The sequence below is a fragment of the Coprococcus sp. HPP0074 genome (genome assembly GCF_964238105.1).
Taxonomy (GTDB): domain Bacteria; phylum Bacillota; class Clostridia; order Lachnospirales; family Lachnospiraceae; genus Faecalimonas; species Faecalimonas umbilicata.
This window is the reverse complement of sequence record NZ_CAXSKS010000008.1, coordinates 115,343-173,013: the sequence shown is the minus strand read 5'-3', so window position 1 is coordinate 173,013 and position 57,671 is coordinate 115,343. Positions and strand designations below refer to the sequence as shown.

Here is a 57,671-nt window from a genome sequence, read left to right as displayed (position 1 = left end):
AAGAACCATTTTTTCGGAATGGTAACAATAAATACAATTCCAAGTACAATTCCAAATGCGATTTTTAACGACTCCAGTCCTTTGATCGCCGCCAGTGTCAACTCATTTGACACAAGATAGTACATGGTATAGTAAACGCCTGCTCCCGGCACAAGCGGGAAAATCCCCGAGATCAAAAAGACCGTGATCGGACATTTCTTCCAGACTGCAAAAATGCGGGAAACAAGCACGACTCCGACTGCACCGAAGAACGAGGCAACCGCTGTATCCGTAAACGGTACTATCAGATAATAGCAAAACCATCCTGCCATTCCAGTAAATGCTGCACACAAATAAAATTTGCGAGGAACATTGTAGAGAATCGCAAATGCAAGTGATCCTGTGGATGCCAGAAGCAAATTTAATACAAATGTCATAAAAACATTCCTCCCATCAGACTATTGTAAATAGACAGTACAGATCCTGCCCCGACTGCAATATAGACAAATACAAGAACGGCATCCACCATGCGGACAGTCCCTGATAAAATGTCACTGTCTGCAATATCGCGGATTGCATTTGTAAAAGCAATTCCTGGTACAAGCGGCATGATTGCACCGCTGATCAGCTTATCCATCCGAAGCGGAAACGGCAGGAAGTTGATCGCGCATAGTGTCATCACCGTGATAAATGCACCTCCCAGAATATTGACGATCACTTTTGAACTGTTATATTTTTTGACTCCCATCAGAAATACATGCAGTAATACCCCGATGCAGAATGCAATTCCACTTTCTATCAAAGTTGCCCCCATAATATAGCAGAAACTTCCTGCTCCCATCCCCGATGCAAACGTCTGCAACGGTTTGCTCGTGCGGGGCATCTGTTCGATCTCTTTCAGACGTTGAAATGCCTCATCGACACTGACTTTCCCTTCTACAATCTCTCTTGAGAGCGCATTGACCTCCGCTACAATTCCTAAATGTGCACCTGACAATGGCACATGCTTTGTTTTTGCATAGATTGTCTTCTCGCCATCATCTGCTGTGATAAAAATCCCATTACTCAGTACAAATGTATCCAGTCCCTGCACTCCATAATGCTCACAGATATGCCACACGGTCTCCTCTACCCGAAAGATCTCCGCCCCGTTTCTTAAGAGGATTCTCCCTGCCTCCATTGCCAGTTCCAGTACTCTGTGCGACTCTCCGTTATTGATTTCTACAATTTCTTCTTTTTCTTTCACATCCTGCCTCCAATTCTCACACCTCTATTTTAAGAGGATTTTCTCCATCAGCCAGCGCTGTGGCTTCATCCCTGCTTTCTCATAAAAGCAAAGCGCCGCCTCATTAAAGTTCCAGACACAAAGATCGATGCGTTCTGCCCCAATGTCTTGTGCCAGTCTCTCTACTGACTGATATAAACTGATTCCGACTCCCTGCTTTCTATATTGCTGTGATACATAAATATCTTCAATGTACACCGTCTTTTTCGGCACCATGATCGGATGCTTTGTCTCCCGTATGGTAGCAATACAGATTCCCAGCAGCTCGCCTTCCTCTGTGTCCGCACCAAGCGTGATCATTTCATCATTTTGAAGCATACTGTAAAATTCTTCCTTTGTATAGACTGTTCCAATTTCCTCCATCTGCCGATACATATCCGGTCTGCTCTCTGCATGTAATTTATGGAGTTCCGCCATAAACTGGCTTACAGTATCATAATCGATCTCTCTTAGTTTCCTGATCTTCATATCTATTCACTCCTTCTTTCCTGTTCTTCGTTTTGTCGATAGCCGTATTATAGCGCAACTTTTCTCCAAAGTATATAAAAAATCCTCACTCTTTTTTCAGCCACATGTTCTTTCTGAAAAACAAAAAGAGAAAGACCACAGCCACTTCCTGCTGTCATCTTCCCCTTCTCTCTATCGCATGCTTCTTTTTACCGTCTGCTTTTTATGCCTCATCAATCGCTTTTCCGATATCGTTTCTCTTATATTTGTTCGCAAATGTAACCCACTCTGTCGCAGCATATGCATTTGCTCTTGCCTCTTTTAAATCTTTTCCTTTCGCAGTCACGCCAAGTACACGCCCTCCGTTTGTCACGATCGTATCTCCGTCAAATTTTGTTCCTGCATGGAAGCAGTAGTACCCTTCATGTTTCTGGAATTCTTCCAGTCCACTGATCGGAAGCCCTTTGTCGTATTTCTCCGGATAGCCGTCTGATGCAAGTACAACACAGACTGCCGCATTCTCTTCAAATTCCAGCTCGATCTGATCTAATTTCCCATCAATACAAGCTTCCATCACTTCAAGGATATCATTTTTCATTCTCGGCAGTACCACCTGTGCCTCCGGATCACCAAATCTTGCATTGTACTCCAGCACCTTCGGTCCTTCCTCTGTCAACATCAATCCAAAGAAAATAATTCCCTTAAATGGTCTTCCCTCTGCTTTCATCGCATCGACTGTTGCCTGATAAATATGCGCCTTGCAGAAAGCATCCACCTCTTTTGTATAGAACGGACTTGGAGAAAACGTTCCCATTCCTCCTGTATTCAGTCCCTGATCTCCGTCTTTTGCACGCTTGTGATCCTGCGCTGATGTCATAGTCTTGATTGTATTTCCATCTACAAAGGAAAGCACCGATACTTCCCGTCCAGTCATAAACTCTTCGATTACGATCGTATTTCCGGCCGCTCCAAACTGATGATCAAGCATCAGTGATTTCACACCTTCCTGCGCCTCCTCCAGCGTATTGCAGATCAGCACACCTTTTCCGAGCGCCAGTCCGTCTGCCTTCAGAACGATTGGAAATTTTGCTGTTTCCAGATAAGCAAGCGCCTCTTCTGCACAATCAAAATTCTCATATGCCGCTGTCGGAATCTGATATTTCTTCATCAAATCTTTCGAAAATGCCTTCGATCCTTCCAGAATCGCAGCTGCCTTATTTGGACCAAATACGCGCAATCCTTCTGCCTCAAAGACATCAACAATTCCTCCGACAAGTGGGTCATCCATTCCAACGATCGTCAGATCAACTGCATTCTCCTTTGCAAATGCTGCCAGCTTTTCAAATTCCATCGCACCGATGTCTACACATTCCGCATACTCTGCGATCCCTGCATTACCTGGTGCACAGTAAATCTTCTCTGCTTTGCTGCTTCTTGACACACTCCATGCGATCGCATGCTCTCTCCCGCCGCTTCCTACAATTAGTACTTTCATAAATTATGCCTCCTACGATTTTCTACCGTTTCTCTGCTCATTCTTCTCTGAATGCAGACCTGTTATGCCGATCTGTTCTCTATCTCCACTCACCAATAACTCTTTTCGGTACACTACTCGCCGCAGACTACCGCCTTCCCATCGATCAGTTCAATCTTCCCGTTTGCGATCAAATCAATCGCCTTCGGCAAAATCTTCCACTCCGCCTCTTCCATCACACGCCGTTGAAGCGTCTCCGGAGTGTCACTATTTTTCACTTCCACTGCCTTCTGCAAAATAATCGGACCGGTATCCGTTCCTTCATCTACAAAGTGTACTGTCGCGCCGACAACCTTCACCCCTCGTTTCAGTGCCGCCTCATGTACTTTCAGCCCATAATATCCCTTTCCACAAAATGCCGGAATCAAAGATGGGTGAATATTGATCATGCGATGTTCGTACTGTCTGATCACCTTTTCCGGAATCACCACAAGAAATCCCGCAAGCACGATCAGATCCGGATTTAACTGTTGAAGCTCGTCAAGGAAAGCATCGTTAAATGCTTCCCTTGATTCATAATCTTTCGGTGAAATGCACATTGCAAGAATCCCATGCTTCTTCGCACGTTCCAAAGCATAGGCATTCTTATTGTTGCTGATGACACCGATGATCTCCGTATTTGTAATTGTCTTAGCTTCAACTGCATCCATGATTGCCTGCAGGTTTGTCCCCCCGCCGGAAACTAATACAACTATTTTTAGCATAAAGTAACTCCTTTTTCTCCTGCTTCGATATGTCCTACCACATATGCATCTTCTCCGGCAGCCTTGATTGCTGCAACAGTCTTCTCCACATCATCTTTATCGACTGCCACGATCATTCCAAGTCCCATATTGTAAGTATTGTACATCATCTCTTCTGCAATCTCACCTTCTCTTGCCAGCATACGGAAGATTGGTGGAACCGGATAGCTGTCTTTTTCCACAACTGCACGCACACCATCACAGAGCATACGAGGAATATTCTCATAGAATCCACCACCTGTGATATGACTGCATCCTTTGATCTTCACTCCGCTTTCCTTAATACCGCGAAGTGCTTTCACATAGATCTTTGTCGGTGCGATCAGTGCTTCTCCAAGCGTAGTCCCAAGCTCTTCATGATATGTATCTAAAGTGTCTTTATCCATCTTAAATACTTTTCTTACAAGAGAAAATCCATTGCTATGTACTCCGGAAGACGCAATTCCGATCAGAACATCCCCATCTTTTAATTCCTTTCCAGTGATCAAGTCTTTCTCATCTACGACTCCGACTGCAAATCCTGCAAGATCGTATTCATCTTCTGGATAAAATCCTGGCATCTCCGCAGTCTCTCCACCGATCAGCGCTGCATCGGACTGTTTACAACCTTCTGCAACACCACTGACGATCGTAGCGATCTTCTCCGGCACATTTTTTCCACATGCAATATAATCTAAGAAAAACAACGGCTCTCCGCCCGCACATGCGATGTCATTGACACACATTGCAACACAGTCAATCCCCACTGTGTCATGCTTATCGAGAATAAATGCAAGTTTTAACTTTGTTCCGACACCATCTGTTCCAGATACTAATGTCGGTTTTTCCATTTCTTTGAACTTCTCCATAGAAAATGCTCCCGAAAATCCCCCGATATTTGTCAGAACTTCCGGTCTCATTGTCTGTTTGATATGTTCTTTCATCAATTCTACTGATTTGTACCCTGCTTCAATATCGACGCCTGCGTTTTTGTAATCCATCTTTTCTCCTCCATTTCAAGGCTTTCCCTGCTTTTTCCTACATTTGTTTCAGATATTCTTTATGTCCTAACTGATCAAGTTTTTCTGCCTTTGCCTGTACAGTCTCTTTCATCTCCTGAGAGTATGCTTTCAATCTTCCAAGCAGCTCCGGATCAGATGTTGCAAGAATTCTTGCCGCAAGAATCGCTGCATTGACTCCCCCGTCAATTGCCACTGTCGCTACCGGAATTCCCGGCGGCATCTGTACGATAGAATAAAGTGCATCTACACCCTCCAGGTTCTTTCCTGACATCGGAATTCCAATGACCGGCATTGGGAAGATCGCTGCACACATTCCAGGAAGATGTGCTGCCATACCTGCCCCTGCAATGATGACTTTAAAGTCTTTCTCCTCTGCGGACTTTGCATATTCAAAAAATACGTCCGGTTCACGGTGTGCAGAAATAATTGTCATTTCATATTCTACACCCAGTTTTTCCAGCATATCTGCTGCCTTGCTCATGACTTTCATGTCTGAGTCACTGCCCATAACAATTCCTACTTTTGGCATAATTCTCTCCTTTTCTCATTTACAAAATACCGGCACTTGGAAATACAAAGTATGAAATGATCCATCATCCATCTTTTTCCCGGCACCTTTATAAGTTACCAGTATAAATACTTGTTCATTTATAAGTTAATTTTACTAATACCGGGCAAGGATGTCAACAGTCCCGCCCGGTATCAGTGATTATAAATACTTATAAGGTTTTATTTCTAAACTCGTTCTTCCAAAAATCTTACGCATTTTCTGCATCCATTCGATCTAGTGGTTCATTGAGACTTTCCGTCCCCGGCAGTACGAATCTCATATCTTTCAAAAGTTCGATCTTGCTGCCATCTTTTCGGATGACACTGATCTCTGCCAGTTCTTCATATGGAATCGTAATGTCTGTATGACACTGAAAATATGCTTTATTCACATCTTCTTTTCGCAGAATCGAAATAGTATTATCCTTTGCAATGATCTCTTTTCCGTTCGGATTGTACACCCGGTTCTCCTCGTTCCAGCTGTAACAAGTGTCTCCGACCGCAAAATGTGGTCCCATCTTCTCTGCGATCAAAATGGTCATCTTATCCGCGATCTGATACTTGTTGACCATCACATATGCCGTCGTATTCGTTCCAATCGCAAACTCTCCAAGTGGAAGTGTCTCATGATTGTGCAGAATATTTTCCCGGATATAGGTTTTATTCTCCTCTTCTTTCTCAAAGTTTGCACAAGTATAATCTGTGATCATTCCATCCTGAAATTCGATCTTCAGATCTTTATACTGCATTCCATGCAGATATACTTCACTGACAAACAATGTTCCGTTTGTTCCTTCCAGTGTCGGAGAGGTGAACACTTCCCCTGCCGGAATATTGACATCCGAACCACAGTTTTCAAAGATCGTCTCCTTCTCCGGATCATTTAAAGCATGCAGTCTGACTTTGATATCCGTCTGATTCTTTCCTCTTCCAATGATATGCACGTATTCGCCTTGATCCAAGGCATCAATCATCGTCTGCTGGATCTGTCCATACACTTCGCTGTCCACTGCATTGATCTCGATCGTATCGTTAAAGATTGCCTCGTAGTCTTCTCCAATCTCCGGCTTCGGATACGAGATGATCGTGAAGCTTCTCTCTTCTCCCTTGATATACTGATTGATCATCTGGCTGGACTTACTTGCAAATGCCTGCAGCAGTTCTTCCTGCTTATCCGTATAGGAGAATACCTCCGACTTTCTCTCCGGTGAAAACGGTGGTTCTCCAAATGGATCGATCCATGCCGGACCCGCATAACATGCCGCCAGCTCTTTCTGTTTCTCATATGTATTTTTGATCACATCCAGCTTCCGCTCTGTATATTTTTTATCGAGGAACAATGCCTGGTCTGCTCTGTGATCATATTCAAACTGTTTGTTGACCGCTCCGTAATAACCGGATTTCTGATGGTTTTTCTTGGTCACAACACTGTTTGCTGCACGAAAGATCAACGGACGTAATCCCATTTTTTCAAAATTGCGTATCGCATACTGGATCATCCGCTCAAACCCTGCGGAATACAGCACATTGACCGTCTTTTTCTTTGAAAGATCTTTGCCGCCAAGTATAAATCCTCTTCGGAATCCTTCTGTATAGGTATCTGCCATCTTCTGAATCGTCTCTTCCGGAAGACTGTTCAGGTGACGCATCGTCTGGATCTCATAATCTGTGATCCATTCTCCGGTACGGAAAATAAACCGCTCATCACTGACATCCGTCTTTGCAAGCATCGGCACAAACACACCGCAATCCGGTGAGATCTGCTCTTCGATCCGATCTGCCAGAAACACATCACAATAATCACTTGCATACCAGTACACGATCTCCTTAAGTTCTCTGAACTCCGGACACTGTGCATCTTCAAAACAATTATAGATTTCAATAAACAGTTCATTACAGATTGTATTGTATTTTAATTTTCCTTCATAGGCATACCCTATCTGAGCGCGCATCTCAGTATACAGAAAACTTAAAAAAGTTCCAAAATCTTCTCCGAGTTTTTCTACTGCCCAAGCCGGATTTGCATACGATGTTCCGTAATTTTCTTCTGAAATGTCTGCATACAGCTTGTGATTGATTTCTTTCATCTCATCAAATGAAAGTTTTTCCCACGATCCATCTTCCACCATTGCTCTTACTTCTTCTACAAAAAGAAGAAATTCTGCCACATGTCTAAAATATGGACGAAACTGCTCTGCGGCAGTCTGCTCTGTACCGATCATTCGGATACGTTCGATCGTCAGATCGTGTCTTTCGTGAAATATTTCATTTTCTTCTTTCCACTGTTCGTTCCACATAAACTTATATCCCCCTGAAAAATATTATTGCCAAACCGACAAACAAAGCGGCATTGCATACAATTCCGATCCGGCATGTAAGATACTTCCGCTCTCGCTCCCGCAGTCCGATCATTCCAAAGAAAATCCCAACTCCCGAAAGTATCCAGGCGCAAATTCCCAACGCACCGATCATTGTTGCTGCTTTTCCTTCCTGAACGTACGACACTGTAACAAGAAGAGAAAGAAGTACGATGGCCGCTATAGCAATAAGGGTAGAACGAACTCCATGCTTCGCATGGCGGATCACTTTTTCTTCTCCATAGCGGTTTCTTTTTTTCTGATAGCGCTGTACTTCTTTTTCCCGCCGTCTCTGCTGTCTTTCTAATTCTCGCTGTCTTTTTTTTCGTCTTCTCTCACTTCTTTGCATGGTATCTTCTCCTTATTGCATTGCATATAACAAACAGTATGTAGCCTGCGAGCCCTCCGATTGTATTTAACAGAAGGTCGTCCACATCGAAAGATCCTACTCTTGTAAGTAGTTGAAATACTTCCACGCAAAGACTGAGTCCGAAACTGTAACATACCGTCATAAAAAAGCTGCGGTATTTGCTTGCCATCGGCATAAAGAAACCGAATGGCACAAAAATTACTACGTTTCCGACAACATTCGTGAGCACTGCAAAAGTCCCCAGTGTCTCACGATATGTCAGAAAACGCCGAATCTCTTTAAACAGAACGAGATTGTAACGATACTCGCTCATTTCCCCAGTACGCCCATACCACTCTGAGAAAAGCAGAAAGTATATAATGAACAACACATAACATACAAACAACACTTTCCCGAGGATACGCAGACGTTTTCTTTCTTTATACTTCACCATTGCACCCTTTCAGAATGATTCCTCTCTTTCCGGACTAAAAAGTCAGACCGGATTTATTCTTTAGTAAGCGTGCACCCCCTACGATTGTGATCACTCCTGCTGCGATCCCGGTCACGATCATGATCACACCGAGAACTATATTTCCTGCGCCGACTGTCGTCATCGTCTTATAAATCTTTTCGTTCATAAGTCTCTCCTGTCTATTTTGCTCCGTACTGCTCATAGTATGCATCAATTGCAGACTTGATCTCATCATCGATCACTACTTTTCCATTGCATTCTTTATTGTGCAGGTGCTCTACTACTTCCGCCATCGTCACGATCGCATTTGTCTCAAATCCATAGAGATCTTTTACTTCTTCCAGAGCACATTTCACTCCGCCTTTTCCAACTTCCATACGGTCAAGAGATACCATCAGACCTACAATCTCTACATCTGCTGCCCCTTTTACTTTCGGCACAGTCTCCTCCATGGATTTTCCTGATGTCGTCACATCCTCGATCATGATCACTCGATCGCCATCCTGAAGTTTGCTTCCAAGAAAGCTTCCCTTGTCTGCTCCATGATCTTTCTCTTCTTTTCTGTCAGAGCAGTAACGGACTTCCTTTCCATACAATTCACTATATGCGATCGCTGTCACTACTCCGAGCGGAATTCCCTTATATGCCGGTCCAAATAAAACGTCAAAATCATCTCCGTATTTATCGTGGATTGCCTTTGCATAATACTCCCCGAGTCTCTTTAACTGAGAACCAGTCACATATCCTCCCGCATTCATGAAAAACGGAGATTTTCTTCCGCTTTTTAATGTAAATTCTCCAAACTTGAGCACATTGCTCTCCACCATAAATTCAATAAACTCTTTCTTATACTGTTCCATCTCTCTACCTCCATATCTTCAGGCAGCAGCTGCCTTGATTTACTGTTTTCTCTTCTCTATTTTACAATTCCAACCATATCTTTCACAGTCTCGAACTGATATTTCTTCATATACGCTTCGATTCCATCCACGATCTCGGCTGTGACACCTGGATTGATGAAGTTTGCAGTTCCAACAGATACTGCACTTGCCCCTGCGAGGATAAATTCAATCGCATCCTCCGCTGTAGCAATTCCGCCCATTCCAATGATCGGGATATTGACTGCATTTGCCACCTGGTAGACCATGCGGACTGCGATCGGCTTAATTGCCGGACCAGAGACACCGCCGGTTTTATTTGCCAGCGCAAATGCTCTTCGATGTACATCGATCTTCATTCCAGTCAGTGTATTGATCAGCGATACTGCATCGGCTCCTCCTGCCTCCACAGCTTTTGCCATCTCTGTGATATCTGTTACATTCGGGCTTAGCTTCATGATGACCGGCTGCTTCGCATATTTTTTCACTGCGCTTGTGATCTCCTCTGCCGCCTTTGGATTCTGTCCGAATGCAATCCCACCTTCCTTGACGTTCGGGCAGGAAATGTTGATCTCCAGCATATCTACATCTTCACTTGCAAGACGTTCTACAACTTCACAATAATCTTCTTTCGAGCGTCCACAGACATTGACAATGATCTTTGTGTCATGCTGACGAAGGAACGGGATATCGCGCTCACAGAATAGATCAATCCCCGGATTCTGCAGACCGACTGCATTCATCATTCCTCCGTAAGTTTCTGCCACACGCGGAGTCGGATTTCCTTCCCATGGAATATTTGCCACCCCTTTGGTCGTGACTGCTCCGAGCTTGCTAAGATCTACAAAATCACAGAACTCTGCACCAGAACCAAAAGTCCCGGAGGCAACTGTCACAGGATTTTTCCATTCTACTCCTGCTATATTTACACGCATATCCATTATAATTCCACCTCCGTCGATAAGAATACCGGTCCGTCCTTGCAAATCCGCTTATTATTCACATTGCTGTGGTGGTCTTTCTCTTTTGATTTGCACACACATGCAAGACAAGCGCCGATTCCACACGCCATACGCTCCTCAAGGGAAAGGTAACATTCGATTCCGTTTTCCTCTGCATAGCTTTTCAGTGCACGGAGCATTGGTGTCGGACCGCACGCATAGATAATATCAGCTTCCAGACTATGTTCGCGGATTGCATCCATAACATTTCCCTTTGTTCCGACACTTCCGTCTTCTGTGGAAATATAAAGTGTTCCATTTGCTTCCAGTTCTTTCTTTAAGAAAGTCTGTGCATCACGGTATCCTACGATAATCTGTTTCTCACAGTTCAGTGATTTTGCAAGTTCCAGAATCGGAGGTACTCCGATTCCTCCACCGATCAGAAATGCTTTCTTCTCAATCAGTGGGAATCCGTTTCCAAGCGGTCCGATCACCGGGATTGTATCCCCCGCTTTCATTTTTGAAAACTGTTCTGTCCCTGTCTTTTCTCCCGTCACGCGATATACGACGCGAAGCTTTCCTCCCTCTCTGTCAATCTCACAGATACTGATCGGACGTGGGAGCAGTTTGCTCCCATCATTTGTATACATGGAAATAAATTGTCCTGCTTTTGCTGTCTTTGCTGCCTTTGTCTGGATCCACATGCTGAAAATCCCATCTGCAAGACATTCCTGGGAGACAACAAGTGCCTGCTCTTTTTCTCTCTCTGCCATAATGTTCTTCCTCTATCATTTCATCTTTTTTATCATTCTATTAGCGGTTGTTCAGTGCATTGCTGATGTCTGCCACCATTGCTTCCACAGCTGCTCTTGATGCATCTCCGAAATTCTCGGCACCGAATTTTGCATAAGCTTCCTGCTTGTAAGCTGCGATAATTCCACGGGAAGAGTTTACGATTGCTCCCAGTCCATCTTCATTAAAGAAATGTACGAGGTCTTTTCCCTGTCCTCCCTGTGCTCCGTATCCCGGTACGAGAATGTAAGATTTCGGCATCACTTTTCTGAGAACTTTTCCCATCTCCGGGTAAGTTGCTCCTACAACGGCTCCGATGTAGCTGTATTCGTCACCCATATGTGCCTCGCCCCATGCAGCAACTTTCTCTCCAACTAATTCATACAGCGGTCTGCCGTCGACCAGCTGATCCTGGAACTCTCCGCTTGATGGGTTGGATGTCTTCACAAGGATGAACAGACCCTTGTTTTCTTCTTTACAGATGTCGATAAATGGATTGACCCCATCCGATCCAAGGTATGGGTTGACTGTCACGAAGTCCTCATCAAACGGTGCATAAGATTTGCTTCCTACCTGCACATGTCCGAGATGCCCTACTGCATAAGCAGCGGATGTAGATCCGATATCTCCTCTCTTGATATCTCCGATCACCACAAGTCCTTTTTCCTTACAGTAATCGACAGTCTTTTTAAATGCTTCCAGTCCCGGAATTCCAAACTGTTCGTACATAGCGATCTGCGGCTTCACTGCCGGGATCAGGTCATAAGTCTTGTCAACGATCTCTTTATTGAACTGCCAGATTGCCTCTGCTGCTCCCTCTAAAGTCTCCCCGAACTCTGCGAATGCTTTCTTCTGTACATGCTCCGGAATATAGTTGAGCATCGGGTCTAATCCTACTACGATTGGTGCGTTTGTCTTCTTAATATTTGCTACTAACTTGTTGATCATGTTTCTCTCCTCCACTGATATGTCTTTCTATCTTTCTTCTGTCTTGCAAAGCTTTCTCTTATCCTTCATAGACCGGCACGCCGTCCACGATTGTGCAGCGCACTTCGCCTTTTACTTTTCTTCCATGGAATGGTGTATTCTTTCCTTTTGAGAAAAATGTATGTTTGTCAATCTCATATTCTTTCGATGGATCAAAGATGACAATGTCCGCGATCTTCCCTTCAGAAATCGAACCCTTTTCCTCGGAAAGCCCGAGGATCTTTGCCGGATTATAGCTCATCTTCTCTGCCATCTGCATTGGAGTAAGCACTCCGGTCTCCACCAGTTCTGTGTAAGTCAGTGCTGCCGATGTCTCCAACCCTACAATTCCAAATGCAGCATCCTTCATGGATTTGTCCTTTTCCTGCTCTGCATGCGGCGCATGATCGGTAGCGATCACATCCATGATGTTATTTTTCAGTCCTTCGCGAAGTGCTTCTACATCTGCCTTGCTGCGAAGCGGCGGATTCATCTTAAAGTTTCCATCATCCTCTGTAATATCGTCTGTCGTCATAATAAAGTGATGCGGGCATACTTCTGCCGTCACTGGAAGTCCATCTCTCTTTGCCTCAGCGACCATACGCACACTGTCCGCAGTCGAACAATGGCACAGATGAAGCTGTACTCCTGTCTCTTTTGCAAGAAGGATATCTCTTGCAACGATTACATCTTCCACCGCATTTGTAATTCCTTTCAGTCCGAGTGCTTCTGCCTTTTGATCGGCATTCATGACACCACCTTCTACCATATGAATATCCTCGCAGTGTGCAAAGACAGCGATTCCGCTTGCTGCCGCTCTTCTCATTCCTTCTCTGTAAAGAGATGCGTTCATCACAGACTTCCCATCCTCACTGATCGCATGGCATCCTGCCTCCGCCATTCCTTCGATATCAGCCAGTTCTTCTCCTGCCTGACCGACTGTGACTGCACCAAGCTGGATCACATGCACCGGCGAATCTTCCTTCGCACGCGTATGTACATCTTCCACACGCTCTTTTGTGTCGATGACCGGTTTTGTGTTCGGCATCGCACAGACCGTTGTCACACCTCCGTGCGCTGCTGCCTTTCCGCCTGTCTCTAATGTTTCTTTATATTCCAATCCCGGATCTCTTAAATGTACATGAAGGTCAATGAATCCCGGCATTACATAACAGCCTTTCGCATCGATCACCCGATCCGCCTGCTCTTCAATATGTTCTTTGACACCGATGATTCTCTGATCCTCTGTCAGCACATCACAGATCCCATCCACTCCCGTAGCCGGATCCAAAACATGCCCATTCTTGATTAATACTCTCATACTGCTCTATCCTTTCTTCCCAGTGTACTGTACCTTCCGACAGACAGGTCCCCGTCTGTCATCATACTATTTTTATTTTATCATAGCAGCACAAAAAAAGGAATGTCAAATTTGTGTTCCCTTCTGACATTCCTTCTCTTTCATCACTTTGGATAAATTCTTTCCATGCTGCACTGATTTTTCAGTACACTGGTACATTGTATTCTATTGTTCCCGAAGCACATCCATCGCAGTCTGCAGTTGATTGTCAGCCTCCGGATCTTCCTCATCTCTGACATACTCTACCGAAACATCCGGCTCGATTCCTTTCCCGTCGATATTTCTTCCCTTCGGAGTAAAATACTCAGAGATTGTCACCTTGACACAAGTTCCGTCATCGAGTGGAAATAGTTGCTGGACAACGCCTTTCCCATATGTTGTCGTTCCTACGATCGTACCGATCTTGTAATCCTGAACTGCTCCGGCAAAAATCTCAGAAGCACTTGCGCTATATCCATTTACCAGAACTGCAAGCGGAGTATCAAAGTCATTCTTTCCACTTCCTCGGATTTCTTCTTCTTTTCCACTCCGATCCTTTGTAGAAACAATCGTTCCTTCCGGAAGGATCAGCTCCAGCATATTGCAGACTGTATCAAGATTTCCACCTGGATTACTTCTCAAATCAATGACAAGCCCCTGCATGTCCTGCTCTTCCAATGTTGTAAGCGCCTGTTCAAACTGTCCCATCGTCACACTGTCAAATTCAGAAACACTGATGTAGCCAATCTGGTCTTCTTTCATCTCAAACTCGACTGTCTGAGCTTCGACTTTTCCTCGCACAGCCGTCAATTCAATCTCTTCTTTTTCCTCCCCGCGTAAAACGGTGATATGGACTTCTGTCCCCTCTTCTCCTTTGATGTCTGCAACAACTTCATCCAGTTCCTCACCGGTCACTTCTTCGCCTTCCACCTTATAGAGAATATCTTCCGAACGCATTCCCGCTTTTTCTGCCGGAGAGTCTTTGTAGACTCTGCTTACCGTAATGATTCCTGTGTCTAGATTCTGAGACATCGCCGCTCCGATTCCAATATATTCTCCTGATGTCGTCTCAAAAAGTTCCTTTGTTTCTTCTTCCGTATAGTAAGTCGAATACGGATCATTTAAACCTGCCAGAATTCCTGCATACATACCGTCTTCCAGATCTTCTGTATCTGTATCCCGAAGATAATGCTCGTCAATAATCTTCTCAATCTCTTTCAGCTTTTCTTTTGATTCCGCGTTCAGCACACTCTCCGATGACTGAATACTGTTATTTTCATTCTTTCTGATTTTCTCTGCTACATTCTTTCCTAGGGAAACTCCGCCAAAAATGGCACCTCCCCCTATGAACATAGCAAGGGCGCCACAGAGCGCCCCTTTTAAAAAACTATGTTTATTCTCCATATGATTACCTGTCTTACATATAATTTGAAGGATTCACTGCTACACCGTTTAATTCTACCTGAAAGTGAAGGTGTGGTCCTGTCGACTGTCCGGTACTTCCCACATATCCAATCTGCTGACCTTTCTCTACTCTCTGTCCAGCAGATACTGTCAGTGCAGAATGATGCATGTATTTTGAAACAAGTCCATTGTCATGCTGGATGACAACCCAGTTTCCTGCTGATGTACTATAATTTGCAATCAGGACAGTGCCTGCCGCTGCTGCATATGTAGGTGTTCCTTCTGGCGCTGCATAATCATGCCCTTTGTGCCCTCCGACCTCAAACTCTCGGATTTCTCCAAAGTAACTTGACTGATATGTCATCCCCGGACATGGGTGTGTAAAGTACCCGCTGCCAGATACCACATTGTCTGATGACGGCGGCATCACTCCTCCAGATGTACTTCCACCAGTACTGCTTCCACCCGAAGGTGCCTGTATCTGATTGTTCTGTCCGGCATTGTTGTTCATCGCCTGCTGCTGTGCTGCTAACTGTGCCGCCTCAGCTTCCTTCTGGCGCCGTTCGGCCTCCTGTGCTTCCGCGATCAGTTGCTGTAATACTTTTGCGTTCTCCCCAATCTCAGATTCCAGATTTGCAATCTGAATGTTCTTATTAGAAAGTAGTGTTTCTACACTTGCACGCTTCTCAGAAAGTGTCGTCTGAAGCGCTGACAGTTCCTCGTACTCTGCACGGAGTTCTTCTTCCTTCTTCTGCACTTGCTCAACCGTCTTCTGAAATTCTACAAGCATATCTCTATCATATTCCGAGATCTTAGTCACATATTCCGTTTTGTTGAGAAAATCTGAGATATTTTCTGCACTGAGAATGATCTCGATAAATTCCACATTTCCATTCTCGTACATGTATTTGATACGTTTCTTCATGCTCTCATATTGATTGTTCTCAGTTACTTTCGCCTCCACAAGCTCATTCTCAGCAGACTCAATCTGCTCTTCCTTCGCAGACATATCATCCTGCGCTTTCTGAAGTTCCTGGATGACTGTGTTCAGTTCATTATCAAGCGAGCTTTTCTCGGCTTCCGCAGCTTTCTTCTGCTCTTCCAACTGCTCTCCCTTTTTTTGTGTCTCAGAAATAGATGTTGCTGACACTGGCATGACACTTCCGCTGCATAACGCACACGCAAGGAATAGTGCCGCTATCTTCTTTCCTCTTAATTTCATATTTTCACCTATACCTTTAAATGCTTTCTGATCGTAAAGAAACTTCCGATAAAACCGATTCCGACTCCAAGAAGAAGACCTGTCGGCAATAAGATTTTATACACATCCCACACTGGCATGAAATCTAAAATGTTATTCAGAATGCTAAAGCGGGTCATAATGTAATCAATTGCTTTGTCATATACGACATACAATCCTGCCAGCGGAATTGCTGCCCCGACAAGACCGATCAGAATACCTTCAACGATAAATGGTCCACGGACAAAATAATCCTTGGCACCAATGTATTTCATGATCGCAATCTCTTCCTTCCGGACCGTAATACCAATCGTAACTGTGTTACTGATCAAAAATACTGTTACAATCAGCAGAATCAAGATGATCGCCGCAGACACATAGAGGATCAGTTTATTGACACTCGACAATGTCTTTGCAACAACATCGGACTTATTGACCTTGCGGACTCCATCAAGTCCTTCTGCAAATTTCACGACTTCTTTCTGTGACTCTACGTCTTTCATATACACTTCATAGTTATCAGATCCTGCCAGCGGATTGTCATCCTTAAATCCCTCGGCAAGATCTTTGGATTCTCCAAAATATTCATCCTTGAATGTATCCCACGCCTCATCTGCCGAAACGTAAGTAACCTTCAGGACATCGTCCCTATCTCTCAGCGCATCTCCGATTGCCTCTACCTTGCTGTCTTCCAGATTTTCCTCAAAGAATACAGTGATCGCTACCCCTTCTTCTGCCTTCTTGACTATGTAGTTAAAGTTAAGAATTACGGAAAAGAATAGTCCGAATAAGAAGATACATGCCGCCATCGTTGCAACTGATGCCAGCGAGAACAGCTTGTTTCTTCCGATATTCTTAACTCCCTGCTTCATCGTATATCCTACTGTACTAATCCTCATTTATATACCCACCTTTTTTCTCGTCGCTGACAATGACACCTTTCTTCATCGTAATTACACGCTTCTGCATCTCGTTTACGATCTCCTGATTATGTGTAACGACTAATACGGTTGTTCCTCTTTGGTTCGCTTCCTCAAGCAACTGCATGATCTCCCATGAGTTTGTCGGGTCAAGATTTCCTGTCGGCTCGTCTGCCAGAAGGATTGACGGCTCATTGACGATCGCTCTTGCGATTGCTACACGCTGCTGTTCTCCACCGGAAAGTTCCTTCGGGAACATCTTATATTTCTGAGCAAGTCCTACAAGTGAAAGCGCTGCCGGTACTTTCTTCTTCATCACACGCGTCGGAGTCTCAACAACTCTCTGGGCAAATGCAATGTTCTCATAAATATTTCTGTCTTTTAAAAGTCTGAAGTCCTGGAACACAACTCCAAGGCCTCTTCTGTACTTCGGAATATGTCTGTGCTTCATACGGTTCAGATTCTGTCCATTCACAATGATCGTGCCGGATGTCGGATCTAATTCTTTCATGATCAACTTGATCAAAGTAGATTTTCCTGACCCACTGTCCCCTACGATGAACACGAATTCGCCCTGCTCGATCTTCACAGATACTCCATTCAGAGCCGCAACTCCTTTTGAATACTCCTTCGTTACATCTTTTAATTCTATCATATGTCCTCCTATCACTAATACTCCAAGGTCTCCATGTACTTCATGTATTTCACTACCATAAGAGCAATCTTGAATGTGATCGCATCTTCAAACACACGAAGATCCAAACCTGTGCTCTTTTGCAGCTTATCCAGCCTGTACACAAGTGTATTTCTGTGGATGTATAGCTGTCTTGATGTCTCCGATACATTCAGACTGTTTTCGAAGAATTTATTGATCGTCGTCAATGTTTCCTCATCAAAATCGTCCGGTGATTTTCCTTCAAAAATCTCACGGATAAACATCTTGCAAAGTGGAATCGGCAGCTGATAGATCAGTCTTCCGATACCAAGTGTGTTGTATGCGATGATATCTTTCTCATTAAAGAAGATCTTTCCTACATCCAGTGCAAGCTTCGCCTCTTTGTAGGACTTGGATACCTCCTTGATATCATTTACTATAGTTCCGTATGCAACATGAACATCTTCCTCGCCCTCTGACTGAAGCATCTCCAGAATGTTCTTTGCAACTTGTTCCATCTCTTTGTAACCTTCATTAGCTGCAAGCTCTTTCACAACGATGATGTTCTTCTCATCCACAGCTGTGATAAAATCCTTTGTCTTGCTGCCCAGAAGTACACGCACACTCTCAAGCATCCCCGTATCTTTCTCCCGGGACGTTTCAACTATAAGAATAACACGTCTCACTTCCGTGTCAATATGTAATTTTTTCGCCCGATTATAGATATCTACAAGCAGTAAGTTGTCAAGAAGCAGATTCTTGATGAAATTATCTTTGTCAAAACGCTCTTTGTAAGCGACCAAAAGATTCTGGATCTGGAATGCCGCGATCTTACCGACCATGTATACATCCTCGCTTCCACCATTCGCCATTAAGATATATTCGAGCTGATGTTCGTCAAAAATCTTAAAGAACTGGTAGCCCTGGATCACCTGACTGTCCGCCGGTGATTCCACAAACGGCACTACCGCACTTTCATAATCTTCTGTATCTGTAAATGTACTTGCAAGTACCTTTCCTTCTGTATCCATTACACACAAATCGACCCGGGTAATTCCCTTCAAGCCTTCGATGGTGTTCTGAAGTGTCTGATTTGATATCATATTCTTCTCCTCCGCTTAATAAATTCTACATTTCTACATATCTGTATATATCTTAATGCAAAACAGCAAAAAAAGAAAGTAGAAATCAAGAATTATTATGCATTTTTTCTTTCGGGAGAAATACTTACGCACAAAAAAATTCCTTCTCCCAGTCGTACGATTATATCAAATAATCTCTTATTTTTCAACCCCTGCCTCAGATTGTTCACAGTTTTTAAACATTTTTCTACGGTTTTTTACGATTCCTCCGATTCTTCCGGTCTCCCTCGACGACAGTGATTTCCACCCTTTTTCCATCACCTGATCGAGGAGTCCGAGTTCTTCTGCAATCTCATATTTCAACCGTTCTTCTGGCTCTAATTCACTTAATACAATCTTTTTTTCCTTTTTCCGTGACATCTTTTTTCTCCCCTTTTCCTGCAATTTCCTAATTCTATTAAATCCATTGTGATATTTGTAAATATTCCCTGTTTTTTTTAATTTATACAGACTCCTCACTTCCCACGGACTTCTCTATGCTCTAAAAGGAAAAAGCAGCTGTTCGCTGCTTTTTTATGTCATCCTAAAGTTTTCTCCATATTAAAATTCTTTCGGCTCATCCGGAATAATGACCGAACAGATAAAATAGGCAAGAATTCCCGTTCCCCAACTTGTCAAGCTGAGCAATACAACTCCAAGTCTTACAAGTGTCGGATCGATGTTGAAATATTCTGCTATTCCTCCGCATACTCCACATATCATTTTATTTCTTGTTGATCTGTATAATCTTTTCTGTTCCATTCTAAAATTCCCCTTTCTTAAAAAACACTCTGTAAATTAATTTTCCTATGAACAGTGTTTCACTCCTGCTCAGAAAAGTCAATAGTAATTTCCCCGGCGCCGCATTCGATAGCAAGCTTTTTCTCTGCTCCCGGATGAATACGTTTTTCTGATCCCAGCGCCGTATATTCCTCATCTCCGATCCACACACTTCCCATTCCACACTCTGTGAAACATTCATAGTCTGTCTCTTCCCCTGCAAGTGTCAGATATATTTCTCCCATTCCACATTCGATTTCTCCTTCTGACACAACTGCCTCCATAATGTCAATTTCCCCGGCACCAGCCTCTAAAGTCATTGTCATTGCATCGACTTTCTCAATCGTAACATCTCCTGCTCCCGCACTGATTTCCACATGACCACCGCGAAGCTTGTCCGCAGTAAACTCACCTGCTGCAATCTCACACTGAAACGATTCCAAACGGTATCCTTTTGGAATCCCAATCACGACCGGTTCTACGCTCTTTCCCAGTTTTGACTTTCGCTCTGTATTCTCGATCGTCAGTTTCTCACCGTCCTGGTAACACTGGATTTTTCTGAAGTCCTCTGGAATCGTTACTTGAATTTCTGCTCCATCTGTTTCCTCTACGATTATCTCACCTACACTTATCTCAACTTCCATCCGCTTTACATCTGTAAAAAGATTTTCTCTTTCACTCCCTGTGTACTGCTCTTCAGAAGCCCCATACGGAGAGGCCACCTCCGACAGATCATCTTCAAACAGTTCCCCTGAAAAGAAGTCGAAAACATGCTCTCCGTTAAATTCAATTGTATCTGTTCTTCCTCCAAGCGCAACACCCGCAATACAAAACATCCCTCCAGTCACTGCCGCTACACCTGCTATGATCCACCCGGCTTTCCAACCTTTTTTCATCTTCTCACTCCTCTCTGCAAAATCTTTCTACAAATATTTACAGCTCCCTGAAACAGAAATGGTACCACCTTCAAAATCACCCACAGAACCGCCATCGATCCAAGCAATCCGACCGCGGTAAGCAAAAGTCCGATTCCACTTACTAGCAATCCTTCTCCGACAGCCGTAAACATGTGGACAATTCCTACACCTGCTGTAAAAATTCCGGAAATCAAAATTGCAATCGTTCCCATACCAATCCCTGCCACTGCTGCTACAATCCCGATCACCACCCCGAAGATGACCCCGATAATTGCAATCACAAGCGGTATCACGATCGGCGCTCCTATAAGAATAATCGCAGCGAGCAAAATCACCTTTGCTGTCCTGTTGTGTTTCTCATTTTCATAAGTACCACGTTCTTCTGACCGGCTCTGCTCATATGAATACTCTCCGGCTACCGGCATTTTCCGACTGTCAAACTGAAAATCCTGATAACCATTTTCTGTGAAGGCTCCTCCCAGATCGCTTCTGCCATCCAGGCCTACTTTTAACTTTTCTGCAACTTTCTTTGGGCTTTCCAGCTCCGAAATTACTTTTTGTTCATTTTCTTCTCCTGCCGCATCAAAATAATCATTATAATACTGCATTGCATCTGTTCGCTCTTCCACTGGCACATCCTGCAAAAGCGCTGCCAGCTCTAACATAAATTCTATTCGATTCATGCAGTCACACCTCCCTCAAATATCTCACTGATCTTCTTTGAATACACTTTCCATTCCTCGCGATACAGATTCAGCTGTGCCATTCCTCGATCTGTCACCTTATAGTACCGCCGGTTTCTGCCGTCAAACTGCATATCGTACACTTCCAGGCATTGATCTTTCTGGAGTCTTCGCAAAACTGGATACAAGGTAGACTCCGATACTTCCAACACTTGTCTGACATCCTGTGTAATTTTATATCCGTAAGTCCCCTGACTTTCTCTGGATACAACTGCCAACACAATCGCATCTAACAATGCCGCTCCTGTGTTAAATACCATGTCATCACTCCTTTATCTTTTTCTATTTGTGATTCATAATATGATAATAAATTTAATACTATTTATTTATCTATATTATATATCGTATAATATTGTTGTCAATGTAAAAATATATAAGAATTTATGAAGATTTTCTTAATGTCGTGCCAATTTCTGCCTGAAATCTACCTCATTTTCAGACATACAGACAGGGACGATACAGAATCATCTCTTGTATAAGAAACTACTTCTGTATCGCCCCTGTCCTTTATTGTTCAATCCATCCATAACATCGAAAATCAGAATCGATTTCCCCATAAATAACATAGCACCAAACATTCTGCCACAAGTAATGCCGGCACACCAACATAAAATTTCGGTTTTCTCGTCTTGTGATGAAAGGTATACATTCCAAGAAGCGCCCCGGCTCCTCCTCCAAGCGCCGCCACCGTCAGAAGGGTCGCTTCCGGAATGCGCCATTTCCTTTTCACTGCCTTTCTCTTATCGATTCCAAACAGGGAAAACGCAAACAAATTGATCAGGAGCACGTAACCGATTGCGATTTCTATCATACTCGTACCTCTTCTTTCTGCGCAAAGGAATATATAATTTTCTCCTTTACTCTCTTTCCGGTAAGCCGTTCCAGCACTTCTCCATAATAGCGGAGCTGTTTCTCATATCGTTCTGCAAGCTCTTCCCGAGATGCTGCCCGGTCTGTCTTATAATCCACGACGACAATTCCGTCTGGCTCCTCAAAATAAACATCTATGATTCCCTGCACGATCAGAAGTTCTTCCTCTTCTTCCTGTCTCTCGAGCAGTTCCGGATAAATTGTATCCGCCGAAACTCCAAGTACAAATGGCTGTTCTTTTTTCAGGCAGCCACTTTGTGCTGCTTTCCGAAGTCTGAGACCAAGCGGACTTTCCAGCAATCCTAAAATATCTTTGTAGTAGATACTTTCCATCATCTCCGGCTTAAGTTTCCCTTCCTCACAGAACTTTGCCGCCTCAGCATACAATTGCGAAATAGTATAACTTTTTCCAAAATCCAGCAGTTCCAAAAACTTATGGTATGCCGTTCCCCTGGATGCCCCGGACAAAGTTCCCGTGTATCCCGGCTCTGTTTTCTCCCGCATAAAGTTTGGAACCAAAGGAACTATCTCGGGCTCTTCATACAAAATTTCTCCTGCCTCTTCCTCAGGCTCTGACCTTTTTTTCAGTTCAGACACAGTAAATTTCAATTTCATCTTCTGCATGGCTTCGTATGGATACTGATAGGAAAACTGTTCTTCAATCTGCGCTCTCATTCTCTCATCATAGACATATGCTGTATCCCAGTTTCTTAAGAGCTCTTCTGTCAATGCCTGCTCCACTTCCTCCGCAGTTTCCTGCAAGATAAGATGTTCCGGAAAAATCTCTTCCACAACGAGCGGAACCTCTTTCTGGTACATTGCATTGGTAAACGGAACATTCATCCCATATCCATTCAGCAGATCTGCAAGCACCTGATTCCGAAACAGCGCCGGCAAAATCCAGTCAAAATACGATGTAGCCCTCGAAAGAACTCCAAATGGAAGCGCTGTTTGTTCTCTGGACTGAATGGAAGCAAAACTTTTCAATTTCTTCTCCAGATTAGAAATGCTTCCAATTAAAATCAGTTTTTCCTTTGCTCTTGTAAGTGCAACATAAAGTACGCGAAGTTCTTCCCCGAGATTTTCCAACTGAACCTTTCTCTGGATCACTTTTTTCAGGAACGTCGGAATCTTCGTCCGGTACTCCAAATCGACTGCATCCACCCCGACTCCAAGTTCCGGGTGGACTACAATGCTTCCCGTCGTATCCTGCATATTGAAACGCTTGCTCATTCCCGCTACAATGACGATTGGAAATTCCAGCCCTTTACTTTTATGGATACTCATCAAGCGTACCGTATCCGCCTGCTCATCGGCAATGTTTGCCTCTCCGTAATCAATATCATATTTCCTCAGCTGTTCAATATAGCGCACGAAATTAAAAAGCCCTTTATAACTTGTAGCTTCAAAAGCAATCGCCTTCTCCACAAGCATCTCCAGATTCGCCGCCCGCTGCCCGCCTCCTGGCATCGCCGCCACATAATTTCCATAGCCGGTTTCATCTAGAATCTGCCAGAGCAGTTCGTGGATGGCCGTATACGGGAGCCTCTCCCGGAAGTCCTCCATCTTCTCATAACACCTGTCTAATTTTTCTTGGATCGCTCTGTCGTCCCCCATTCGCCGGTAATCCTGCACCGCCTGATAAAAAGGTACTTCCTTTTCCTCGCATTTGATCTTGGCAAACTCTTCACTGGACAGTCCTGCAAACATTGATTTTAACACAGCTGCAAGCGGAAGGTCCTGCCGCGGATTATCCAGCACACGAAGATAATCTAACAACAGACGAATTTCTCTCGTCTCAAAATACCCCTCTTTCGACCCAGTAAAGGTTGGAATTCCTTCCCGGTTCAGCACTTCCGTAAAGACATCTGTCCATCCTTTCAAACTTCTCGTAAGAATGACAATATCGCTGTATTTTGCCGGACGATATGCCCCGCTTTTTTTATCAAATACCGGGTGTGCTCCCACAAGCTGCTTGATCCTTGCCGCAATTGCACGCGCCTCAAGCTCCCGGTCAGATGCTTCCCTTACTTCGGTTTGTTCGGAAAAATCCTCCGCCGTATTGACCAGCAGTACCTCCATCTCCATTCCCGGCTTCTCCTCGTAGTCTGCTCCCACATACAATGCAGCTTTCTCATCGTATGTAATTTCTCCTAGTTCTTTTGTCATAATCTGCTCGAATACGAAATTGGTGCTGTCCAGCACCTCTCTTCTACTTCGGAAATTTTTATGGAGATCGATCCGCTGTTTTTGACTTTCTTCTATACTATATGTGTTAAATTTTTCCATAAACAGTTCCGGTCTGGAAAGACGGAAACGGTAAATACTCTGTTTGACATCTCCCACCATAAACACGTTATAGTTGCCTTCTGACACCGTAGAGACACTTGTGAGAATCGCCTCCTGGATCAGATTGCTGTCCTGGTACTCATCAATCATAACTTCCGCAAATTTTTTCTGATAATCTTTCGCGGCCTCAGAAGGGATGAGTCCCTCCTCTGTCTTTTCTGTCAGAATGCGAAGTGCATATTGCTCCATATCCGAAAAATCAATCAGGTGTTTACTCCGTTTCTTTTCCTCGAATGCATCTGCAAAGAACTGTACCAACCCTGCAAGTACAGACATCGTTTTCCCTGCTTCCACCATATCTTTCCACAATTCCTCCGGTGCTTCATAGAAAAACTGATCCTTAAGCGCTCCCACAATGTCTTTCACTTCTTCTCTGATATTCTTTACCGAGGCAGTGAGTTCTTCCGATACACTTTTGTCTTTGTTCGCTGCAAATCGCTTCCACTTCCAGTCTGCAAACAAGTCATACATTCCCCGCATCGTTGTCTGCGCCAGCAGCTTTTGAATCCTCTCGCGATCCTCCTTGAGTGCATCGGCATACATATAAGGGCCGTCCGGCTCCTGGCACTGTCTTATCCCTTCTTCCAGAAGTGCCATTGTTTCTTCCAACGCTTTTCTCAAACTCTCTTTCGCATAAACAGCTCCTTCCGAAGCCTCAAATGCTTCCATCGTATCTACTTCATAGGATTTCACACACTGACGGAGCCACTTTTCCGGCTCCGGATTGCTTCGAGAAAATTCATACAACTGCAAAATAATCTCCTCGATCTTCTTGTCGTCCCTTCCTGCTGCAAAACTTTCGATGCAATCCAAAAAAGATTGCTCACCGGCTGTATAACAGTTCTCCAAAACTTCTTCCAGCACATCCTGCCGAAGCAGCTTCAATTCTCCCTCATCCGCAATCCGAAATCCCGGATCCAGATCGATCATATGAAAATAGTCCCGGATGACCGAAAGACAAAAGCTGTGGATTGTCGTCACCTGCGCATTGTGGATCAGTGTCGCCTGTCGCTGCAAATGGACATTTTCCGGCTGCTCCTCCAATTTTTTCTCAATCGCATCCCGAATACGTTCTTTCATCTCTGCTGCCGCAGCTTCCGTGAATGTCACGACGAGCATCTGATCTACATCAATCGGCGGCTCATCTACTGTCAGTCTCGTGATGATCCGCTCTACAAGCACCGCCGTCTTTCCTGAGCCTGCCGCCGCAGACACAAGAATATTTCTGTTTCTAAGATGGATGACCTGCGCTTGTTCCTTTGTCCAAGATACTCCCATCCGATGATTCTCCCCTTTCTTTTTTCATAATCTACTCTTTCACTTCTTGCTCCATTTGCTGCAATGCTTCCACATCTTTCAATTTGGAAAGTTTCCGATACTCATACCCCGGTATTTTCTTATCAAATCCACAGATTCCCTGATACGGGCAGTAATCACACCCAGTCTTTCCTCCCAGTTCATATGGAAGGATCTCTGCTTCCCCATCTAAAATCCGCTGTCCGATCCGATTTAAAATCTGATCTGTATATTCTGACAAAATGTTAAATCCTCTTCCGCTCAACACTTTTGACGTCTTTGAGAGGCTCTGATCCTTATTTCTTCCAACCGGGATCACATCCGAGTTCCCCGAAAAAGAACGATCCAAATGGGTGATGACTTCCTCTGAGGAATTGACGATGCCATCTGGTTTTAATTCTTTCAAAACTGCCTTCTCCCCAAGATTTTCTCTAACTTCCTTTTCCACAAACGGATCTTTCATCTGATAGTAGAAAATTCCTGCCGGAACAATCTCCTTCTCCGGATATTTCTGCTCTTCCATCTCCATCACCGCGTTCAAATAGACAATCAACTGTAGCTGCAATCCATGATACATTTCTCCTAACTGAAATGCTTTTGCCCCAGTTTTATAATCAATGACTTTGACATAGACATGCTCCTCATCCTCATACAGATCTACACGGTCAATCTTTCCTCTCAGCCGCATCCGTGCATGCTCTGACAGTGACAAATTAACCGACTCCAAATGTGCCAAATTCCCAAAGCTGATCTCATATCCCGCCGGCACAAAATCTCCCTTCTCCAGTTGCTTAGTCAACGCCCATACCGTTCTTCTAAGCAGACGTTTCATACGCGTGATCACATATTCATTTCTGGAAGAACTATATAACACTGCATTTCCATAGTTTGTGACACCTGCCTCCACACTTTCCTCGATGAGTTGTTCCCGCAATTCCTCAGAAACTGTCGTCCATGTCACTTGGTGCTCTTCTAATTTTTTCGAAAACTGTTCCATCGCACTGTGGAAAATATTCCCAAGATCTACCGGTTTAAATCCATAGACTGCACGCTCTTCCAACTTCATCCCATAAGTAAGGAAATGCGCATAAGCACAGGCAGAGAATTTTTCTAATCTTGTCACGCTGTTCTCTAAGATCGTGCCATAAAGCTTTCTAGCCACCTCTTCCGATAACTGATCGTGCGGACGTTTCAGATGGTTTGCCGCAAGCAATTGCTCCATCTGTGCATGCCACTTAGGGTGCTTCCGATACCAAGTATATAGCTCCTTCCATGCTCCTCCAAATGTCTCACTTCGCACCTGCAGCCCTTCCACAAGATACGGAAGTGCCGTCTCCGGTGTCAGTTCCTTTTCCCAGAATGGCCTGTCTTCCTCCTCTTCCACCAAAAGTTCTGGATACATCCTTTTTAGATCTGCGATCAGATAGGCAGGACGCAGACTTTTCCCTTCCGAGGAGATTTTAGAAAAAGTCAAATACAGATACTCAGATGGTTTTGTCAGATGCAGATACAGATAAAATTTCTGAATGTAAGCCTGCTCCTTCGCCCCCGGTGCCAGTGCCACCTTCTGCTCCTGAAATCTCTCCCGGTCATACTCGGACAACAGTCCTCCTGCTCCCTGCTTTCCCGGAAGCCAGGTGTCATTTACTCCTGCCAAAAATAAAACTTTCACATCCTGAAGCCTTGTACGCTCGATATCTCCAACGACCACCTGATCGATTCCCGGAGGAATCACACCGACCTTTGCCTCCTGAAGCCCTGCATCGAGAAGTTCTCTGTATTCCCCGAGAGAAATCTGCTCTTCCCCAAGCAGTTCTGTAAACTTGTCAAACAGCTCCAGTACAATCCGGTAAATCTGGGCATATTCCTTTGCAAGTACCAACTGTCCCCGCTCCTGAAACTGCACTTCATATATGCCGATCTTCTTCTGCATCTCTTCCTGAACGAGAAATGCATAAATTGCCTCCGTCACTTCCCGCACCGTCTTTTTCCGGCGCTTCAATACCTCTGTGAGTCTTTCTAACTTCTCTATAAATTTCTGCCGGAATGCATTCCAACGAAGCATGTCCTCAGCGTCTGCATGCGGACTTTGCCTTACCCACATCTCTTTCCACTTCTTATATCCACGAATGCCGAGTGCCACCACATAGTTTTCCACATCGTCCACCTCTTCCCGTGTAAAACCGGTCAGATTTGTCCTCAGAAAACGGAACGTACTCTCATAGGAAAAGTTTTCGTCGATCATCGCCAAAAGACTTCTCAAGTATTCCACAAAGGAATTGAGCAGCACACTTCGTTTGTGATCCATAAAAAATGGAACCCCACAAATCCGAAATGCTCTCTCCATATATTCCGCATAAGTTTCCATATCACTGACAATCACAGCCATATCCCGGTAGCGGTACCCCTTTGTCCGCACCAGCCTGAGAATCTCTGAAACAACGAACACCGACTCTTCCTTTGGATTTTTGACCGCATGAAGCGACAGCATATCCTGCTTGTTGTCATACACCCGCTTCGTATAGCGGAACAAGTTCTGCTCTAAAAAAGCAAGCGGCGGATTTTCCCGGAATCTAACAGGAACTTCTCCCCGGTTTCCATACAACTGCACAGGAGGCTCTACCTCAATGTTTTCCTCCGCCGCAATGTGCACCAATCCGGTAACCATCTGCTTACTCAGAGTAAACAACTGATACTTATGCTTCAACTGGTAAGGATCCTCCCTCTGATCTATCGTCACAGTAACGGTTACTTTCCGGCAAATTTTTAAAAGCTGTCCAAGCACCCGGTTCTGTACCGGTGTAAATCCGGTGAATCCGTCAAGTACAACCACACTGTCTTTTAAAATCTCTGACTGCTGCACGACAGCACTAAAGACATCCAGCAATTCTTCTCCGGTAATATATTTTCCCTGCAGATACTCTCCGAATTTTTCCTGAAGTTTCTGGATATCGTGAAGCTTCCAGTAAAGCTGCGGGCCAATCTCTCCACTTTCCATTACACGCTCCAGTTCCTCTGCGCCAACATCATACTGTGTGAATTCTGAGATCACCGATTTCACTTCACTGATGTATCCAAGACGCCGGATATTGCTCCCCAGTACCTTTAATTCTCCTTCCATATCCCCTGCCGCCTTCCTTAGCAGCAAGCTTTTCCCGATATCGTCAAGCACGATTCTTCTGTTTCCGCCCACCTCCTCAAAAATGCGATGCGCCAGCCGTCCAAAGCTTAATACATCAATATTCATGATTCCATGCCGCGGATGCAGTCTGACTAATTCTTTCTGTGTCTGCATCGTAAACTGCTCCGGCACAAGCACAATGTAATTCCGATTTGGATTTTCGCATGCTCCTGCAATAACCTGTTCATACAGATATCTGGATTTCCCGGATCCAGAATTTCCAAAAATAAATTGTAACGACATCATTCACCTCTTACTTCTTTCCAAACACAACATTTCCCTGTTCATCCAGTATCTCATACCACTCCGGCACACGCTGCGTCATATAGAGAAACGGCCAGTCTTCGATTTCAAATTTCCGCTCTTTCTTTCCCGGCTCTTTGACGATCAATGCTTTCAGCGCCTTGCTGCAAATTTCAAATGCATATGCCCGGTCGTACTGTTCGACAAATCCATTTTTCTTCGCATTTCCAATCTTCACAGTCCAGACAAGTTTCATCGCTTCTTTCTGAAACCTGTATACATCTTCTTTTTCCTCGTAGGAAAGCGCTGCAATTTCCCTCTCTTTCAACTCCTCGGCATCTGCACCCAATGCAAGCACTGCCTCTGTTTTCGATGGAAACTTCCGGCATTCCTCCTCAAATACGCGCTGCAATACGGGATGCCGCGTCTCCTCTCCACAATCAAAAATCTTCCATACCCAGTTTGTCCGGATACTCCCCTCGCTGCGGATATAGTGATAGATTTGCTCTACGCCGCTTCTTGGGATCATCGTCGGCAAAGTCACCTTCAGGAAAGTCCCGTCGATCCCAAGTAAAGACAGTTCTCCGGTTTCACGCCCTGTATTCACTACTCCTACATTATTCCCCAGCTGCATTCCCATCGTCAGCTGCTTGGAAATATAGTAATCCGCCACACGAAACCAGTTCGCACTTTCTTTGACATCCCAGTTCCGGTCCAGATCCACCACCGTCTCAAAGACTTCTCCATCCAGAAGTCGGTCGATCTCTTTCCCGTCCAGCAATCCCGATACGACCGGAACTGTCAGATATTTCCTGCGGCAGTATCGCACCATCGGCTTCCAGTACGCTTTACACCCTGCCACTGCTGCCGCAAAGATTCCAAACACTACCAGCCATGCTGCCAGACCGTTTCCTCCAGAAAGCGCCCACTCTGCCATCTGCATCGCCGCGCCCGCTGCGATCATCGCAATAAATAGAAATACTGTCACCACCATCATCTTCCGGAACCATGTTCCATGTCTGAGTTCTTTCTTAGAAATCTTTCTCATACCTCTCCTCCTCTCCGGATTTTCTGCTCACTCCTGATCTGTTCCTTCCTGATTCCAAAATAAAAATCCTCCGAAAATCATGTATCTCATTATAACATGATTTCCGGAGGAAATATAGAACGATCTCCCACTATAAAATTAATTTTCCCGTCTTACCACCGTTTTTCTGATCAACAATATACTGAAACCTGCCAGAATCACCAGACCTATTACACCAGATATCAGTCCATAGAATGGATTCCCATCGGCGAGGCCGGATAACTTCATGATCGCATTCATGATGGCGATCATGCTCCTTCCACCAAACAAAAAATAGTCCGCAAGGGGATATACAAGCCATAAAACTGCCGGTACTCCAAATGCAAATATGATTCTTCCTATTTTATTCAGACGATACCAGATGATAGACACCATATACCCTGCCCCTGCAAAAAGTGCATACACTACAGACAGCAGTGCTACCGAGACGATTGCCCTCACAACGGAAGATACCTGCTCTAAAAACTCTGGATAAAACAAGGGTAAAATTTCTCCTCCAAATTTGATATTTCCCCATCCGTTCAGCTTTTGATCTACTGTAGCAAGCAAGGTATCAGCCACTCCGCACATCCCGGCACCGGCTGCGAAGACAAGCATCTTTCCTGCCAGAACTTGCTTTCTGCTCACACCATTCTGCAATAAAAACTGGAAGCTTTCTGTAAAACTACACATTCCGATGATCAGCATAAACATCGCCGACATCATATTCATTCCGTTCATCGTCACATATTCTCCACCAATCTTGCTCGCAATCAGCAATGCCAGTAGACGCATTCCAATCTGAACAAGATATAACATCCCAATTGACTGCCACACTTCTTGAAACTGATATTTAAAACTCTTCTTCGTTCTCATATACATCCCCCTCTAACGATTTGTCATCTGGATAAACATCTTCTGCAAGTCCAACTTCGCCACTTCCAGCTCTTCCGGTGCTTTCTTCCATTTTTCTTTGGAACTTCCGATCACATATGCCGTCTTCATCGTTCCGAGCATCTCCGTGCCGATCACATCCTCTCCCTGGCTCCATATGTCAACCATTTCCTTCTTCCCGGATATTCTATAACCACCGGCAAGCAATTCCTCTGTCGCACAATTCTTCACAATCTTCCCGTCTTTTAAGATCACAACATGTTCGATCACACTTGCGACCTCTTCAATCAGATGTGTAGAAATTACTATCGTAAACGGTTCTTCTATATACTTCTCAAGAAGAATCCGATAGAACATCTCTCTGTGATTCGCATCCAGCCCAAGGACCGGCTCATCTAAAAACAGATATGGAACATTGACAGAAAGCGCAAGAACTAGCTTAAAAATCGACTTATACCCGGTGGAAAGTGTCCGCACTTTTTTCTTCGTATTCAGCCCAAACATCCCTGCAAGTTCCATCGCATACTCCATATCGAACTTCGGATAAAATTCCTTCGACCATTGAAATGCCTGCTGGATCTTCATCCCTGCCGGGTAAAGTGTCTGCTCACTCATTAGATACATATTCTGCTGCACCTGATCATTTTCCCTTGCAGGCTTTCCATCTACCAGCACTTCTCCCTGATCCGGAAAAATCCGGTTACTGATAATATTGAGCATGGTGGATTTCCCTGCTCCATTTCGTCCTAGAAGCGCATATATTTTCCCATCCTCAAACTGTACACTGACATGATCCAGCGCCTTTGTGTCCTTATAGCCCTTTGACACTTCTTTGATCTCTATCCCTCTCATTTTGAAAATCCCCTTTCTATCATCGAAATGATCTCCATATCTGTAATCTCCAGCTTCTTCGCCTCCTCTACAAGACGACTTACAAAATTTTCATAAAACTGGTCTTTCCTCTTTTGTCTTAATTTCCTTACTGCACCTTCTGCCACAAACATTCCTACTCCTCTCTTCTTATACACGATCCCGGCATCTACCAGCAGGTTGATCCCCTTAAGCGCAGTTGCCGGGTTGATTTTATAAGTCACAGATAGCTCTGTTGTAGAAGGAATCTGACTCTCTTCCTGAAATACCCCTGTCAAGATTGCATCTTCCATCCCTTCTGCAATCTGCAAAAATACAGGCTTCTCATCATCAAAATTCAGCTTCATCTTTTCCTCCTCTCGTTATACAGTTAGTTACTCAAGTAATTAACTATATATGCATTATATCCACCACTCCTACTTTTGTCAATTACTTTGCTTCAAAAAGTTTTGTAAAAAACAAAAAACCTCGCAACGTTTTCTATACGTCGCAAGGCATCTTTCTCTATTCTTTCTGTTCTTTCTCTATGCTATATTTACACCTATGCTGGAATGTCTTTTTCTTTCCTAGACCATCATTGCGATCAGAGAAGGAATCAAACAGACAAGCGCACACAACAAATCTCCTAAAAACCGGCACACAATCCGTTCGTCATCATCCAATTCCCCAAATGGAATCACCTTCTCATCGACAAAATCTACCATATCTTTTGTGATATGTTTCTTTTTTTTCTCTTCTTTTTCCTCCAACAAATGATGGATCCGAACCCCATCCAGCCTAAGATATTGAATCCATGCCAACATAAGGAAAATACATCCTGCCACAAAAAGTGCATTCTCTGCAAGTGACCGATATCCCCCTTGATTCAAAAACTTGTCCCACAGAAGGCAGAGAACCATCGCTACAGCAAATTTTGCCACACACTGATATAACATTGGACGGATCATATATTTTTGAAATATCATACGGATTTTTTTAATCATAGTTTTTCTTCCTTTACCTAAGTATTACTTCATTTTCTCTGTCCAGATTATACTTTTTCACAAAAAATAAGTCTTGTCAAGGTTTTCCCAACAAGTTCTCCCCTCAACAAGACATACTTTTATCATTTTTATCCAGCTTTTAGACAACAGCTTCGCTTTTGCCTCAGCCGTAATATTTTTCTTATTTTTCGATCTCTCTGCGATATCCTTCCAGTTCTTTCTGATTTCCATAGACAAAATGTCCCGGCAGAATTTCTTCCCAAACCGGCTGATCCACACTGTAATCATGAATCGACGGATCATAAACAATAAGCTCTTTATTCTTCTCACGCTCTGGATCCGGAATCGGAACTGCAGAAAGCAGCGCTTTTGTATATGGATGAAGCGGGTGCAGGAACAACTCTTCTGCTTCTGCAAGCTCCACAATACGTCCCTTATGAATTACCGCAATACGGTCTGAAATAAATCTTACAACAGACAGGTCATGTGCGATAAACAGGTACGTCAGTCCTTTTGTCTTCTTCAACTCATTCAGAAGGTTCAATACCTGTGCACGGATAGAAACATCCAGCGCAGAAATCGGTTCATCCGCCACAACAAACTCCGGTTCCATGATCAACGCACGCGCAATACCGATACGCTGTCTTTGTCCACCTGAGAATTCATGTGGGAATCGAGATGCAAATTCCGGTAAAAGACCAACTTCCCGAAGTGCATTCTGCACTTTATTGTATCTGTCTTTCTCATCTTTGTAAAGGTGATGATTAATCAGACCTTCTGAGATAATATAATCAACTTTCGCACGTTCATTTAAGGATGCCTGAGGATCCTGGAAGATCATCTGACATTTTTTTATCACTTCAAGGTCGAGTTCTTTTGAAATCTTACCACTGATGCGACGCCCTTTAAACAAAATCTCTCCAGCAGATACCGGGTTGATTCTCGTGATTGCACGTCCGATCGTTGTCTTTCCTGATCCTGACTCTCCTACGAGCGCGAAGGTTTCTCCTTTATAAATATCAAAGTTCACATGGTCAACTGCAACGAACTTCTTCTTTCCGGTTCCGAAGGTAATCTGCAGATCTTTCAACTCAATCAGTTTTTCTTTTTCTTGCATAATTCTTACCCTCTTCCTTCCATACTCGCACGAAGACGTTTAATTGCCTCCGGCTGTTCAATCTTCGGTGCACGCGGATCTAAGTACCACGTTTTCGCCTTATGCGTTGGTGTGATCTCAAAGAATGGCGGCTCCTCTTCAAAGTCAATTGCAAGTGCCTTCTTGTTACGAGGTGCAAATGCATCCCCTTGAATCTTATTAAATAAGTTCGGTGGTGTACCTTCAATCGTTGGCAACGGTTCCCCTTTCACTCCTAACTGTGGAAGGGAAGATAACAATGCCCATGTGTACGGATGCCATGCATCATAGAAAATCTCATTGACTGTACCATACTCAACGATCTGTCCCGCATACATTACTGCAACACGGTCCGCTACATTCGCCACAACACCAAGATCGTGTGTAATATAAATAACTGTCATCTTCAGTTCTTTCTGAAGATCTCTGATCAGATTCAGAATCTGTGCCTGGATTGTTACATCCAGCGCAGTCGTAGGTTCATCACAGATCAGAATATCCGGATGACAGGCAGCTGCGATTGCAATGACAACACGCTGTCTCATACCACCGGAAAATTCATGTGGATACTGATTGTATCGTTTCTCCGGAAATGGGATTCCTACTTTTTCAAGCATCTCCAGTGCCATTTTCTTTGCCTCAGCACCTTTGATCCCCTGATTCAGTTCAATACTTTCCTCAATCTGTTTTCCTACTTTTTTCAATGGATTCAGAGAAGTCATCGGATCCTGCATTACCATAGAAATTTTCTTTCCACGGATTGTTCTCCAGTCCTTCTCTTTTTTATATTTCGCCAGATCTTTTCCATCATACATGATCGATCCGTGTGTAATACTTCCATTTGAGTCAAGCATTCCTAAGAAAGACTTTGTAAACACTGACTTTCCTGATCCTGACTCTCCTACAATTGCAAGTGTTTCTCCTTCATAAAGGTCTAAGGAACATCTGCGAATCGCCGTCAGTTTTCTGCCACGTAAGCTAAACTGGATTTCTACATCTTTCGCAGACAAGATTGGTTCTTTTGTCATAGCAGTCCTCCGTTCTATACGTGATTTCTCGGGTCAGCCGCATCAGAGAACGCATTTCCCACAAGGTAAAATGTAACTGTAATAAGAGATACAATTACCGCCGGGAAAATCAGCAGATACGGATGTTCGAGGAAATAGTTACGGGCATTTCTAAGCAGAATACCCAGTGACGGTGTATCGATTCCAAGTCCAAGTCCTAAATAAGATAATGTAGACTCAAGTGCAATTGTCGACGGGATCGACAGTGCAAGTCTCAGAATAATGATACTGATCAAATATGGAAGAATGTTCTTTACGAGCACTCTCCAGATCGGAGTACCTAAGCATCGTGAAGCAAGATTGTATTCTCTATCACGATACATCATAACAAGGTTACGCACATTTCTCGCCATGGTCAGCCATCCGAATCCAATCAGTGAAATACACATAATTGTAAAGGACTGCCCAACAAGAAGCGCAATCAATGTCATATAAATGATAACTGGTACGTTATTAATAATATTATAAACTTCTGTCAAAATACGATCGAGGCTTCTTACGTATCCCCAAATACAGCCAATGATAACTCCGAGCACACACTCTCCAAGCGCAACGATCAGCGCCAGTTTAATGGATGTCTGTGCTGCATACCATACCTGACACCAGTAATCACGTCCGAGGTTATCTGTTCCGAACCAATATTCACCATTCGGTGACTGGAATGCCATAGCTGAATTTGTTTTTAATGCAGCATAATCATATTTTCCAATGTGCAGTGCGATGAAAGAGAAAATTACAAGTGCAAAAAAGACAATGGCCATCACAACTGCTGATTTTTTCTTCAGAAAATTCTGGAACACGGATTTCCAATAAGAATAGTCTGAATATCCGGTACGTTCCGCTTCTTCTGCAGAATATTCCACGAACCGAAATAAATCATCTTTTTTCTCATTTTCGCCCATTATCGCGTTCCTCCTTTTCCTGTAAGTTTAATTCTCGGATCAAGTAACATCATAAGAATGTCTCCGAGGAATACACCCAGTGTACCAAGCACTGCGTAAAGGACTACAAGTGTCTGCACGACATTTACGTCATAGCGGACAATCGCATCCGTAAGAAGTGGTCCCATTCCCGGTACAGAGAAGAATCTTTCTACCAAAAGAGATCCACCAATTGTGTAGAGAAATGATGCCGGAACATATTGAGCCAGCGGTACAAATGCGTTCTTAAAGACATGTTTAATCATAATTCCCGCAGAAGAAGTACCCTTTACACGAGCCAGCTTAATGTAATCCTTATTCAGTTCATCTACCATATAACGTCTCGTCCAGAGTGCATAACTTGCGATAGATGCCAGTGACAGACATACGATCGGAAGTATACTTGTCTCTGACGGATTCCGTGTCGAATAAAGCGACGGAAGCCCGAGCACTTTCGAACCAAATGCCAACACAAGTGAGTATGACACAAGGCTTGGAACCGCATTTACAAAAATTGTGTATGCTGTTCCTACATGATCTAAGATCCGGTCTTTGTTTAATGTCTGGATAATACCGATAAGGATACCTACAAAAAGGGAAATCACAAGTGCAGTACATCCAAGTTTCATAGAAATTGTAAATTTATCGCCAATTACCGATACGACATCAACACCGTTCTGAATTCTTCTGGATTCGCCAAAATCGAATTTCAGAAGCTGCCCATAATAACGAACGAGTTGTTTCGGCATCGGATCTAACAGTCCTGCCGCCTGTAACTGCTCTTCTTTCTGCTCTGATGTAAACTTCATTAACTGATCTTCTGTAAAGAAATAGTCTGTCGGAAGCATTCTCATCAACAGAAAAACGATCGTTACAACAATCAGGACTGTCACAACAGATTGTAACAGTCGCTTGATTGTATACTTAAACATTATTTATTAAATTCCTCTGCGAATTTCTCGTAATCTTCCGTAGTATAGGCGTCTACGGATGTCTCCCAGTCCTTATATTTTGCATTCTGCATACCATAGATTGCATGAGATACTGAGTAATCATTGATTTTTGATAACTGCCATGAAATATCAAGGTTGTATGGGATTGTCATCGCATGTTTTAACATGTAAGCTTCTGCCTGTGCATATGCTTCATATCTTTCATCAAGATCTCCTGTAATTGCATTCGCTTTGTTTACAAGGTCTGTAAATTCTTTCCATGTAGCGATCAGTTCAGGATCTGTAGCGTCGTTGATGTTTGTGTAGTTCATTGAATAGTAAGCTGTCTCTTCTCCGTATGTCTCCTGTCCGAGGAAGTTCTGCACATCACCATAGTCAGCTCCCCATCCATTCATAACAACAGAATGAAGACTTGGATCGATAACTTCCTGAGTTAAGCTGGATACATATGTTCCGATGTTTAATTTTATATAATCATCTCCAAAACAGTCTGCAAAGTTTTCCTGAAGAACTGTTGCACCATCAAGTGCTAACTGAGAACCAGCTGGGATATAGTAGTCCATCTCAACCGGGAATTTAACACCTTTTGCAGAGAGTTCTTCTATTGCCTGTTTCTTAAGCTCTTCTGCTTTTTCTTTGTCAAGTCTTCTCATCGTCTTGCCGTTAGACTCTGGAAGTTCGATTAATTCTTCTACTCTGTCAACGTACTCTGTACCATCTGAGAAGTATACAAGACCTTTCATTGTGTAAGCTGTATTCTCGCAGCTAAGTGGATTGATCATGTTTGCTCTCTCATAAGTTTTTGTCAGGTCAAGTCCGTAGTAGATAGACTGACGGAATGCTTCGTTTGCAATCGCTGTATTCCAGTTTGTATCATCAGATCCGTCTTCGTTCTTCTTTGCATAGTTGAATTTCATCTGGTAAGAGAATTTCTTAGGAAGTTTCTCTGTCAGATAATCGTGATACTGGTTGTTCTCATCTTCGTAGATAGCTCTTAAGTTTGCTTCTGCAAGGTCGATTGTATCGATTTCTCCTGTATCATAGAGAGAGTATCCAACTGTTAAGTCTTCGATCAGTTTGATTGTAACTGTATCGAAAAGTTTACAATCTTTATCCCAGTAGCTTTCGTTCTTTGTCAGAGTCTTTGTGTTACCCTGGATGAACTCTGTTAAGATGTATGGTCCGTTGTACCATAATTTATCGATTCCTACAGATTTTACATTTTCTACACCAACTTCATCGATGAAGCCCTGAGAAATCGGGTACAGACATGCAGATACTGCTACTGTATCAAAATATGGTGTCTCTGCTATACAGTGGTAAACTACTGTGTAATCATCTGGCGTTTCGATTCCTACCATCTCAAGGAATTTCGATTTGTCAAGCTTTAATGCCTCATCTGCTGAGAGTGATTTTGTATATTCACGGTATTCCTTTGCACCTTTGATCATTGAGATTGGCATAGATGTGTTGTTACCAGCATCGTTCTTGTGTGCATTCAGGATCCACTCAAGAGCTGTTACAAAGTCATCTGCAACCATGTCAGCCTTTTCATTTCCCTGCTGATCTACCCATTTCACATCGTCTCTCATCTTAAATGTCCATGTAAGACCATTATCTTCTGTACCCCATTCTTTTGCGATACCTGCCACTAACTGTCCTTTTGGATTTGTCTCAAGGAAACCTTCGTTTGTGTTACAAAGTACGTTTAAGTCAGCTGCCATCTCCGTATTCAAAATAAATACGTTCTCCATCTCACGCTGTGGCACTTCATAAGTCACAAGATCTTTAATCTCTTCTGAAGCCCCTTTTTCGCCTTTGGATTCTTTCTTGCCACTTCCACATCCAACAGTTGTTACTGCGAGTGCAGCTACCAGTGCAAGTGCAAGCCATTTGCCTCGTTTTTTCATAACTTTCTCCTCCTTTTATAATTTATAGCATTAAAGTTATTATAATTTTTCATCGCTGCATTGTCAATAAATTTTTTCATTTTTTGCATGTTTACGCAAAATACTTTTCTCATCGTAATTCATCAGAATTTTCTATCTTTTTAGTGTTTTTATATATTTTGTATTTCATCTACCCCTTTTTCCTTTTCTTTTGTCTATGCATCTACTGCCTATATTCTCGTATATATGATTTTCATATTCTTCATATAGTAGATTTTTTACGAAAATCGCATTGATGTCACAAGTATTTTTCTAGCTTTTCTCCTTATAAATATTTATTCACTCTTATATTGTATCATTTTTCTACATTTCAAAAAACATAGGATTTTTCTGATGCCACATCCAGATATTCCTTCAATAATTTCAGAGAGTTTCCAAATTTTTGCAAGAAAAGATTTCTAATAATTCAAAAAACTGACTTTGACTGTAATTTTCTCTCTCGTTTATCAGCCTAATTTTTACAAAATATAACTTAAAACAATCTCCCTCGCTTTCTATATGAATAAACTTCTAAATTTCTTATTAAAAGCACTCTGTCCCATCCAATTCCCCCAATATATTATTACCCCATTAAATAAGGAAAGAAAAGGATCCATACAGTAAAATTTTGAAACATCCAGCCACAGATTAGCGTCACACTCAACTGCTCACGAAGATCAATCTAAAAACTTTCCATTCCTCGTAAAAAATATTGTATATACATGATTTACTTTTATTAATTTATGATAAATCGATATCTTATTCTAAATTTATAGAAAAATATTAAAAAATGCAATTATTTGTTGACAACGAAAGCCTGTAAATTTATAATAACTTTATTATAATTAAATTTTTCTAAATTTAGGAGGGAAAAGGTATGAAATGGAAAAAACTGACAGCACTGGCGATGGCATCCATGATGATCGCAACAATTTTATCTGGCTGTGGTGGCGGAAACAGCGAAGAGAAATCTTCCGGGAAAACAGCTGAATCCTCCAGCGAAGCTAAACCAGACGAAAAGCAGGAATTAGTGTTAAATAACGTAGACTGCAAAGTACTCGATGTCAATGATGCAAGGAATGCTAATGAATTTGTTCTTTTGAGTCATGTCCAGGAAGGGTTATTCCGTGTATTCAGCGACAAAGATGGAAATGATGTCGTAGAAAATGCCGGATGTGAAAGCTATGAAGTATCTGACGATGGTCTGACTTACACATTCAAACTGCGTGACTACAAATGGTCTGACGGCCAGCCAGTCACTGCCCAGCATTATGTAGACTCAATCAAAAGACTGTTAAATCCTGAAAATGGATTTTCCTACTCTTTCATGGCATATGATATCGAAAATGCTGAGGCATATTACGATGGACAAGCTTCTGCCGATGATATCGGGGTAAAAGCACTCGATGATAAAACACTTGAAATCAAACTTCGTGCAAACATCCCATTCTTCATCAAAAAACTTACAAATGTTTGTTTTGATCCAGTCCGTCTTGATGTAATCGAAAAGGCCGGAGATCAAACAAAATATAATGCAGACTATAAACTTCATGTATTCTGTGGACCTTTCGTAATTGCAGATCACACAAAAGGAAATGAAATTGTTCTTGAGAAAAACCCAGAATACTGGGATGCTGAAAATGTACATTTAGAAAAAGTTACATTGAAAGAGATTCCGGAAGATTCTACAAAATCCATTCTGATTGAAAACAAAGAACTGGATGCTGTGGAAGCAAACTCCGAGTATATTGCAAAATGGCAGAAACTTACTGAAAGCGGACAGCTTGCAAACATTTCTAAAACATCACCAAGCTGTAACTATATGTGCTTCAATCAGCACACAGGAGGACTTTCCGGTCTTATGAACAATGCAAAATGCAGAAAGGCACTTTCTCTTGCAATCAACCGAGCAGAAATGAATGAAGTTGTATACAGTGGTATCAATATTCCTGCTTATGGTCTGATTCCTGCTGGAATGCTCGTAGGAGAAGAAGAATTCCGCACAGTGGCAGGGGAAGAACCATTAAAAGCTGATTACGACAAGTACAAAGACGATAACGAAGGACTTCAAAAAATGTTCAAGGAAGGTATGAAAGAAGCCGGTGTCGATAAAGATCTCAAAGATGTCGAGCTGACTATCATCTCCTCCGGAACAACCGTCCAGGATCAGGCAATCCAGGAATACTTCAAACAGACTTGGGAAGACAGACTCGGTGTAAAAGTAAACGTGAATATCTGTGCCGACACTTCCCTTTTCGTAGATGAGAGAAATAACAACCGCTACGATCTTGTCTTCATGGGATGGAATGGTGACTACAACGACCCTATGACTTTTATGGAACTGTTTAATACAGGAAGTGGATATGCAAAATTCATGGGTGGATATTCGAATGAAGAATTTGACAAAATGTTTGATTCTCTTGCCGAAGAAAGCGATATGGAAAAACGTGCCGAAACCTATGTGGCAATGGAGAACAATCTGATCAATGAACAAGCTGGTATCGCACCGATTTTCTATTCTAACAAACAGTTTTTCGTACAAAGCTATGTAAAAGACATGAGCTTCCCAACTTTTGGAAGTGCATATGAATTCAGCCGCGCATATATTTCCGGCAAATAGCAACAGCAAAAATGTCCAAGAAAAGAGGTTCTCTGGCGAACCTCTTTTCCATTGGAATCTATTAGACACACCATAAAAGAGAAAGGAAATACAGTATGGTTAAATATACAATAAGAAGATTCGTCGAGATGTTATTTACGCTGTTCGTCATCGCGACTGGAACTTTCTTTTTACTGGCTGCAGTGCCGGGGGATGCCCTCACTGCAAGAGCAGATAAACTGCCGGAAAAAGTCCGTGTCAACCTTTACAAGCGATATGGTCTTGACAAACCACTTCTTGAGCGTTATGGAATCACAATGAAAGGAATGTTAAAAGGAGATTTTGGTGAATCCGTTATCTATGAAGGAGAGACGGTTTCCAACATTATTAAAACAAAAGGACCTGTCTCTGCACGACTCGGTATCCAGCAGATGCTCCTCGGTGTAGGCCTTGGATTATTGCTCGGTATTCTGGCCGCAACGAGAAAGGGAACATGGATTGATTATTCCATTGTGTTCTTCTCAATCCTCCTGATTTCCGTCCCCCATCTCGTCTTTGGTATCCTGCTTCAGAAAGTCTTTGCCGGAAACCTACACTTATTCCCGACGATCGGATGGCCGAAAGGAGATCTTTTCACCTTGTGGTTTGGCGGCTGGGAGTATACGATTCTCCCTACTTTGACAGGATGTTTTGTCTACATTGCATCTTACGCCCGCCTGTTAAAAACATCCATGTTGGATGTTATGAACCAGGAATATATTCTCACTGCGGAATCCAAAGGTCTCTCCAAAGGAAAAGTCATCCGCAGACATGTACTTAGGAATTCTTTCATCCCTGTCATCACTAATCTTCCGATGAGTGTGGCAATGTGTATTACCGGATCTTATTTTATCGAAAAAATCTTCGTAATACCGGGATTTGGAAAATACTATGTCGAAGCAATCAGCGGCAGGGATGTCTGTATCGTCATGGGACAGACAGTAATTACTGCAGCACTATATATTGCAGTTGTATTTCTGACAGATATTTTGTATACCGTAGTCGATCCGCGAATCCGTATCAGCGGCGGCAAGAAATAGGGAGGGGGAAGAAAATGGCTGAATTAACAAAAGAAAAATTTAGACCGGTCGACAGAAGCCGCTTTGATTCTGATGCCATTGTGCGTCCTACTGTAACTTACTGGCAGGATGCATGGAGAAGACTTCGAAAAAATCCAATTGCTGTTTTCTCTATGATTTTATTGCTGGCATGTGTCCTTTTTATCACACTTGGTCCAACGATCAGTGGCGAGGAATATGTCTCAATCAATGCAGTTATGAAGAACAAACCTGCCGATGGCACACACTGGTTTGGTACTGATATCCTTGGAAGAGATCTTTTCAGCCGTGTCTGTGTCGGTGCGCGTGCTTCTCTGATCGTTGCGATTGCGTGTACTTTCATTCAGATCGTCGTCGGCTGCGCATACGGTGGAATCATGGCATATTTTGGCGGATGGCTCGATGAAGTCATGATGCGAATTGTAGAAATCCTTACATCCATTCCTTCTCTTCTGCTCACACTGCTGATCATGATGGTGCTTGGACAGAATATGGGAGCGCTTCTTGTTGCCATGTGCCTTACTTCCTGGTGCGGCACAGCCAGACAAATGCGTGGTATGATCATGCAGCTCAGAGAATCTGAATACGTCATGGCTGCCGAAACACTTGGAGCAAATCCTTCGTGGATCATTCGTAAGCATCTGATTCCGAATACATTGAGTATTTTAATTCTGAATGTTGCCACAAGCATTCCAAGCTACATTTTTACGGAAGCATCTTTGAGCTTTCTCGGCATGGGATTAAAAGAACCTGTCATCAGTCTTGGTGTGCTGATTTCAAATGGACAGTCGGTTCTGGATCTGTATCCATATCAGATCTTCTATCCGGCACTTGTTCTGTGTATCATCGTGCTTGCATTCAACTTACTCGGAGACGGTCTGAGAGATGCTCTGGATCCGAGATTACGTCAGTAGGAGGAAAACAATGGATAAAATATTAGAAATCGAAAATCTGCGCGTATCCTATCATACTTACGCAGGAGAAGTACAATCTGTCCGCGGTGTTTCCTTCGATGTAGAAGAAGGCGAAGCTGTCGCAATCGTTGGAGAATCCGGCTGCGGTAAATCTGTAACCGCAAAATCTATTATGCGCCTGATAAAAACTCCACCCGGAGAAATCAAAGACGGAAGCCAGATTTTATACAAAGGCAAAGATGTTCTGAAAATGGACAAAAAAGAGTTAAGTGAATACCGCGGCGGGGAAGTCGCGATTATCTTTCAGGATGCTCTTGCATCTCTGAACCCGACTATGACTGTCGGAAAACAAATTGTAGAAAATTTAATGATGCACCGGAAAATGACAAAAGCTGAAGCATACAAAGAAGCGGTGAACCTTTTGAAAATGGTTGGAATCCCAAATGCTGAAGGTCGTGTCAAGCAATACCCACACGAATTTTCTGGCGGAATGCGCCAAAGAGCAATGATTGCAATCGCATTTGCCTGTCAGCCGAATCTTCTGATTGCAGATGAGCCAACAACTGCATTGGATGTTACGATTCAGGCTCAGATTATGGATCTGATCAAAGATCTTCAGCACAAAATGAATACCGCTGTCATCTTGATCACTCACGATCTTGGTGTAGTAGCCAACATTGCAAAACGGATTGTAGTGATGTACTCAGGAAAAATTGTGGAAAGAGGAAGCCGGGAAGATATTTTCTATCACCCAAAACATCCTTATACAAGAGCGTTATTAAAAGCGGTTCCTCGTCTGGACCTTTCTAATAAACAGGAACTGGCTTCTATCGAAGGAACTCCGCCGGATTTAATCTCACCACCGAAAGGATGCCCTTTCTGTACAAGATGTTCTTACTGCATGGAAATCTGCTGTGAGGAGGCACCGGAAGTAACTGATTTTGGAAATGGACATCAGGCAGCATGCTGGCTGCACCATCCGATGGCGCCAAAAGAAAATCAACCATTTGGAGTGGAGGAATCATTATGAGCCAGAATGTATTAGAAGTAAAAAATTTATGCAAATATTTTGAAGTCGGAAAAGGACTTACATTAAAAGCAGTCGATGATGTTTCTTTTGAAATTGCTCCAGGGGAAACACTTGGACTCGTCGGCGAATCTGGTTGTGGCAAAACAACCTGCGGACGTACTTGTATCGGATTATATAATAAAACATCCGGAGAAGTTCTTTATAAAGGAAAAAATGTCCATGAACTAAAAGGGAAAGAAAAGTTAAATTTCCGAAAAGAAACTCAAATGATCTTTCAAGATCCATACGCTTCCTTAGATCCTCGTATGACGGTTGCAGATATTGTTGCAGAGGGACTTGATATCCATCATATGACTTCAAACAAAAAAGAGCGAAGTGAAAAAATTTACCACTACCTAGATCTTGTCGGATTAAACAAAGAACATGCAAACCGTTTTGTTCACGAATTTTCCGGTGGTCAGAGACAGCGAATCGGAATCGCACGAGCACTCGCTGTTGAACCTAAATTTCTTGTACTGGATGAACCTATTTCCGCACTGGATGTATCCATTCAAGCTCAGATTGTCAATCTCCTGATCAAATTGCAAAAAGAAATGGATCTGACTTACCTGTTTGTCGCACATGACCTATCTATGGTAAAACATATTTCTGACCGTGTTGCTGTAATGTACTTAGGCTCTATGGTGGAGATCACAAGCTCTGAGGAGTTATACAAAAACCCACTTCATCCATACACACAAGCACTGCTGTCCGCGATCCCAATCCCGGATCCAGAAGTAGAAATCGCACGAGAGAAAACAAGAATCAAACTGGAAGGGGATGTGCCAAGCCCTGTAAACCCTGCGCCGGGATGTAGATTTAAAGGAAGATGCAAGTATGCAAAAGAAATCTGTTCACAATGCATGCCTACCTTAAAAGATATCGGCAACGGACATCAGGTGGCCTGTCATTTGTATGATGAAAAATAAAGAATACTTGACCGACTTTCTCTCTGCTGGAAAATATGGTGTGATTTTATCCATCGCCGTTTCACTGTTGCTTTTGACCGGAGGATTCCTGTTTCAAGGCTTCTCTCTGCCGGAAGCATTCCAAGTGTGGCGCAGCGGCATGTGTATCCTCAGTGGAATCTCACTGTTTTTAGTCGCCGGAAGTATTTTGACAAAGAAATCTTCCAAAATCGACAAACATTCTCGGTGGCGGGAAAAATTCAAAAAATTAAACTACGAAAGTGTAATCGGAACGATTGCAGTGATCTTCATCCTATTTGCCTCCTGTGCAGATGCTGTCACAAGAGTCGTATCTTAAGAGAATTTGGGGCAGAATGAAAATACATTCTGCCCCATAAAACTTTCTATCAATTTCATCTAAGCCTCTACCGTTCCTCTACGCTTACCGCAGCTCTTAATCGCTCGCCAAACTCGCTGCTCAGTGAAATCTTTCCTATATAAAATACTTCCCCTGTTGCAAATACTTCCCAGTCATCCTGAATCTCTACTTGAAGCTTTCCGCCCGGCATATGAACCGTCACACCTGGATTTGTCATGCCAAGCTTATATGCAACGCCCGCTGCAGCACACGCACAACTTCCGGATGCCAATGTATAACCGACTCCTCTTTCAAAGATCTCAATCTGGATATTCTCCTGGTCAATCACTTTTAATAGCTGTGTGTTGATCTTATTTGGGAAATATCTGGCAATCTCCGCATAATCACCAATCTTACAGACAAGTGGTTTAGAAATCTCTCGCATCGGGATCACACAATGCGGATTTCCGATTGACACACAAGTAACCGGATATAAAGTTCTTCCAAATACCATGTCTTCATTGATGACTTCTCTGCGCTCTCCCGTTACCGGAATCTCATCACTCCAGAAAGAAAGCTTTCCTGCCGAAGCGCGCAGCCTGCTTCCATCCTCATTCAGATATGTTACCTGAATAGCTCCGCTCAGTGTGTAGAAGGTTACATGCTTCTTCTGAATGTATCCGGCATCCTTCAAATATTTTGCAAAAATACGATCTCCATTCCCACTTTTCTCCGCTTCACTTCCATCCGGATTCCATACTTTCACATAAATTCTATCTTCCTGAAAAATAGGTCCTTCGAGAATTCCATCCGAACCCATCCCAAAATTTCTGTCACAGATCATTCGGACATTCTCTTTTGTCAGCTTTAACTCATTTTTATTCGGATCAAATACAAAGTAATCATTTCCCAATCCATGATATTTTTCCAACACAATATTCATCACTGTAACCGCGCCTCCTTTTTCTTCATCATAACAAGCATTATTCCGTAATAATATAGAAATAGTGCTTTCTATATTGCAGATAGTGCTGTATAATCATCGTAACAGCTATGAAGCACAACCGTAGTACAATTGATTTTTTATGATCTGCTATTACTATATAGGAAATGATTTGTTGATATTCTTTCTCTCCCTAAACAGGAAAAATAATCTTAGGAATCCTCTGACCCGTACGATGCAACACACTGTTTCCTAGCTGAAAATCGAACACAAGGAGACTGCCTTTATGGAAACTTACGAGAAAAAAGGATACTTATACAGCGATTTCCGCCTGTTTTACCTGACGGACACCGCTTCCAAGGAATTTGAATATCACTATCATGACTTTGATAAGATCACAATTTTTCTGAAAGGAAATGTCCAGTACACGATTGAGGGGAAATCTTACCAACTACAGCCTTATGACATCGTCCTTGTCAGCCACAATGATATCCATAAGCTAAACGTACAAGATTCGGAACCATATGAACGAATCGTCGTCTACATCTCCCCGGAATTTATCAATACTTACCAGACGGCAGATTATGACCTCAGCGAGTGCTTTCAAAAGGCAAAAAAAGAACATACGAACGTACTTCGGACACACTCCCACGCAAAAAACACGCTGGTGCGCGCCGTTGACAATCTGAAACATTCATTTTCCGATGTCGGATACGCCAATACGCTCTATCAGAAAATTCTCTTTCTGGAATTTATGATTCATCTGAATCGTGCAACCTTGAATGAACAGTTGGAATTTATCGCCACAGACCATTGTAATACAAAAGTTGTGGAGCTTCTCCAGTATATTAACCGAAATCTGACCACAGACTTAAATATTGATGATCTCGCTGCCAGATTTTATGTCAGCAAATACTATATGATGCGTCTGTTCAAAACCGAGACCGGATATACGATCGGAAACTATATCAATTACAAACGATTACTGCTCGCCAAAGAACTGATTGCCTCCGGAGAGCCAATCACTCAGGCGTGTTACGACTGCGGATTTAAAAACTATTCCACGTTCTCGCGTGCATACAAATCTCACTTTGGAGAATCTCCCAGACAGATTCGCGATACCCTCTGACTTTCGTTCCGGCAATGAGACGCTCCTTGCTAAAAAATAACGTCTCTATAATTTAATCACAAATGCCGGAACCGGAGGATGATTCGGGCGATTATAGTATTCACTGACGATCACAAGATATTTCTTCGGATCAAGTTCTTTCAGGTAAGCTAAAATCCGCTCTTTTTCTTCAAATCCACTGTCCCCTCCACTATAAATGCAAAGACTCATCAACCCATCTTTCTTCAATAGTCGCAATCCTTCCTCGATCGCCTGCACACTCGTATCTGCCTTTGTCGCAAGTGTATGATCCCCTCCCGGCAGATAGCCGAAATTAAACGTGATGCAGCTGACTGTATTTTCCTTTGCGTAAGCTCCCATATGCACATGGCTGTCCAGCACAACTTCTGTCCGTTCTGCATATCCACATGCATCTATCTTTCTTTTTGTCTCCTGTACCGCCTGCTCCTGGATGTCAAAAGCAATGACGCTTCCCGATGCTCCCACAAGCTCTGCCAGAAGAAGGGTATCATGCCCATTGCCAGCAGTCGCATCGATACAAATATCCCCTTCCAGCACATGCCCTCCGATAAAATGATGGCACCATTCGGTAATCTGATATTTCTTCATCTTTATCCCCGCTTTCCCTTTTTCAAAATTTATACATGCATTATACTATTGATTCGAAATACCGTCACCTACTTTTGAGCATCTTGCGGAAAAACATTACAAAGAACCTCAATCTATGTTATGATACATATATCTATATCAATTTGCCCTCCTTCGGGCAGAAAGGACTTTTATGCAATTATACGATTTAAAGGAAACAAAAGAACGTGTCATCCTCGTCGGTGTGCAAGCAGATGACAATGAAGATACAGAAAAATCACTGGATGAATTGGAAGAACTGGCACAGACTGCCGGGGCCGAGACAGTTGGACGGATCATCCAGAACCGGGAGCAGATCCACCCTGGCACTTACGTCGGCAAGGGAAAACTGGATGAAATTAAAAATCTCCTCTGGGAGACAGATGCCACTGGAATCATTTGTGATGATGAGCTCTCTCCTGCACAACTTGGAAATCTCCAGGATGCACTGGATACAAAAGTCATGGATCGCACTTTGATCATCCTTGACATCTTTGCAGAACGCGCCTCTACAAATGAAGGTAAAATTCAGGTGGAACTTGCACAGCTGAAATACCGCCAATCCCGCCTGGTTGGTCTTGGAAAATCACTTTCCAGACTCGGCGGCGGAATCGGTACAAGAGGTCCCGGAGAGAAAAAACTTGAAATGGACCGCCGTCTGATCAAAGGACGCATTGCCCAGCTAAACCGTGAGTTAAAAGATGTCAAACGGCACCGGGAAGTGACCCGTGAGCAGCGAAGCCGCAATCATATCCCGGTCATCGCTATCGTCGGCTATACAAATGCAGGTAAATCCACACTGCTAAATCGTCTGACCGGATCCAGTGTTCTTGAGGAGGATAAGCTGTTTGCCACTTTAGATCCAACGACCAGAGGACTGAAACTTCCAAGCGGTCAGGAAGTGCTTCTGACAGATACCGTCGGATTTATCCGAAAGCTTCCTCATCATCTGATCGAAGCATTCAAAAGTACATTAGAAGAAGCGAAATATGCAGATATGATCTTACATGTAGTCGATGTTTCCAACCCACAGATGGATGAACAGATGTATACCGTCTACGAGACACTACAAAATCTGGATGTCAAAGATAAAGTGGTCATCACCGCTTTCAACAAGCAGGATCGACTGACAGAAGTTCCGATCATCCGTGATTTCAAGGCAGATCACATCGTAAATATCTCTGCGCGGACCGGTCAAGGACTGGATACCCTGCAATCTGTCATTGAACAGATTCTGCGCGAACGAAAGATTGAAATTTCAAGAACCTATTCTTACGCCGATGCCGGAAAGATCCAGCTGATCCGTAAATACGGAGAACTTTTGGAGGAAGAATACCGGGAAGATGGCATCTTTGTCCACGCATTTGTCCCAAAAGAACTTTATGGAAAAATAGAAGGCAGGGAGTAATCTCCACTGCCTCTTATTTTTATCTTGTCCGCAAAAATTCTGCTTCTTTCTTTGCCGCTTCATCGTCAGGGTATTTTGCAATATATTCTTCTATCTTTGCCTTTGCACTCTCCCAATCATACAATTTTTCATAGGCGGCAATCTGATTAAATTCCATTTCCTGTGTCAGTTCTGCACTGTTTCCCTCTGACTGTAACCCAAGATTATAATGATTCAGTGCACTCTGATAATCACCAAGCTGCATCTCACAGGAAGCCAGCAGATTATAGAGTGTCCCCGTCTTTTCTGTACCTGCATTCAATGCTTTCTGAAATGCATTTCTCGCCTCTTCATATTTCTGCTGTTCCCAGTAGACAAGTCCCATTCCTAAGTATGCCTCTGCCTGCTCCTCCCCTGACTCTGCTTCCTTTTGAAAAAGTTCCAGTGCCTCATCATATTTTTTCTGCTCAAACAGTTCCATACCTTCCTCCGTCGCTCTGGTACATCCGGCAAAAACTAGAAGCATAAATACCAGCACACACAGCGCCCATTTTTTACTTTTCAACACAATTCCTCCCTGATTCATTATTTTTCCACATACATTTCGTCATGCTGTGGATTCCCCATATTCTTTCTTTTCCTGACAACTTGCAGACATTTTCCCTATCCCGGATATTTCAGCAGACACAGCGCATTAAATAATGTAACCAGCATAATGATCACATCTGCGGTAATCGCCGTCCACATAGAGATCAACCCCGTTGCCGCCAAGGTCAGTAAAATCAATTTCATGCCGATTGACAGCACGGCATTCTGGCGGATTGCTCCGATTGTCTCCCTTGCAATCCTGAGGATTACAAGAATCATCGACGGATCATCTTCCATCAAAACGATATCTGCCGCTTCCACCGCCGCAGCAGCTCCAAGTGTTCCCATCGCAATTCCGATATCCGCCCGCTTTAATACCGGGGCATCATTGATACCATCACCAACATACACTAACTTCTCATCTTCCTGCTGAGAATCAATAAACTCCTCTACCTTCTCAACCTTTTCCGCCGGAAGCAGATTCGTATAAATGTGATCCATGTTCAGCAACTTGCCAACAGCTCCTCCTACAATCTCATTATCCCCTGTCAGCATGACCAATTCCTTATGATACCGCCTTTTCAGAATATCCATCGTCTCCCGCACTTCTTTTTTCAACGTATCACCGATCACAATATATCCCGCATAAACTCCATCGAGTGCAACATACACGATCGTACCTGCTGCACGCACTTTTGGAACAGCAATCCGCAGTTCCCTTAAAAGTTCTCGATTTCCTGCATATGCCGCCTTCCCATCAATCAGAGCATAGATCCCCTGTCCCGGAATTTCCTGAACTACCTCGATCCGCTGTTTCTCTACTTCCTTTTTATACATTTTCTGCAGTGACATAGAAATCGGATGATTCGAAAAGTACTCGATATATGCTGTCAGCTCCAAAAGTTCTTCTTCCGTCATTCCCTCCGGATGAATTTCCTTTACTTCAAACACTCCCTCGGTCAGTGTTCCGGTCTTGTCAAACACAAACGTATCTGCCTTTGTCAGAAGTTCTAGCTGATGACTGCTTTTGATCATTACACCTTGTCTTGCTGCCGCTCCGATTCCTCCGTAAAAGGTCAGCGGAATTGAAATAACAATCCCCCACGGGCACGCAACAATTAGAAATGTGAGCGCGCGGTAGATCCATGTGTACCAGTCACCTTCTGCAAATGTATTTGGCGGAACAATCGCCAAAAGAGCTGCCGCCAACATGATGATCGGCGTATAAATCGACGCAAACTTTGTGATCGTCCGCTCGCTGTCTGTCTTCGTATCATTGGCTTTCCGCACCATCGCCATAATCTTCGCAGCCGTAGAATCTTCATATTTCTTTACCACTTCCGCTTCCAACGCCCCGGTCAGATTAATGCTGCCACTATATAGCATCGCCCCTGCCGTCACAGTCTGCGGAAGAGACTCTCCAGTCAGTGCCTTGGCATCAACCATACTTTCCCCTGATAACACTCTGCTGTCCACCGGAATCCTCTCTCCCGGACGGATCAAAATGATATCGCCACATTCCAGTTCCGATGGCTCCACTTGCACTTCCTGCTCATGACTCTTTCGATTTGCAAACTCCGGGGCAATGTCCATCATATTTGCAATAGATTTCTTTGATCGGTACAGCATGACTTCTTCAAGAATCGAACCAATCTGAAACAATAATAAAACAGAAATGCCTTCTACATACTGAAAAATAAGAAAAGAGCATGCTGTCGCAATAAGAATCAGCAGATATTCATTAAAAATCCGCTTCTTACAAAAACTCCGCACAGTCTTTTCCACCACACCAGCTGCGATTATCATATAAGTCGCCGCAAACAAAATAACTTCCTGCTGCAGCGTAAGATCCATTTTCTTTAAAAACACCAGTTCTCCCAAAAACGCTGCTGCCCCGATTCCTGTCAGTAACATATTTCTTCTGACTGCTCTGATTCCTCCCACTTTCGCTCTCCTCTTACTCACGAATATGTTCCATTCCCTGATTCATAATGGTTTTGATATGGCTGTCCGCCAGCGAATAGAACACGGTTTTTCCTTCTCTTCTGTTTGTCACAAGCTTCATCTGCTTCAAAACACGCAGCTGATGCGAAATTGCAGACTGTGTCATCTGAAGTACCTGAGCAAGATCACAGACACACATCTCTGACTGAAATAGCACATAAAGCATTTTTACTCTTGTCAGATCTCCAAAGACTTTAAAAAAATCTGCAAGATCCTGCAGTTCATCTTCCACAGGCATATCCTTTTTCACTTTTTCCACCGTCTTCTCGTGCACATGTTTTAGCTCGCACTGCTCCACTTCCGCTTCCTCTATTTTCTTCATAATGATATCTATCTCCTTCATTTCTGTTTCATTATCGTTCACTTTGATTTTGTTTGTCAATACTTTTCTTACATTTCACAGAAAAGGAAGTGCTGCTTCCATGGATTTCCACTTCGCATCACTTCCTCCTGATATATTTCTATTTTTTCTTATATAAAATACGGATAGAGTTTAGTACACAGAGCATTGCAACTCCTGTATCCGCAAACACAGCCAGCCACATATCCGCAAATCCTGCCAGCCCAAGCACCATAACAACGACCTTAATTGCCAATGCAAACAGAACGTTCTGCTTCGCAATACGGTTTGTACTTCGCGCAATCTCCAGCGATGCCGGAATTGCCTCCATCGAAGAAGTCATAAACACCACATCAGCAGCTTCAATAGCTGCATCGGCTCCGCTTCCCATCGCTGCTCCGACATCCGCTCCTGCAAGTACTGGTGCGTCATTGATTCCGTCCCCGACAAACATTACCGAACCATTCTGCTCTCGGATTTTTGTCAGCTCACCTAACTTTTCTTCTGGCAGAAGTCTTGCATGTACTTCATCAATGCCTGTCTGCTCTGCTACTGCTTCCGCGCTTTCTTTTGCATCTCCGGTCAGCATTGCAGTGCGTATTTTCTGCCGTTTCAGTTCCTGTACCGCCGAGACAGCATCTTTTTTAATCGTATCAGAGATCACAAGAAATCCCGCAAATTCTCCATCAACTGCAACAAGTACTTCCGTTCCATATGACCCCTTTGGACCATTTGTCAAATCTACCTGATACTGTTCCATCAGCTTCTGATTTCCACAGAGAATCTGTCTGCCATCCAAAACTGCCTCAATTCCTTTTCCAGAAATTTCTGTGATCCGTTCCGGATCAAGAACAGACACCTTTCTCTCTTCTGCTTCCAAAAGAATGCTTGTTCCAATCGGATGAGTGGAATTCTTCTCACAGACTGCGGCAAGACGGAGTAATTCTTCCTCTTCCATTTCATTTGCCACACATTTCTGCACAACAAAATTTCCTTCTGTGATTGTTCCCGTCTTATCCATGACAACGGTCTTTACTCCTTGCAGCGCCTCAATTGCAACACCACCTTTGAATAAGATTCCTCTCTTAGATCCTGCTCCGATTCCCGAGAAAAAGGCAAGTGGCACACTCAGTACAAGCGCACATGGACAACTAATAACTAAGAAAGTCAGCGCCGTATACACCCAGTAGCTCCAGTTTCCAGTGACAAGTGATGGAAGAATCGCCGTCGCAAGAGCAAGCGCCACAACAAACGGCGTATAGACTCTTGCAAATCTTGTGATAAACTTATCAATTTTCGGCTTGCTAGCAGCTGCATGTTCTACAGAATCCAGAATTCTTGTCACCATGGAATCCTCCAATACCTTTTCTACACGCATCTTCAACAAACCTGATGTGTTGACACATCCAGATACTAAAGAATCTCCTTTCTCAACTTTGACCGGAACTGGTTCCCCGGTTACCGGTGAAGTATCGATCCTGCTCTCACCATCTATTACTGTACCATCCAGCGGAATACGATCTCCCGGCCGCACGATCAAAAGATCTCCGACTTGTGCCTGCTCTGCCGGAATGACTTCTGTCACCCCATTCTGTTCCCGGCTGACTACTTCCGGTCTTAAATCAACCGCACTCATGATCTGTCCACGGCTCTTTTCCACAGCAATATGCTCAAACATCTCTCCAATCCGGTAAAACAGCATGACACCGACTGCTTCTGCATATTCCTGGATTGCAAATGCACCAAGTGTTGCAATACTCATCAGGAAATTTTCATCGAGCATTCTTCCCTTACAAATATTTTTTCCCGCAGTAAGCAGAATCTCCCATCCAAGCGTCAAATAAGAACTCACAAATAAGATGGTAGAAAATAATTCGTATTTGTCCTTCAACAAAATTCCCGCAAGAAACAATCCCGCTCCTGCTACAATTTCTATGCGTTCCCGTTTCTGTTCTCTTTTCTTTTCCTGCTCCCTCTTTTTCTTTTCTTCTTTCTTATTTACCGATACCTTCCTTTTTACAATCACTTCAGACTCAATCGCAGCACAGATCTTCTGAAATTCCTCCAGCAGGTCCTTGTCACCTTCCGTGACCACTTGAAGCTGATTTGTCGTAAATGTGATTGTCGCCTCTTTCACCTCAGGCAGCGCCTGTATCCTTGCTTCCATCTTGGAAGCACAGTTCGCTCATCCAAGATTATCAAGCAGATACGTCTGTATTCTACCCTTTCTATGTGATGAAATAGACTTTTCTTTGTTATCCTCATTCTCCTTGTTCTGGTGGGAATGTGCGTGGTGATGTCCTTCACAGCCACAAGTTTTCCCATGCTCATGGTGGGAATGTGTATGCTCGTGATCATGATGATCTCCTCCGCAGCCACAAGCTTTTCCATGCTCATGGTGGGAATGCGTATGCTCGTGATCATGATGATCTCCTCCGCAGCCACAAGCTTTCCCATGCTCATGGTGGGAATGTGTATGCTCATGATGATGTTCCCCACAGCCACAGTGTTCATGAATCTCTTTGTCAACAGATTCTGTCAGCTCTGTCTCTCTGTCTTTTTTTGTTCTTTCCTCTATTTTCATGCGTAAGCACCTCCTAAACATATGAATAACTGTTCATATGTTCATATAAACATTTTTCAATCATTTTGTCAAGTCTTATCTCCTATTTTTTATTTTATCTTTTCGTTTTACACATGACTGACAGAAACTGTTGGTCAAAAACCATAAGAAAAGCAGCTAATCCGAAAACTAACTGCTTGTCCCTCATCTGATTTCTTCAAATTTATTTCTGTAATTCTTCTTTTACCAGTTTTATCACTTCACCCAAGGCAATCTCACGATTCTCTGCTGCTGTTCTGGCACGGAATTCTACCTTCCCCTCTTGAATACCTCTTCCGACAGTAATGCGATATGGGATCCCGATCAGTTCCATATCTTTGAATTTTACACCCGCACGTTCTTTTCGATCATCCAGAAGTACATCAATGCCTTCTTTTTTCAATGCCTCATACAATTCACTTCCAATACGCATCTGCTCTTCATCTTTGCTGGATACAACGACCACTACAACCTCAAACGGCGCTACACTTGCCGGCCAGATAATTCCAGCCTCGTCATTGTGCTGCTCTACAATTGCCGCCATACAGCGTTCCAAACCAAAACCATAACAGCCCATTTCCACCGGATGAAGTTTATTATCCACATCTTGATATTCCAATCCGAGTGTCTTTGCATATTTTGTTCCCAGCTTGAACGTATTTCCAACTTCGATTCCCTTACAGAATTTTAATGGCTTTCCGCAAACCGGACAGACATCTCCCTCATGCACCTGTGCGATATCCGCAACAATCTCCACCTCAAAATCCTTCAGATTTACATTAACAATATGGTGATCTGTTTTATTTGCTCCAACGATAAAGTTCTTCATGTTTGTGACCTCACGGTCCATAACGATCGGACACTCTAAACCAACCGGTCCCGCAAATCCAACTTTTGCATGTGTAACACGTTCCACTTCCTCAAACGGCGCAAGCTCTATTTCATTTGCCTTTAGAAGCTTCAACACTTTTGTTTCATTCAATTCCCGATTTCCTTTTAAGAGAAATGCCATTGTTTTTCCATCTACCGTATAGATCAGTGTCTTCACAAATTCATTTACAGACTTATGGAAAAATGCAGCAACTTCTTCCATCGTGCGTGCATTCGGTGTTTCCACAACCTCCATCACCTGTTCCTCTGCATCTGACGGCTCACTCACATCAATCACCTCTGTAATTTCTAGATTGCTTGAGAAATCACAGCCGTCGCAGGTGACAATCACATCTTCCCCGATATCTGTAATTGCCTGAAATTCCTCGGATAAAGATCCACCCATCGCTCCTGTATCTGCTTTTACAATCTTGTAATTTAACTTACAGCGCTCCATGATATTCTGATAGGCGTGGAACATTTTCATATAGGATTCATGCAGACCTGCTTCATCAATATCAAATGAATAGGCATCCTTCATAATAAACTCACGCACACGGATCAAACCATAACGAGGTCTTGTTTCATCTCGGAATTTCGTCTGAATCTGATACAGATTATAAGGAAAATCCTTATAGGAACTTCCCTTCATCATAGCTGCCATCGTAAATAATTCTTCATGAGTCGGACCGAGAACATAGTTCTTCTGATAACGGTCTTTCAGCGCAAACATGTTGGAACCAAATGCCTCTCTACGTCCACTTTTCTCATAAATTTCTTCTGGGATCATAGCCGGCATCAACAGTTCCTGCGCTCCTGCAGCATCCATTTCTTCCCGCACGATTTCCTCAATCTTTTTCAGAACACGTTTTCCCATCGGCATGATCATATAAATTCCGCTGCTGCTTTTTTTGATCATTCCTGCCCGCACTAATAAATTTCCACTTGTACTATCTTCTTCTTTTACATTTTCCCGCAGTGTATAAAAATACGAATTACTTAACTTCATTTACTTCCTTCCTCCAATAATCAATTGCTCATTTACTGCATTTAGACCTATTATAGC

The 57,671-nt window shown here is 43.2% G+C and carries 55 protein-coding genes (1 of these 55 cut by a window edge); 8 read left to right on the top strand and 47 right to left on the bottom strand.

Going from position 1 to position 57,671, the window contains the following annotated elements; genetic code table 11:
* The 39 genes from ACESPO_RS11305 to ACESPO_RS11115 all read right to left on the bottom strand — a co-directional run.
* On the bottom strand, positions 1 to 416 hold the 5' portion of the coding sequence (locus tag ACESPO_RS11305) for a threonine/serine exporter family protein (RefSeq protein WP_009263578.1). The gene continues 61 nt to the left of window position 1, outside the view; 416 of the gene's 477 nt are visible here — the first part of the coding sequence; it begins with the start codon at positions 414 to 416; its stop codon lies off the left edge, out of view.
* Complete coding sequence (locus ACESPO_RS11300; protein ID WP_336305136.1) at positions 413 to 1,225, bottom strand: threonine/serine exporter family protein; 813 nt, start codon at positions 1,223 to 1,225, stop codon at positions 413 to 415. Before ACESPO_RS11300 ends, ACESPO_RS11305 begins: the two co-directional genes overlap by 4 nt.
* 24 nt (positions 1,226 to 1,249) lie before the next feature.
* Entirely contained in the window at positions 1,250 to 1,732 is a 483-nt protein-coding gene (locus ACESPO_RS11295; protein WP_336305135.1) for a GNAT family N-acetyltransferase, read from the bottom strand.
* A gap of 202 nt (positions 1,733 to 1,934) precedes the next feature.
* Positions 1,935 to 3,206 carry a phosphoribosylamine--glycine ligase gene (gene purD / locus ACESPO_RS11290; RefSeq protein ID WP_016441423.1) on the bottom strand — a complete coding sequence of 424 codons (1,272 nt, stop codon included), beginning with the start codon at positions 3,204 to 3,206 and terminating at the stop codon, positions 1,935 to 1,937.
* Positions 3,207 to 3,319: 113 nt separating this feature from the next.
* Complete coding sequence (purN, locus tag ACESPO_RS11285) at positions 3,320 to 3,949, bottom strand: phosphoribosylglycinamide formyltransferase (protein WP_499788856.1); 630 nt, start codon at positions 3,947 to 3,949, stop codon at positions 3,320 to 3,322.
* Complete coding sequence (gene purM, locus ACESPO_RS11280) at positions 3,943 to 4,968, bottom strand: phosphoribosylformylglycinamidine cyclo-ligase (RefSeq protein ID WP_008977357.1); 1,026 nt, start codon at positions 4,966 to 4,968, stop codon at positions 3,943 to 3,945. Before purM ends, purN begins: the two co-directional genes overlap by 7 nt.
* Positions 4,969 to 5,005: 37 nt before the next feature.
* The gene (purE, locus tag ACESPO_RS11275) at positions 5,006 to 5,518 is read right to left on the bottom strand and encodes a 5-(carboxyamino)imidazole ribonucleotide mutase (protein WP_008977358.1); all 513 of its coding nucleotides are present in this window, start codon (positions 5,516 to 5,518) and stop codon (positions 5,006 to 5,008) included.
* Between the two features lie 229 nt (positions 5,519 to 5,747).
* Positions 5,748 to 7,835 (bottom strand): aminopeptidase, encoded by a 2,088-nt coding sequence (locus ACESPO_RS11270; protein ID WP_009263584.1) that lies wholly within the window; start codon positions 7,833 to 7,835, stop codon positions 5,748 to 5,750.
* 4 nt (positions 7,836 to 7,839) lie between these two features.
* Positions 7,840 to 8,244: a DUF6142 family protein gene (locus tag ACESPO_RS11265; protein ID WP_008977360.1), complete on the bottom strand. Its 405-nt coding sequence runs from the start codon at positions 8,242 to 8,244 to the stop codon at positions 7,840 to 7,842.
* Complete coding sequence (locus ACESPO_RS11260) at positions 8,231 to 8,698, bottom strand: VanZ family protein (RefSeq protein ID WP_009263585.1); 468 nt, start codon at positions 8,696 to 8,698, stop codon at positions 8,231 to 8,233. Before ACESPO_RS11260 ends, ACESPO_RS11265 begins: the two co-directional genes overlap by 14 nt.
* A gap of 34 nt (positions 8,699 to 8,732) precedes the next feature.
* The gene (locus tag ACESPO_RS11255; RefSeq protein WP_008977362.1) at positions 8,733 to 8,885 is read right to left on the bottom strand and encodes a hypothetical protein; all 153 of its coding nucleotides are present in this window, start codon (positions 8,883 to 8,885) and stop codon (positions 8,733 to 8,735) included.
* 13 nt (positions 8,886 to 8,898) lie between these two features.
* The gene (gene pyrE / locus ACESPO_RS11250; protein WP_008977363.1) at positions 8,899 to 9,579 is read right to left on the bottom strand and encodes an orotate phosphoribosyltransferase; all 681 of its coding nucleotides are present in this window, start codon (positions 9,577 to 9,579) and stop codon (positions 8,899 to 8,901) included.
* Between the two features lie 56 nt (positions 9,580 to 9,635).
* Positions 9,636 to 10,538, bottom strand: a complete 903-nt coding sequence (locus ACESPO_RS11245) for a dihydroorotate dehydrogenase (protein ID WP_008977364.1) — start codon at positions 10,536 to 10,538, stop codon at positions 9,636 to 9,638.
* On the bottom strand, positions 10,538 to 11,311 hold the full coding sequence (locus ACESPO_RS11240; RefSeq protein WP_499788854.1) for a dihydroorotate dehydrogenase electron transfer subunit: 774 nt from the start codon (positions 11,309 to 11,311) through the stop codon (positions 10,538 to 10,540). Before ACESPO_RS11240 ends, ACESPO_RS11245 begins: the two co-directional genes overlap by 1 nt.
* Positions 11,312 to 11,351: 40 nt before the next feature.
* Complete coding sequence (gene pyrF / locus ACESPO_RS11235) at positions 11,352 to 12,278, bottom strand: orotidine-5'-phosphate decarboxylase (RefSeq protein ID WP_009263586.1); 927 nt, start codon at positions 12,276 to 12,278, stop codon at positions 11,352 to 11,354.
* A 58-nt stretch (positions 12,279 to 12,336) separates the two neighbouring features.
* A complete protein-coding gene (locus ACESPO_RS11230; RefSeq protein WP_499788853.1) occupies positions 12,337 to 13,617 on the bottom strand; it encodes a dihydroorotase in 1,281 nt (426 codons plus the stop codon).
* 204 nt (positions 13,618 to 13,821) lie between these two features.
* Complete coding sequence (locus ACESPO_RS11225; RefSeq protein ID WP_499788852.1) at positions 13,822 to 15,039, bottom strand: S41 family peptidase; 1,218 nt, start codon at positions 15,037 to 15,039, stop codon at positions 13,822 to 13,824.
* A gap of 13 nt (positions 15,040 to 15,052) precedes the next feature.
* Entirely contained in the window at positions 15,053 to 16,261 is a 1,209-nt protein-coding gene (locus tag ACESPO_RS11220; RefSeq protein WP_016439779.1) for a murein hydrolase activator EnvC family protein, read from the bottom strand.
* Positions 16,262 to 16,269: 8 nt separating this feature from the next.
* Positions 16,270 to 17,178, bottom strand: a complete 909-nt coding sequence (gene ftsX / locus ACESPO_RS11215) for a permease-like cell division protein FtsX (protein ID WP_008977370.1) — start codon at positions 17,176 to 17,178, stop codon at positions 16,270 to 16,272.
* Entirely contained in the window at positions 17,168 to 17,854 is a 687-nt protein-coding gene (gene ftsE / locus ACESPO_RS11210) for a cell division ATP-binding protein FtsE (protein ID WP_008977371.1), read from the bottom strand. Before ftsE ends, ftsX begins: the two co-directional genes overlap by 11 nt.
* A gap of 14 nt (positions 17,855 to 17,868) precedes the next feature.
* Positions 17,869 to 18,957, bottom strand: a complete 1,089-nt coding sequence (locus ACESPO_RS11205; RefSeq protein WP_499788851.1) for a PucR family transcriptional regulator — start codon at positions 18,955 to 18,957, stop codon at positions 17,869 to 17,871.
* A 177-nt stretch (positions 18,958 to 19,134) separates the two neighbouring features.
* A complete protein-coding gene (locus tag ACESPO_RS11200) occupies positions 19,135 to 19,356 on the bottom strand; it encodes an alpha/beta-type small acid-soluble spore protein (protein WP_008977373.1) in 222 nt (73 codons plus the stop codon).
* A 180-nt stretch (positions 19,357 to 19,536) separates the two neighbouring features.
* Complete coding sequence (locus ACESPO_RS11195) at positions 19,537 to 19,737, bottom strand: PspC domain-containing protein (protein ID WP_008977374.1); 201 nt, start codon at positions 19,735 to 19,737, stop codon at positions 19,537 to 19,539.
* Positions 19,738 to 19,796: 59 nt separating this feature from the next.
* On the bottom strand, positions 19,797 to 20,651 hold the full coding sequence (locus tag ACESPO_RS11190; protein WP_270457324.1) for a DUF4097 family beta strand repeat-containing protein: 855 nt from the start codon (positions 20,649 to 20,651) through the stop codon (positions 19,797 to 19,799).
* Positions 20,648 to 21,355: a DUF1700 domain-containing protein gene (locus tag ACESPO_RS11185; protein ID WP_499788849.1), complete on the bottom strand. Its 708-nt coding sequence runs from the start codon at positions 21,353 to 21,355 to the stop codon at positions 20,648 to 20,650. The genes ACESPO_RS11190 and ACESPO_RS11185 overlap by 4 nt, the downstream gene beginning before the upstream one ends.
* A complete protein-coding gene (locus ACESPO_RS11180; protein WP_008977377.1) occupies positions 21,352 to 21,675 on the bottom strand; it encodes a PadR family transcriptional regulator in 324 nt (107 codons plus the stop codon). Before ACESPO_RS11180 ends, ACESPO_RS11185 begins: the two co-directional genes overlap by 4 nt.
* Before the next feature lie 278 nt (positions 21,676 to 21,953).
* Complete coding sequence (locus ACESPO_RS11175; protein WP_270666350.1) at positions 21,954 to 22,226, bottom strand: DUF1294 domain-containing protein; 273 nt, start codon at positions 22,224 to 22,226, stop codon at positions 21,954 to 21,956.
* The gene (gene addA / locus ACESPO_RS11170; protein ID WP_336305127.1) at positions 22,223 to 25,912 is read right to left on the bottom strand and encodes a helicase-exonuclease AddAB subunit AddA; all 3,690 of its coding nucleotides are present in this window, start codon (positions 25,910 to 25,912) and stop codon (positions 22,223 to 22,225) included. Before addA ends, ACESPO_RS11175 begins: the two co-directional genes overlap by 4 nt.
* Positions 25,913 to 25,943: 31 nt before the next feature.
* Positions 25,944 to 29,354, bottom strand: a complete 3,411-nt coding sequence (gene addB, locus ACESPO_RS11165) for a helicase-exonuclease AddAB subunit AddB (protein WP_336305126.1) — start codon at positions 29,352 to 29,354, stop codon at positions 25,944 to 25,946.
* Positions 29,355 to 29,364: 10 nt separating this feature from the next.
* On the bottom strand, positions 29,365 to 30,402 hold the full coding sequence (locus tag ACESPO_RS11160) for a hypothetical protein (protein ID WP_499788847.1): 1,038 nt from the start codon (positions 30,400 to 30,402) through the stop codon (positions 29,365 to 29,367).
* Positions 30,403 to 30,540: 138 nt separating this feature from the next.
* Positions 30,541 to 31,296: a hypothetical protein gene (locus tag ACESPO_RS11155; RefSeq protein ID WP_499788846.1), complete on the bottom strand. Its 756-nt coding sequence runs from the start codon at positions 31,294 to 31,296 to the stop codon at positions 30,541 to 30,543.
* 12 nt (positions 31,297 to 31,308) lie between these two features.
* Positions 31,309 to 32,166 (bottom strand): ABC transporter ATP-binding protein, encoded by an 858-nt coding sequence (locus ACESPO_RS11150; RefSeq protein WP_119987442.1) that lies wholly within the window; start codon positions 32,164 to 32,166, stop codon positions 31,309 to 31,311.
* Positions 32,163 to 32,531: a GntR family transcriptional regulator gene (locus ACESPO_RS11145; protein WP_009263598.1), complete on the bottom strand. Its 369-nt coding sequence runs from the start codon at positions 32,529 to 32,531 to the stop codon at positions 32,163 to 32,165. Before ACESPO_RS11145 ends, ACESPO_RS11150 begins: the two co-directional genes overlap by 4 nt.
* 219 nt (positions 32,532 to 32,750) lie before the next feature.
* A complete protein-coding gene (locus ACESPO_RS11140; protein WP_009263599.1) occupies positions 32,751 to 33,167 on the bottom strand; it encodes a hypothetical protein in 417 nt (138 codons plus the stop codon).
* 181 nt (positions 33,168 to 33,348) lie between these two features.
* Positions 33,349 to 34,284: an ATP-binding cassette domain-containing protein gene (locus tag ACESPO_RS11135; RefSeq protein WP_009263600.1), complete on the bottom strand. Its 936-nt coding sequence runs from the start codon at positions 34,282 to 34,284 to the stop codon at positions 33,349 to 33,351.
* A 5-nt stretch (positions 34,285 to 34,289) separates the two neighbouring features.
* Positions 34,290 to 35,330 (bottom strand): ABC transporter ATP-binding protein, encoded by a 1,041-nt coding sequence (locus ACESPO_RS11130; RefSeq protein WP_499788845.1) that lies wholly within the window; start codon positions 35,328 to 35,330, stop codon positions 34,290 to 34,292.
* Positions 35,331 to 35,344: 14 nt separating this feature from the next.
* Positions 35,345 to 36,271 (bottom strand): oligopeptide ABC transporter permease OppC, encoded by a 927-nt coding sequence (gene oppC / locus ACESPO_RS11125; protein WP_016441436.1) that lies wholly within the window; start codon positions 36,269 to 36,271, stop codon positions 35,345 to 35,347.
* Positions 36,271 to 37,221 carry an ABC transporter permease gene (locus ACESPO_RS11120; protein WP_390108422.1) on the bottom strand — a complete coding sequence of 317 codons (951 nt, stop codon included), beginning with the start codon at positions 37,219 to 37,221 and terminating at the stop codon, positions 36,271 to 36,273. The genes oppC and ACESPO_RS11120 overlap by 1 nt, the downstream gene beginning before the upstream one ends.
* Entirely contained in the window at positions 37,221 to 39,152 is a 1,932-nt protein-coding gene (locus ACESPO_RS11115) for a peptide ABC transporter substrate-binding protein (RefSeq protein WP_499788844.1), read from the bottom strand. The genes ACESPO_RS11120 and ACESPO_RS11115 overlap by 1 nt, the downstream gene beginning before the upstream one ends.
* 895 nt (positions 39,153 to 40,047) lie before the next feature.
* Between ACESPO_RS11115 and ACESPO_RS11110 the strand changes: the two genes are divergently transcribed.
* The 6 genes from ACESPO_RS11110 to ACESPO_RS11085 all read left to right on the top strand — a co-directional run bounded on the left by ACESPO_RS11110 (position 40,048) and on the right by ACESPO_RS11085 (position 46,115).
* Positions 40,048 to 41,790, top strand: coding sequence for a peptide ABC transporter substrate-binding protein (locus tag ACESPO_RS11110; RefSeq protein WP_499788842.1), 1,743 nt, complete (start codon positions 40,048 to 40,050; stop codon positions 41,788 to 41,790).
* A 95-nt stretch (positions 41,791 to 41,885) separates the two neighbouring features.
* Positions 41,886 to 42,848, top strand: coding sequence for an ABC transporter permease (locus ACESPO_RS11105; protein ID WP_016439790.1), 963 nt, complete (start codon positions 41,886 to 41,888; stop codon positions 42,846 to 42,848).
* Between the two features lie 14 nt (positions 42,849 to 42,862).
* Positions 42,863 to 43,780, top strand: a complete 918-nt coding sequence (locus tag ACESPO_RS11100) for an ABC transporter permease (protein ID WP_016439791.1) — start codon at positions 42,863 to 42,865, stop codon at positions 43,778 to 43,780.
* A gap of 10 nt (positions 43,781 to 43,790) precedes the next feature.
* The gene (locus ACESPO_RS11095) at positions 43,791 to 44,810 is read left to right on the top strand and encodes an ABC transporter ATP-binding protein (protein WP_120092558.1); all 1,020 of its coding nucleotides are present in this window, start codon (positions 43,791 to 43,793) and stop codon (positions 44,808 to 44,810) included.
* Positions 44,807 to 45,778 (top strand): ABC transporter ATP-binding protein, encoded by a 972-nt coding sequence (locus tag ACESPO_RS11090; RefSeq protein WP_008977396.1) that lies wholly within the window; start codon positions 44,807 to 44,809, stop codon positions 45,776 to 45,778. Before ACESPO_RS11095 ends, ACESPO_RS11090 begins: the two co-directional genes overlap by 4 nt.
* Positions 45,765 to 46,115: a hypothetical protein gene (locus ACESPO_RS11085; protein WP_270602630.1), complete on the top strand. Its 351-nt coding sequence runs from the start codon at positions 45,765 to 45,767 to the stop codon at positions 46,113 to 46,115. The genes ACESPO_RS11090 and ACESPO_RS11085 overlap by 14 nt, the downstream gene beginning before the upstream one ends.
* Before the next feature lie 67 nt (positions 46,116 to 46,182).
* Here the strand turns inward: ACESPO_RS11085 and dapF are convergent, their stop codons facing one another.
* On the bottom strand, positions 46,183 to 47,058 hold the full coding sequence (gene dapF, locus ACESPO_RS11080; RefSeq protein WP_035103138.1) for a diaminopimelate epimerase: 876 nt from the start codon (positions 47,056 to 47,058) through the stop codon (positions 46,183 to 46,185).
* 286 nt (positions 47,059 to 47,344) lie between these two features.
* Between dapF and ACESPO_RS11075 the strand changes: the two genes are divergently transcribed.
* Entirely contained in the window at positions 47,345 to 48,187 is an 843-nt protein-coding gene (locus ACESPO_RS11075) for an AraC family transcriptional regulator (RefSeq protein ID WP_499788841.1), read from the top strand.
* Positions 48,188 to 48,232: 45 nt separating this feature from the next.
* Here ACESPO_RS11075 and mnmM read toward each other — a convergent pair whose 3' ends face one another.
* On the bottom strand, positions 48,233 to 48,796 hold the full coding sequence (gene mnmM, locus ACESPO_RS11070) for a tRNA 5-(aminomethyl)-2-thiouridylate-methyltransferase MnmM (RefSeq protein WP_016439796.1): 564 nt from the start codon (positions 48,794 to 48,796) through the stop codon (positions 48,233 to 48,235).
* A 172-nt stretch (positions 48,797 to 48,968) separates the two neighbouring features.
* On the opposite strand from mnmM, the gene hflX reads away from it, so the two are divergent.
* Positions 48,969 to 50,222, top strand: a complete 1,254-nt coding sequence (gene hflX / locus ACESPO_RS11065) for a GTPase HflX (protein WP_499788840.1) — start codon at positions 48,969 to 48,971, stop codon at positions 50,220 to 50,222.
* A gap of 19 nt (positions 50,223 to 50,241) precedes the next feature.
* Here the strand turns inward: hflX and ACESPO_RS11060 are convergent, their stop codons facing one another.
* The 6 genes from ACESPO_RS11060 to ACESPO_RS11035 all read right to left on the bottom strand — a co-directional run bounded on the left by ACESPO_RS11060 (position 50,242) and on the right by ACESPO_RS11035 (position 57,614).
* Complete coding sequence (locus ACESPO_RS11060) at positions 50,242 to 50,769, bottom strand: tetratricopeptide repeat protein (RefSeq protein WP_320853236.1); 528 nt, start codon at positions 50,767 to 50,769, stop codon at positions 50,242 to 50,244.
* A 95-nt stretch (positions 50,770 to 50,864) separates the two neighbouring features.
* Positions 50,865 to 52,733: a heavy metal translocating P-type ATPase gene (locus tag ACESPO_RS11055; protein WP_116441182.1), complete on the bottom strand. Its 1,869-nt coding sequence runs from the start codon at positions 52,731 to 52,733 to the stop codon at positions 50,865 to 50,867.
* A gap of 13 nt (positions 52,734 to 52,746) precedes the next feature.
* A complete protein-coding gene (locus ACESPO_RS11050; RefSeq protein WP_009263611.1) occupies positions 52,747 to 53,115 on the bottom strand; it encodes an ArsR/SmtB family transcription factor in 369 nt (122 codons plus the stop codon).
* 139 nt (positions 53,116 to 53,254) lie between these two features.
* Positions 53,255 to 55,300, bottom strand: a complete 2,046-nt coding sequence (locus ACESPO_RS11045) for a heavy metal translocating P-type ATPase (RefSeq protein WP_499788837.1) — start codon at positions 55,298 to 55,300, stop codon at positions 53,255 to 53,257.
* An 18-nt stretch (positions 55,301 to 55,318) separates the two neighbouring features.
* Complete coding sequence (locus ACESPO_RS11040; RefSeq protein ID WP_499788836.1) at positions 55,319 to 55,717, bottom strand: hypothetical protein; 399 nt, start codon at positions 55,715 to 55,717, stop codon at positions 55,319 to 55,321.
* A 202-nt stretch (positions 55,718 to 55,919) separates the two neighbouring features.
* A complete protein-coding gene (locus tag ACESPO_RS11035) occupies positions 55,920 to 57,614 on the bottom strand; it encodes a proline--tRNA ligase (protein ID WP_499788835.1) in 1,695 nt (564 codons plus the stop codon).
* Positions 57,615 to 57,671 lie beyond the last annotated feature (57 nt).

Excerpts from the sequence above, each read along its gene's own strand:
- ACESPO_RS11295 (WP_336305135.1), bottom strand. The coding sequence starts at position 1,732 with ATGAAGATCAGGAAACTAAGAGAGATCGATTATGATACTGTAAGCCAG.
- purD (WP_016441423.1), bottom strand. The coding sequence starts at position 3,206 with ATGAAAGTACTAATTGTAGGAAGCGGCGGGAGAGAGCATGCGATCGCA.
- purN (WP_499788856.1), bottom strand. The coding sequence starts at position 3,949 with ATGCTAAAAATAGTTGTATTAGTTTCCGGCGGGGGGACAAACCTGCAG.
- purM (WP_008977357.1), bottom strand. The coding sequence starts at position 4,968 with ATGGATTACAAAAACGCAGGCGTCGATATTGAAGCAGGGTACAAATCA.
- purE (WP_008977358.1), bottom strand. The coding sequence starts at position 5,518 with ATGCCAAAAGTAGGAATTGTTATGGGCAGTGACTCAGACATGAAAGTC.
- ACESPO_RS11270 (WP_009263584.1), bottom strand. The coding sequence starts at position 7,835 with ATGTGGAACGAACAGTGGAAAGAAGAAAATGAAATATTTCACGAAAGA.
- ACESPO_RS11265 (WP_008977360.1), bottom strand. The coding sequence starts at position 8,244 with ATGCAAAGAAGTGAGAGAAGACGAAAAAAAAGACAGCGAGAATTAGAA.
- ACESPO_RS11260 (WP_009263585.1), bottom strand. The coding sequence starts at position 8,698 with ATGGTGAAGTATAAAGAAAGAAAACGTCTGCGTATCCTCGGGAAAGTG.
- ACESPO_RS11255 (WP_008977362.1), bottom strand. The coding sequence starts at position 8,885 with ATGAACGAAAAGATTTATAAGACGATGACGACAGTCGGCGCAGGAAAT.
- pyrE (WP_008977363.1), bottom strand. The coding sequence starts at position 9,579 with ATGGAACAGTATAAGAAAGAGTTTATTGAATTTATGGTGGAGAGCAAT.
- ACESPO_RS11245 (WP_008977364.1), bottom strand. The coding sequence starts at position 10,538 with ATGGATATGCGTGTAAATATAGCAGGAGTAGAATGGAAAAATCCTGTG.
- ACESPO_RS11240 (WP_499788854.1), bottom strand. The coding sequence starts at position 11,311 with ATGGCAGAGAGAGAAAAAGAGCAGGCACTTGTTGTCTCCCAGGAATGT.
- pyrF (WP_009263586.1), bottom strand. The coding sequence starts at position 12,278 with ATGATCAACAAGTTAGTAGCAAATATTAAGAAGACAAACGCACCAATC.
- ACESPO_RS11230 (WP_499788853.1), bottom strand. The coding sequence starts at position 13,617 with ATGAGAGTATTAATCAAGAATGGGCATGTTTTGGATCCGGCTACGGGA.
- ACESPO_RS11225 (WP_499788852.1), bottom strand. The coding sequence starts at position 15,039 with ATGGAGAATAAACATAGTTTTTTAAAAGGGGCGCTCTGTGGCGCCCTT.
- ACESPO_RS11220 (WP_016439779.1), bottom strand. The coding sequence starts at position 16,261 with ATGAAATTAAGAGGAAAGAAGATAGCGGCACTATTCCTTGCGTGTGCG.
- ftsX (WP_008977370.1), bottom strand. The coding sequence starts at position 17,178 with ATGAGGATTAGTACAGTAGGATATACGATGAAGCAGGGAGTTAAGAAT.
- ftsE (WP_008977371.1), bottom strand. The coding sequence starts at position 17,854 with ATGATAGAATTAAAAGATGTAACGAAGGAGTATTCAAAAGGAGTTGCG.
- ACESPO_RS11205 (WP_499788851.1), bottom strand. The coding sequence starts at position 18,957 with ATGATATCAAATCAGACACTTCAGAACACCATCGAAGGCTTGAAGGGA.
- ACESPO_RS11200 (WP_008977373.1), bottom strand. The coding sequence starts at position 19,356 with ATGTCACGGAAAAAGGAAAAAAAGATTGTATTAAGTGAATTAGAGCCA.
- ACESPO_RS11195 (WP_008977374.1), bottom strand. The coding sequence starts at position 19,737 with ATGGAACAGAAAAGATTATACAGATCAACAAGAAATAAAATGATATGT.
- ACESPO_RS11190 (WP_270457324.1), bottom strand. The coding sequence starts at position 20,651 with ATGAAAAAAGGTTGGAAAGCCGGGTGGATCATAGCAGGTGTAGCGGCA.
- ACESPO_RS11185 (WP_499788849.1), bottom strand. The coding sequence starts at position 21,355 with ATGAATCGAATAGAATTTATGTTAGAGCTGGCAGCGCTTTTGCAGGAT.
- ACESPO_RS11180 (WP_008977377.1), bottom strand. The coding sequence starts at position 21,675 with ATGGTATTTAACACAGGAGCGGCATTGTTAGATGCGATTGTGTTGGCA.
- ACESPO_RS11175 (WP_270666350.1), bottom strand. The coding sequence starts at position 22,226 with ATGATAGAAATCGCAATCGGTTACGTGCTCCTGATCAATTTGTTTGCG.
- addA (WP_336305127.1), bottom strand. The coding sequence starts at position 25,912 with ATGGGAGTATCTTGGACAAAGGAACAAGCGCAGGTCATCCATCTTAGA.
- addB (WP_336305126.1), bottom strand. The coding sequence starts at position 29,354 with ATGTCGTTACAATTTATTTTTGGAAATTCTGGATCCGGGAAATCCAGA.
- ACESPO_RS11160 (WP_499788847.1), bottom strand. The coding sequence starts at position 30,402 with ATGAGAAAGATTTCTAAGAAAGAACTCAGACATGGAACATGGTTCCGG.
- ACESPO_RS11155 (WP_499788846.1), bottom strand. The coding sequence starts at position 31,296 with ATGAGAACGAAGAAGAGTTTTAAATATCAGTTTCAAGAAGTGTGGCAG.
- ACESPO_RS11150 (WP_119987442.1), bottom strand. The coding sequence starts at position 32,166 with ATGAGAGGGATAGAGATCAAAGAAGTGTCAAAGGGCTATAAGGACACA.
- ACESPO_RS11145 (WP_009263598.1), bottom strand. The coding sequence starts at position 32,531 with ATGAAGCTGAATTTTGATGATGAGAAGCCTGTATTTTTGCAGATTGCA.
- ACESPO_RS11140 (WP_009263599.1), bottom strand. The coding sequence starts at position 33,167 with ATGATTAAAAAAATCCGTATGATATTTCAAAAATATATGATCCGTCCA.
- ACESPO_RS11135 (WP_009263600.1), bottom strand. The coding sequence starts at position 34,284 with ATGCAAGAAAAAGAAAAACTGATTGAGTTGAAAGATCTGCAGATTACC.
- ACESPO_RS11130 (WP_499788845.1), bottom strand. The coding sequence starts at position 35,330 with ATGACAAAAGAACCAATCTTGTCTGCGAAAGATGTAGAAATCCAGTTT.
- oppC (WP_016441436.1), bottom strand. The coding sequence starts at position 36,271 with ATGGGCGAAAATGAGAAAAAAGATGATTTATTTCGGTTCGTGGAATAT.
- ACESPO_RS11120 (WP_390108422.1), bottom strand. The coding sequence starts at position 37,221 with ATGTTTAAGTATACAATCAAGCGACTGTTACAATCTGTTGTGACAGTC.
- ACESPO_RS11115 (WP_499788844.1), bottom strand. The coding sequence starts at position 39,152 with ATGAAAAAACGAGGCAAATGGCTTGCACTTGCACTGGTAGCTGCACTC.
- ACESPO_RS11110 (WP_499788842.1), top strand. The coding sequence starts at position 40,048 with ATGAAATGGAAAAAACTGACAGCACTGGCGATGGCATCCATGATGATC.
- ACESPO_RS11105 (WP_016439790.1), top strand. The coding sequence starts at position 41,886 with ATGGTTAAATATACAATAAGAAGATTCGTCGAGATGTTATTTACGCTG.
- ACESPO_RS11100 (WP_016439791.1), top strand. The coding sequence starts at position 42,863 with ATGGCTGAATTAACAAAAGAAAAATTTAGACCGGTCGACAGAAGCCGC.
- ACESPO_RS11095 (WP_120092558.1), top strand. The coding sequence starts at position 43,791 with ATGGATAAAATATTAGAAATCGAAAATCTGCGCGTATCCTATCATACT.
- ACESPO_RS11090 (WP_008977396.1), top strand. The coding sequence starts at position 44,807 with ATGAGCCAGAATGTATTAGAAGTAAAAAATTTATGCAAATATTTTGAA.
- ACESPO_RS11085 (WP_270602630.1), top strand. The coding sequence starts at position 45,765 with ATGATGAAAAATAAAGAATACTTGACCGACTTTCTCTCTGCTGGAAAA.
- dapF (WP_035103138.1), bottom strand. The coding sequence starts at position 47,058 with ATGAATATTGTGTTGGAAAAATATCATGGATTGGGAAATGATTACTTT.
- ACESPO_RS11075 (WP_499788841.1), top strand. The coding sequence starts at position 47,345 with ATGGAAACTTACGAGAAAAAAGGATACTTATACAGCGATTTCCGCCTG.
- mnmM (WP_016439796.1), bottom strand. The coding sequence starts at position 48,796 with ATGAAGAAATATCAGATTACCGAATGGTGCCATCATTTTATCGGAGGG.
- hflX (WP_499788840.1), top strand. The coding sequence starts at position 48,969 with ATGCAATTATACGATTTAAAGGAAACAAAAGAACGTGTCATCCTCGTC.
- ACESPO_RS11050 (WP_009263611.1), bottom strand. The coding sequence starts at position 53,115 with ATGAAGAAAATAGAGGAAGCGGAAGTGGAGCAGTGCGAGCTAAAACAT.
- ACESPO_RS11045 (WP_499788837.1), bottom strand. The coding sequence starts at position 55,300 with ATGGAAGCAAGGATACAGGCGCTGCCTGAGGTGAAAGAGGCGACAATC.
- ACESPO_RS11040 (WP_499788836.1), bottom strand. The coding sequence starts at position 55,717 with ATGAAAATAGAGGAAAGAACAAAAAAAGACAGAGAGACAGAGCTGACA.
- ACESPO_RS11035 (WP_499788835.1), bottom strand. The coding sequence starts at position 57,614 with ATGAAGTTAAGTAATTCGTATTTTTATACACTGCGGGAAAATGTAAAA.